General features: G+C 46.8%; 60 protein-coding genes (1 of these 60 only partly in view). 20 read left to right on the forward strand and 40 right to left on the reverse strand.

All coding sequences use genetic code 11. The annotated features are described in order from the left end of the window. Nucleotides 1-99 precede the first annotated feature (99 nt). The 23 genes from M0P91_RS12665 to M0P91_RS12770 form a co-directional block, all read right to left on the reverse strand. The gene (locus M0P91_RS12665) at nt 100-825 is read right to left on the reverse strand and encodes a carbonic anhydrase (protein ID WP_295068041.1); all 726 of its coding nucleotides are present in this window, start codon (nt 823-825) and stop codon (nt 100-102) included. A 216-nt stretch (nt 826-1,041) separates the two neighbouring features. Continuing rightward, a complete protein-coding gene (locus tag M0P91_RS12670) occupies nt 1,042-1,737 on the reverse strand; it encodes a phosphatase PAP2 family protein (protein ID WP_295068044.1) in 696 nt (231 codons plus the stop codon). Then, nucleotides 1,724-3,322, reverse strand: coding sequence for a phosphoethanolamine transferase (locus M0P91_RS12675; protein ID WP_295068047.1), 1,599 nt, complete (start codon nt 3,320-3,322; stop codon nt 1,724-1,726). Before M0P91_RS12675 ends, M0P91_RS12670 begins: the two co-directional genes overlap by 14 nt. 208 nt (nt 3,323-3,530) lie before the next feature. After that, on the reverse strand, nt 3,531-3,920 hold the full coding sequence (gene rpsI / locus M0P91_RS12680; RefSeq protein WP_295068050.1) for a 30S ribosomal protein S9: 390 nt from the start codon (nt 3,918-3,920) through the stop codon (nt 3,531-3,533). Between the two features lie 9 nt (nt 3,921-3,929). Then, a complete protein-coding gene (gene rplM, locus M0P91_RS12685; protein WP_295068053.1) occupies nt 3,930-4,352 on the reverse strand; it encodes a 50S ribosomal protein L13 in 423 nt (140 codons plus the stop codon). Nucleotides 4,353-4,431: 79 nt separating this feature from the next. Further along, nucleotides 4,432-7,134: a RecB-like helicase gene (locus tag M0P91_RS12690; protein WP_295068057.1), complete on the reverse strand. Its 2,703-nt coding sequence runs from the start codon at nt 7,132-7,134 to the stop codon at nt 4,432-4,434. Then, nucleotides 7,124-9,472, reverse strand: coding sequence for a PD-(D/E)XK nuclease family protein (locus tag M0P91_RS12695; protein ID WP_295068060.1), 2,349 nt, complete (start codon nt 9,470-9,472; stop codon nt 7,124-7,126). The genes M0P91_RS12690 and M0P91_RS12695 overlap by 11 nt, the downstream gene beginning before the upstream one ends. A 166-nt stretch (nt 9,473-9,638) precedes the next feature. Next, on the reverse strand, nt 9,639-10,145 hold the full coding sequence (locus M0P91_RS12700) for a FixH family protein (protein WP_295068063.1): 507 nt from the start codon (nt 10,143-10,145) through the stop codon (nt 9,639-9,641). After that, nucleotides 10,138-10,767, reverse strand: coding sequence for a 3-dehydroquinate dehydratase (locus M0P91_RS12705; RefSeq protein WP_295068066.1), 630 nt, complete (start codon nt 10,765-10,767; stop codon nt 10,138-10,140). The genes M0P91_RS12700 and M0P91_RS12705 overlap by 8 nt, the downstream gene beginning before the upstream one ends. 85 nt (nt 10,768-10,852) lie before the next feature. Continuing rightward, nucleotides 10,853-10,954, reverse strand: coding sequence for a hypothetical protein (locus M0P91_RS15175; protein WP_366934086.1), 102 nt, complete (start codon nt 10,952-10,954; stop codon nt 10,853-10,855). A gap of 10 nt (nt 10,955-10,964) precedes the next feature. After that, nucleotides 10,965-11,171 carry a DUF4006 family protein gene (locus M0P91_RS12710; RefSeq protein ID WP_295068069.1) on the reverse strand — a complete coding sequence of 69 codons (207 nt, stop codon included), beginning with the start codon at nt 11,169-11,171 and terminating at the stop codon, nt 10,965-10,967. A 10-nt stretch (nt 11,172-11,181) separates the two neighbouring features. Beyond that, nucleotides 11,182-12,099, reverse strand: coding sequence for a cbb3-type cytochrome c oxidase N-terminal domain-containing protein (locus tag M0P91_RS12715; protein ID WP_295068072.1), 918 nt, complete (start codon nt 12,097-12,099; stop codon nt 11,182-11,184). An 11-nt stretch (nt 12,100-12,110) separates the two neighbouring features. Next, on the reverse strand, nt 12,111-12,314 hold the full coding sequence (locus tag M0P91_RS12720) for a cytochrome c oxidase, cbb3-type, CcoQ subunit (protein WP_295068075.1): 204 nt from the start codon (nt 12,312-12,314) through the stop codon (nt 12,111-12,113). Between the two features lie 10 nt (nt 12,315-12,324). Further along, nucleotides 12,325-13,017 (reverse strand): cytochrome-c oxidase, cbb3-type subunit II, encoded by a 693-nt coding sequence (ccoO, locus tag M0P91_RS12725; RefSeq protein ID WP_295068077.1) that lies wholly within the window; start codon nt 13,015-13,017, stop codon nt 12,325-12,327. A 15-nt stretch (nt 13,018-13,032) separates the two neighbouring features. Further along, a complete protein-coding gene (gene ccoN, locus M0P91_RS12730) occupies nt 13,033-14,514 on the reverse strand; it encodes a cytochrome-c oxidase, cbb3-type subunit I (RefSeq protein ID WP_295068079.1) in 1,482 nt (493 codons plus the stop codon). 288 nt (nt 14,515-14,802) lie between these two features. Next, the gene (carA, locus tag M0P91_RS12735) at nt 14,803-15,930 is read right to left on the reverse strand and encodes a glutamine-hydrolyzing carbamoyl-phosphate synthase small subunit (RefSeq protein ID WP_295068082.1); all 1,128 of its coding nucleotides are present in this window, start codon (nt 15,928-15,930) and stop codon (nt 14,803-14,805) included. After that, the gene (locus M0P91_RS12740) at nt 15,930-16,481 is read right to left on the reverse strand and encodes a DUF507 family protein (protein ID WP_295068085.1); all 552 of its coding nucleotides are present in this window, start codon (nt 16,479-16,481) and stop codon (nt 15,930-15,932) included. Before M0P91_RS12740 ends, carA begins: the two co-directional genes overlap by 1 nt. Before the next feature lie 100 nt (nt 16,482-16,581). Further along, the gene (locus M0P91_RS12745; protein WP_295068087.1) at nt 16,582-17,109 is read right to left on the reverse strand and encodes a PDP protein; all 528 of its coding nucleotides are present in this window, start codon (nt 17,107-17,109) and stop codon (nt 16,582-16,584) included. Further along, nucleotides 17,106-17,525 carry a flagellar export protein FliJ gene (locus M0P91_RS12750; protein ID WP_295068089.1) on the reverse strand — a complete coding sequence of 140 codons (420 nt, stop codon included), beginning with the start codon at nt 17,523-17,525 and terminating at the stop codon, nt 17,106-17,108. The genes M0P91_RS12745 and M0P91_RS12750 overlap by 4 nt, the downstream gene beginning before the upstream one ends. Before the next feature lie 88 nt (nt 17,526-17,613). Next, entirely contained in the window at nt 17,614-18,861 is a 1,248-nt protein-coding gene (locus M0P91_RS12755) for an adenylosuccinate synthase (protein WP_295068091.1), read from the reverse strand. A gap of 116 nt (nt 18,862-18,977) precedes the next feature. Beyond that, the gene (locus tag M0P91_RS12760; protein WP_366934088.1) at nt 18,978-19,877 is read right to left on the reverse strand and encodes an ATP phosphoribosyltransferase regulatory subunit; all 900 of its coding nucleotides are present in this window, start codon (nt 19,875-19,877) and stop codon (nt 18,978-18,980) included. Then, on the reverse strand, nt 19,828-20,931 hold the full coding sequence (locus M0P91_RS12765; RefSeq protein ID WP_295068097.1) for an aminotransferase class V-fold PLP-dependent enzyme: 1,104 nt from the start codon (nt 20,929-20,931) through the stop codon (nt 19,828-19,830). The genes M0P91_RS12760 and M0P91_RS12765 overlap by 50 nt, the downstream gene beginning before the upstream one ends. Nucleotides 20,932-21,018: 87 nt before the next feature. Then, nucleotides 21,019-21,579, reverse strand: a complete 561-nt coding sequence (locus tag M0P91_RS12770) for a PAS domain-containing protein (protein WP_295068100.1) — start codon at nt 21,577-21,579, stop codon at nt 21,019-21,021. A 121-nt stretch (nt 21,580-21,700) separates the two neighbouring features. Here M0P91_RS12770 and M0P91_RS12775 point away from each other — a divergent pair, with 121 nt between their 5' ends. Beyond that, entirely contained in the window at nt 21,701-22,480 is a 780-nt protein-coding gene (locus M0P91_RS12775) for an undecaprenyl-diphosphate phosphatase (RefSeq protein WP_295068103.1), read from the forward strand. 2 nt (nt 22,481-22,482) lie between these two features. Here M0P91_RS12775 and M0P91_RS12780 read toward each other — a convergent pair whose 3' ends face one another. The 4 genes from M0P91_RS12780 to rdgB all read right to left on the reverse strand — a co-directional run bounded on the left by M0P91_RS12780 (nt 22,483) and on the right by rdgB (nt 23,963). After that, nucleotides 22,483-22,662, reverse strand: a complete 180-nt coding sequence (locus tag M0P91_RS12780; RefSeq protein WP_295068106.1) for a hypothetical protein — start codon at nt 22,660-22,662, stop codon at nt 22,483-22,485. 72 nt (nt 22,663-22,734) lie between these two features. Then, nucleotides 22,735-23,019 carry a type II toxin-antitoxin system RelE/ParE family toxin gene (locus M0P91_RS12785; RefSeq protein WP_295068109.1) on the reverse strand — a complete coding sequence of 95 codons (285 nt, stop codon included), beginning with the start codon at nt 23,017-23,019 and terminating at the stop codon, nt 22,735-22,737. Beyond that, nucleotides 23,009-23,260, reverse strand: a complete 252-nt coding sequence (locus tag M0P91_RS12790; RefSeq protein ID WP_295068113.1) for a type II toxin-antitoxin system Phd/YefM family antitoxin — start codon at nt 23,258-23,260, stop codon at nt 23,009-23,011. Before M0P91_RS12790 ends, M0P91_RS12785 begins: the two co-directional genes overlap by 11 nt. A 97-nt stretch (nt 23,261-23,357) precedes the next feature. Continuing rightward, nucleotides 23,358-23,963, reverse strand: a complete 606-nt coding sequence (rdgB, locus tag M0P91_RS12795; protein ID WP_295068116.1) for an RdgB/HAM1 family non-canonical purine NTP pyrophosphatase — start codon at nt 23,961-23,963, stop codon at nt 23,358-23,360. 102 nt (nt 23,964-24,065) lie between these two features. Between rdgB and M0P91_RS12800 the strand changes: the two genes are divergently transcribed. Further along, a complete protein-coding gene (locus M0P91_RS12800) occupies nt 24,066-25,388 on the forward strand; it encodes an MFS transporter (protein WP_295068118.1) in 1,323 nt (440 codons plus the stop codon). Nucleotides 25,389-25,441: 53 nt separating this feature from the next. Here M0P91_RS12800 and M0P91_RS12805 read toward each other — a convergent pair whose 3' ends face one another. From M0P91_RS12805 to M0P91_RS12820, 4 genes are all read right to left on the reverse strand, one after another. Then, nucleotides 25,442-26,326 (reverse strand): ORF6N domain-containing protein, encoded by an 885-nt coding sequence (locus tag M0P91_RS12805; protein ID WP_295068121.1) that lies wholly within the window; start codon nt 26,324-26,326, stop codon nt 25,442-25,444. Between the two features lie 273 nt (nt 26,327-26,599). Next, nucleotides 26,600-27,799, reverse strand: coding sequence for a molybdopterin molybdotransferase MoeA (locus M0P91_RS12810; RefSeq protein WP_295068124.1), 1,200 nt, complete (start codon nt 27,797-27,799; stop codon nt 26,600-26,602). Nucleotides 27,800-27,801: 2 nt separating this feature from the next. Next, complete coding sequence (locus tag M0P91_RS12815) at nt 27,802-28,248, reverse strand: molybdenum cofactor biosynthesis protein MoaE (RefSeq protein WP_295068127.1); 447 nt, start codon at nt 28,246-28,248, stop codon at nt 27,802-27,804. A 1-nt stretch (nt 28,249) separates the two neighbouring features. Beyond that, the gene (locus tag M0P91_RS12820; RefSeq protein ID WP_295068130.1) at nt 28,250-28,471 is read right to left on the reverse strand and encodes a MoaD/ThiS family protein; all 222 of its coding nucleotides are present in this window, start codon (nt 28,469-28,471) and stop codon (nt 28,250-28,252) included. A 109-nt stretch (nt 28,472-28,580) separates the two neighbouring features. Between M0P91_RS12820 and M0P91_RS12825 the strand changes: the two genes are divergently transcribed. Next, the gene (locus tag M0P91_RS12825) at nt 28,581-29,261 is read left to right on the forward strand and encodes an MqnA/MqnD/SBP family protein (protein WP_295068133.1); all 681 of its coding nucleotides are present in this window, start codon (nt 28,581-28,583) and stop codon (nt 29,259-29,261) included. 257 nt (nt 29,262-29,518) lie between these two features. Here the strand turns inward: M0P91_RS12825 and M0P91_RS12830 are convergent, their stop codons facing one another. Both M0P91_RS12830 and gltX read right to left on the reverse strand, forming a co-directional pair. Then, nucleotides 29,519-30,580, reverse strand: a complete 1,062-nt coding sequence (locus tag M0P91_RS12830) for a 3-oxoacyl-[acyl-carrier-protein] synthase III C-terminal domain-containing protein (protein ID WP_295068136.1) — start codon at nt 30,578-30,580, stop codon at nt 29,519-29,521. A gap of 71 nt (nt 30,581-30,651) precedes the next feature. Further along, nucleotides 30,652-32,034 (reverse strand): glutamate--tRNA ligase, encoded by a 1,383-nt coding sequence (gene gltX, locus M0P91_RS12835; RefSeq protein ID WP_295068139.1) that lies wholly within the window; start codon nt 32,032-32,034, stop codon nt 30,652-30,654. Nucleotides 32,035-32,140: 106 nt separating this feature from the next. Here gltX and M0P91_RS12840 point away from each other — a divergent pair, with 106 nt between their 5' ends. Beyond that, a complete protein-coding gene (locus M0P91_RS12840) occupies nt 32,141-32,977 on the forward strand; it encodes a peptidylprolyl isomerase (RefSeq protein WP_295068142.1) in 837 nt (278 codons plus the stop codon). 17 nt (nt 32,978-32,994) lie between these two features. Here the strand turns inward: M0P91_RS12840 and M0P91_RS12845 are convergent, their stop codons facing one another. From M0P91_RS12845 to accB, 3 genes are all read right to left on the reverse strand, one after another. Beyond that, complete coding sequence (locus M0P91_RS12845) at nt 32,995-35,124, reverse strand: methyl-accepting chemotaxis protein (protein ID WP_295068145.1); 2,130 nt, start codon at nt 35,122-35,124, stop codon at nt 32,995-32,997. Nucleotides 35,125-35,320: 196 nt separating this feature from the next. Next, nucleotides 35,321-36,661: an acetyl-CoA carboxylase biotin carboxylase subunit gene (locus M0P91_RS12850; protein ID WP_295068148.1), complete on the reverse strand. Its 1,341-nt coding sequence runs from the start codon at nt 36,659-36,661 to the stop codon at nt 35,321-35,323. A 2-nt stretch (nt 36,662-36,663) separates the two neighbouring features. Then, nucleotides 36,664-37,098 (reverse strand): acetyl-CoA carboxylase biotin carboxyl carrier protein, encoded by a 435-nt coding sequence (gene accB, locus M0P91_RS12855; RefSeq protein WP_295068151.1) that lies wholly within the window; start codon nt 37,096-37,098, stop codon nt 36,664-36,666. A 74-nt stretch (nt 37,099-37,172) separates the two neighbouring features. Here accB and dcd point away from each other — a divergent pair, with 74 nt between their 5' ends. The 4 genes from dcd to M0P91_RS12875 all read left to right on the forward strand — a co-directional run bounded on the left by dcd (nt 37,173) and on the right by M0P91_RS12875 (nt 39,295). After that, on the forward strand, nt 37,173-37,733 hold the full coding sequence (gene dcd / locus M0P91_RS12860) for a dCTP deaminase (RefSeq protein ID WP_295068154.1): 561 nt from the start codon (nt 37,173-37,175) through the stop codon (nt 37,731-37,733). Between the two features lie 43 nt (nt 37,734-37,776). Beyond that, the gene (locus tag M0P91_RS12865; RefSeq protein ID WP_295068156.1) at nt 37,777-38,013 is read left to right on the forward strand and encodes a DUF465 domain-containing protein; all 237 of its coding nucleotides are present in this window, start codon (nt 37,777-37,779) and stop codon (nt 38,011-38,013) included. A gap of 263 nt (nt 38,014-38,276) precedes the next feature. Continuing rightward, on the forward strand, nt 38,277-38,795 hold the full coding sequence (locus tag M0P91_RS12870; RefSeq protein ID WP_295068158.1) for a GAF domain-containing protein: 519 nt from the start codon (nt 38,277-38,279) through the stop codon (nt 38,793-38,795). Beyond that, on the forward strand, nt 38,795-39,295 hold the full coding sequence (locus tag M0P91_RS12875) for a GAF domain-containing protein (protein WP_295068161.1): 501 nt from the start codon (nt 38,795-38,797) through the stop codon (nt 39,293-39,295). The genes M0P91_RS12870 and M0P91_RS12875 overlap by 1 nt, the downstream gene beginning before the upstream one ends. Here the strand turns inward: M0P91_RS12875 and asnB are convergent. Continuing rightward, nucleotides 39,287-41,128, reverse strand: a complete 1,842-nt coding sequence (asnB, locus tag M0P91_RS12880) for an asparagine synthase (glutamine-hydrolyzing) (protein WP_295068163.1) — start codon at nt 41,126-41,128, stop codon at nt 39,287-39,289. The two genes, M0P91_RS12875 and asnB, sit on opposite strands and share 9 nt — an antisense overlap. A gap of 36 nt (nt 41,129-41,164) precedes the next feature. Here asnB and M0P91_RS12885 point away from each other — a divergent pair, with 36 nt between their 5' ends. The 12 genes from M0P91_RS12885 (at nt 41,165) to M0P91_RS12940 (ending at nt 54,656) form a co-directional block, all read left to right on the forward strand. After that, complete coding sequence (locus M0P91_RS12885) at nt 41,165-42,028, forward strand: hypothetical protein (protein ID WP_295068166.1); 864 nt, start codon at nt 41,165-41,167, stop codon at nt 42,026-42,028. A gap of 189 nt (nt 42,029-42,217) precedes the next feature. Then, entirely contained in the window at nt 42,218-43,108 is an 891-nt protein-coding gene (locus M0P91_RS12890; RefSeq protein WP_295068169.1) for an HpcH/HpaI aldolase/citrate lyase family protein, read from the forward strand. Continuing rightward, nucleotides 43,108-44,415 carry a hypothetical protein gene (locus M0P91_RS12895; protein WP_295068171.1) on the forward strand — a complete coding sequence of 436 codons (1,308 nt, stop codon included), beginning with the start codon at nt 43,108-43,110 and terminating at the stop codon, nt 44,413-44,415. Before M0P91_RS12890 ends, M0P91_RS12895 begins: the two co-directional genes overlap by 1 nt. Continuing rightward, nucleotides 44,412-45,380 carry a glycosyltransferase gene (locus tag M0P91_RS12900; protein WP_295068173.1) on the forward strand — a complete coding sequence of 323 codons (969 nt, stop codon included), beginning with the start codon at nt 44,412-44,414 and terminating at the stop codon, nt 45,378-45,380. Before M0P91_RS12895 ends, M0P91_RS12900 begins: the two co-directional genes overlap by 4 nt. A 1-nt stretch (nt 45,381) precedes the next feature. Continuing rightward, nucleotides 45,382-46,224: a glycosyltransferase family 2 protein gene (locus tag M0P91_RS12905; protein WP_295068176.1), complete on the forward strand. Its 843-nt coding sequence runs from the start codon at nt 45,382-45,384 to the stop codon at nt 46,222-46,224. Further along, on the forward strand, nt 46,217-47,275 hold the full coding sequence (locus M0P91_RS12910) for a glycosyltransferase family 4 protein (protein WP_295068179.1): 1,059 nt from the start codon (nt 46,217-46,219) through the stop codon (nt 47,273-47,275). The genes M0P91_RS12905 and M0P91_RS12910 overlap by 8 nt, the downstream gene beginning before the upstream one ends. Further along, nucleotides 47,272-48,384 carry a glycosyltransferase family 4 protein gene (locus M0P91_RS12915; RefSeq protein WP_295068181.1) on the forward strand — a complete coding sequence of 371 codons (1,113 nt, stop codon included), beginning with the start codon at nt 47,272-47,274 and terminating at the stop codon, nt 48,382-48,384. The genes M0P91_RS12910 and M0P91_RS12915 overlap by 4 nt, the downstream gene beginning before the upstream one ends. After that, the gene (locus M0P91_RS12920) at nt 48,362-48,979 is read left to right on the forward strand and encodes a sugar transferase (protein WP_295068183.1); all 618 of its coding nucleotides are present in this window, start codon (nt 48,362-48,364) and stop codon (nt 48,977-48,979) included. The genes M0P91_RS12915 and M0P91_RS12920 overlap by 23 nt, the downstream gene beginning before the upstream one ends. Continuing rightward, nucleotides 48,966-49,583: an acetyltransferase gene (locus tag M0P91_RS12925; RefSeq protein ID WP_295068186.1), complete on the forward strand. Its 618-nt coding sequence runs from the start codon at nt 48,966-48,968 to the stop codon at nt 49,581-49,583. Before M0P91_RS12920 ends, M0P91_RS12925 begins: the two co-directional genes overlap by 14 nt. A 71-nt stretch (nt 49,584-49,654) precedes the next feature. After that, nucleotides 49,655-51,763 (forward strand): STT3 domain-containing protein, encoded by a 2,109-nt coding sequence (locus tag M0P91_RS12930; protein ID WP_295068189.1) that lies wholly within the window; start codon nt 49,655-49,657, stop codon nt 51,761-51,763. A gap of 2 nt (nt 51,764-51,765) precedes the next feature. Next, nucleotides 51,766-52,875, forward strand: a complete 1,110-nt coding sequence (locus M0P91_RS12935) for a DegT/DnrJ/EryC1/StrS family aminotransferase (RefSeq protein ID WP_295068192.1) — start codon at nt 51,766-51,768, stop codon at nt 52,873-52,875. Then, nucleotides 52,872-54,656: a nucleoside-diphosphate sugar epimerase/dehydratase gene (locus tag M0P91_RS12940; RefSeq protein WP_295068195.1), complete on the forward strand. Its 1,785-nt coding sequence runs from the start codon at nt 52,872-52,874 to the stop codon at nt 54,654-54,656. The genes M0P91_RS12935 and M0P91_RS12940 overlap by 4 nt, the downstream gene beginning before the upstream one ends. Before the next feature lie 18 nt (nt 54,657-54,674). Here M0P91_RS12940 and M0P91_RS12945 read toward each other — a convergent pair whose 3' ends face one another. The 3 genes in view from M0P91_RS12945 to ilvD are tightly spaced (at most 47 nt apart) and all read right to left on the reverse strand, a layout consistent with a single transcriptional unit that may run on beyond the window. Continuing rightward, nucleotides 54,675-55,196 (reverse strand): hypothetical protein, encoded by a 522-nt coding sequence (locus tag M0P91_RS12945; protein WP_295068198.1) that lies wholly within the window; start codon nt 55,194-55,196, stop codon nt 54,675-54,677. Continuing rightward, complete coding sequence (locus M0P91_RS12950) at nt 55,174-55,926, reverse strand: UDP-2,3-diacylglucosamine diphosphatase (RefSeq protein WP_295068201.1); 753 nt, start codon at nt 55,924-55,926, stop codon at nt 55,174-55,176. The genes M0P91_RS12945 and M0P91_RS12950 overlap by 23 nt, the downstream gene beginning before the upstream one ends. Before the next feature lie 47 nt (nt 55,927-55,973). After that, nucleotides 55,974-57,447, reverse strand: partial view of a dihydroxy-acid dehydratase gene (gene ilvD, locus M0P91_RS12955; RefSeq protein WP_295068204.1) — the 3' portion only. Its footprint extends 215 nt past the window's final position; only the last 1,474 of its 1,689 coding nucleotides appear in the window; the start codon falls outside the window, past its right edge — the gene reads right to left on this strand; it ends in the stop codon at nt 55,974-55,976.

A 57,447-nucleotide genomic window follows, 5' to 3' on the forward strand; every position in this document is an offset into this window, starting at 1 on the left:
CAGAAGTTTTATTTGAATCAAGAACGCCATTGAAGCAAAGCCCCATTGGCTACGCTGGCCGCTATGGCACTGAAGCTTGCCTCTTACGAGGCAGAAGTTTTATTTGGACTCGATTTTACGGCCGTTAAGCGGCTGAACCGGACGGTAGTTGTTTGCGTAAAACTTGCGCATTGCCTCAACTTGAGCCTTTGTAGCGCTTTGAACCTCTTTCATGACGTACCATTTGACATTTTCGCTGCATGGAGGAGTTGTTAATGATCCCATAAAGTGAAAATAATGGTCCGACTGTTTCGGAAGAAGGTCATTTGGATTGATCTCAATCGGCTTGCCGACATTGTCGATCACCTTTTGGACCATTTTATTCGCCGTTTTCCCCTCTTCAAACAATACCGCGATAACCGCTAAATTTCCGGCATCACTTTTGTGGACCATATGAGCGACCAGATCATATTGTTTTCCGTCAATCATCTCCTCACTTTTACCATGGAAATGGAACTGGAGCAACTTGTAATCGGTACCGTCGACCGTCAACTTTCCGCCGTTATCGATGTTGACCTGAATTGCGTGGCCGTTATCCACGACGGCACCCTTTGTCTGAACCGCTTCAGTCAGTGCAATGGCTTTTGACGTCTCAATAGCGGCCGTCTGATTCGTCAGGATATTGATAGGTGATTGGGCAGCCCCTTTGGCACAGGTCTCACCGAATTCTCCCCAATGTGACGGTCCGTGAGCGTCATAATCCCAATGTGCCCCCTGATGCTCCGATGCATAACTTCCGACAGACAACAATGCTGCAAAACTAAGTGCTAAAATCGATTTTCTCATGTTACTCCCTTATTTCAACAACATGAATTTTACCCATTTTAAGTAAATTTCACAGCGAAGAATCCGAAAAAATATACCTGTGTAACCAAAGGTGACTTATACAATCGATAGGTGATAGTAATGTAATAAAAGATTAGTTCTTTTTATAACTGATACTATTCGTTTCTCTTTAAAAACCCGTAAAGTTGCAGAAATCCGAGGGGGTAAGAGGTCAGTTTATAACGAAATAGATACGAATCTTTTTCCCAACCGCTCAACCCCCTGGGCGATGAGTAAAATCAAAAACCATGCCAAGACCATCGTAATGGCCGTATGACTCAGGAAATGGTCCCCGATCAACATTTTATAACTGCCCATACTCCATCCGATCACTATGGCAGCCGAAGCTGAGAGGATCTTGTTCTTTCGGCTGCGGAACAAAAAGACTAGGGAGAGCAACGCAAATCCTCCGCTTGCGTGTCCTGCCGGCCAACATTTCATCTTCTCTTTCTGACAAAAATCGCTCGGGTATTTCTCCCATACGCAGGTGTGGGGATAGGTTCCATCGAAAATTTCCAGATTTTTCGGACACGGGATATTGGTAAATGCTTTTAAAGAGCCGACGATAAACGGGACCAACACCGAGGACAAAAGGACAATGAGCATCCCGCGTCGGTACCTCTTAAATCCGGGGTGCTTCCACCGTATAACCGTCAGGACGAAAAGGACGACTGCAACAAGGATCAACAACCGCTTGATTCCGTCGTAAAAAACAAATTTCAGAACCGAGTTATCCGTGTCGACAATCCATTGGTGCGTTGAAGGATCATAAAAATGGCTTTGCACCCAGACATCAACATCCGTTATCCCGAAAAAAAGAATCGTCCCAACGAGGATTACGGCACTCAGCCAGAGTTGTTTAGCGGAGGCCATGGAGGATATCAAGCTCGGAATGGTAAACCGAAGAGTTCACCTCCATAAATCCCAACAGCGTGTGAAACAGGTAATCGTGGGTATACGGGTGAGACGAGAGGCGTTTCAGTTCCCCTTTATTAACCGCAAACTGTTTACCGAACCACATAACGGCCGGAACATGTTTTTGCGCATCCGGTGCAATCGCATACGGAAATCCATGCAGGTAGAGGCCGTTTTCCCCTAAGGATTCCCCATGATCGCTTAAATAGAACATTGCCGTCTTGAACCCCTCATCGTTCTCTTTCAACAAGGAGATAACTTTGGAGAGGAAATAATCGGTATACAAAAGGGCATTGTCATACCCGTTCGTAATCTCCTCTTTTGAACACTGCTCCAGCTGATTCGTCCGGCAGACGGGGGTGTATTTTTCAAATTCTTTCGGATACCGTTTATAATAGGCCGGGCCGTGATTCCCCATTTGGTGCAGGACGATCACGATATCCCCTTTCGGATGCGCTTTGATGTACTCCTGCAATCCGACCAGCATCCCCTCATCCCGACATTCCGTATCGCAGATCGTATTCTTTTCAGGTGTTTTGAAATCTTCATACGCTACCCGCAGCGCTACCCCTTTTGAATCCGAGTTATTATCCCGCCACAAAATATTGGCTCCAGCGCGTTGCAGTACGTCTAGCACATTTTCGGTATGCAAAGCGATGTCTTTATCGTAACCTTCCCGTCCGTAACACGAGAACATACAAGGAACAGATACCGCCGTTTCGGTACCGCTGGAGGTAAATTGGGAAAAATTGATAATATCCTCTTTTTTCAGCAGCGGTGTCGTTTCCCGACCATATCCGTTTAAAGAAAAATGGTCAGCACGTACCGCTTCACCCACAACAAGAATCACCAATTTCCGATCTTCATTTTTTTTGATAATTCGAGCATCTTCTCCAATCGCTTGAAGCCCGGTTATTTCATGCGAAAACGACTGATGGATATATTGCCCGATCGAGTAAAGATAAAATGTCGGATTCGTGTATAAACGAAGTGGCTTATGTTCTCTGAAAAATGACGTATAAAATTTACTAAAAGCAAAAATTATCACAATGACAACCCCTAAAGCAATGGCAATCGTTTTAGTTTTGTCAATAATGGAGGCTTTTAGGGGAAGTACCTCTATCTTTAAACGGTAAATAAAAATTGATGGTACTACGCCTAAGAGAAAAAAGTAAGCAATCTGTTGAATACTCAATAGATCCATCGACTCACTCATATTCGTCTCTAAAACATTTTGTATCATATGGGTATCGACCACGATATCGTAGGTATTCATAAAATAGCTGACCAGTGAAGATATCAATACGATTGTGATCAATAGGGGTTTTAAGAGGTAGCGCGATCCCAATAGAGTAAAAACAATGACCTGAACCGCTAATAATACAACCCCCAATGAAGCGATCATTACCCCGTTTACCCAGGTCAGGGGGTAGACATCGACAACATGTTTAAAAAAAGAAGTGTTCGTAAACAGAACTAAAAATAAGGAAGTTACAACAATTAATGTGCGGCTGCGCCACGGTTTGGAAAATAATTTAGACACTCAAAACTCCTGCTAATATGCGTTACAATTGTATCCATAAATACGTTTACCTTGCCAAAAGGTATCCACTGCACGATAATAATGAACGGGGGGAAATGTAGATAGGAAAGAGGATCCCCTCTCCCGTTCGGGTGAGGAGACAATCGATGCTTCGCAGTGAAGGATAACTATTTTTACAGAAAGAGCCATCGTGCCGCGAAGGCGACGATTAACGTTTTGAGAATTGCGGAGAACGACGTGCTTTGCGTTTACCCGGTTTCTTACGTTCAACGATACGTGAGTCACGAGTCAACATACCGAACGGTTTCAAAATTGTACGGAATGCAGGATCAAACGTACAAAGGGCACGGGAAATACCGTGACGAAGCGCATCTGCCTGACCTGAGAAACCGCCACCTGTTGTAGAAGCGGTAATATCGACGGATCCGTCTTGTTTGGTCAACGAAAGGGGTTGCGTTACACGCAATTTTTTCGCTTCAAGACCACCAAGCCATGCGTCGAGTGAAAGACCGTTTACAGTAATTTTACCTGTACCCGGAGCAAGCCATACTTTAGCGATAGAAGTTTTTCTTCTTCCGGTTGCATACGTTTTTGCCATCTTTTATCCTTACTTAGCAATCTGTGCAGAGTGTGGATGTTCCGCACCGGCATAGACTTTTAGTTTTTTGATCATTGCGCGTCCTAATTTTGTTTTAGGAAGCATACCGCGAGCGGCAAGTTTGAAAACTTTCTCTGGATTTGTTGCCAAAAGCTCAGTGAATTTTTCACTTTTTACGTTACCGAAGTAACCGGTGTGACGATGATACGTTTTCGTAGCAGTTTTGCCGTTACCGTTAATGATTGCTTTTTCAGCGTTAATGATAACTACGAAGTCACCACAGTCAATGTTTGGGGTAAAATACGGTTTATCTTTTCCGCGTAGACGAGTAGCAACATCAGTCATGATACGACCGAATGTTTTCCCTTCTGCATCGATCAAAACCCATTTACGTTCGATTTGCTCAGGTGTAGCAATTTTAGTAAATTTCATCACGAGCCTCCTTGTAAGTCTTATAAATAGTGGCGAAATTATACTTTTATTTACTTATAATCTGCTTAAATTAAGTTTTTTATAAGCACTCTATCCATACGATCTCTTCTTCAAGAAGATAACACAAATAGCCGCGTACCGTATTGGCTCCAAATGTCCGAACGGCTCTCATATAGCGACGAACCTGATCTTGGTGTTTTTCTTCCTCTTCGTGACCCGATTTATAATCGATAATAACCCAGGAATCTTCATGCCGTATCAATAAATCAATTACCCCTAAAGCACCCTCATGACGAATCATCTGCTCTTTCCGACACTCGCCGCTTGTGAGATCACAAAACTGCGGGTCATCAATAAGTCTTCCCACACGTTCTTCTATCCGGCTTATTGCCCCGCTCTCCAATGTCGCGCCATAGCGGTTTCGGGTCGATTCAAGGGCATTCTTTAGCGAATCTTTATCAAATGTTCCCATCATCTCAAGAGTATAGTGAAGGGCCAAACCAAACTGAACTGCCGCATAATCGTGTGTCTCCTCTTTCGGAGCCGTAATGACGTCGTCTTGACGCCCATAGGAGTGCGGTTGATAGTCAATAAAATTGACTTCATTCACCGGTTCACTTCGTTTGGACATCGGTATCAACTCTCCGTATTCCTCTGCTTTCAGCTCCAACGGAGCGAATAGGGACCCTTTTTCTTTGGTAATTACACACAGTGAATGGACTGCACGGGTCAATGCCACGTACAGGGCATTCAGCTGATCTTCATGCTGTAGTTTTTTCTCTTTTTCAAGCGCCTGTGCGTAGGACGGATCAAGATACTCACGTCCTTTTATCCGATAATGGAGGGCACGAAGGTGAGATGCTTCGTGCTCGTACAAAATCGGTTCACTTCTGGATCGAGGCTGTCCGAGGCGATCAAGGACAATGACGTGTTCAAATTCCAGCCCTTTGGATTTATGAACCGTCATGATCCGAATCCCTTTTAAATCACTCTGCGGCGAAGAGGCTTCAAGACGCTCGCATTCAAATACCGTCTCTTCGATGTCACGATATCCTCTAAGTTCTTCCAAAAACATCAATGCACTCTTATCGGCAATCTCCCAGCGTTCAATAAAGCGTACACACTCTCGAATTACGTCCTCAATCACCGTACGTCCGATCTGTTTTGTCTCTACCCCAAGCAATGCGGCGCAATTATGCCGATAAAGCGGTGCCCCGAAATAGCAATAGCGCAAATACTCAATAATCGCCCTTACGCTACGCTGATGAATCAGTTTTGCCGTGGTTTCGGTCACTACCTCATACCCGAGATTTCCCAGATACGCTTCGACGGCACTTCCGTCTTTATTGGTCGCGGTGAGGATGGCAATCCCTTCGCTGACAGCCCCTTTTTTTATCAAATAATCAATATGTTCTCCTAATACTTCCAGCGGTTCAGTGCAGATATGAACCCACACATACCCTCCTGCCAAAGATGCCGGACTCTCCTGGTGAACGTATCCGCGAATTTTCTCCCCAAAAACCGAATTCACAAAGGTAACGATCTCTTTGCGGGAACGGTAATTAACCCGAAGCGGTTCGACATGTACCCCGAAATAATCCGCAACCTGATAAAATAACGCACTCACCCCGCCGCGAAAACGGTAAATTGACTGCTTAACATCACCGACAAAAAAGAAGCTTCCCCCTTCATTTACCCCGATTCCGGCACGTATCTCTTCAATCAATGGCCGAAGAATATCAAACTGAACGGTACTCGTATCCTGAAATTCATCGAGAAGCAGATGTTTCATCCGTGAATCAAGCCGGAAATAGAGAAACTCGCTCTCCAATTTTTCACGCAGCAGCGTATGGACCATCAATGTAATATCATCAAAAGAGAGCTCGTTATTTTGGATAATGAGGGTTTGGCGACTTTTGATGTAGAGTTTTAGAATACTGAAAAGCTCTTTAAAATAGTGCGATTCTTTATAGCGCATGTGCGCCACAACCGCTTCTTGGATCTCATGCAGCAGTTCATCCATTCTTGGTTCATAAATCTTCTTAAAATCCCAGTACTCCATACTCGGTTTCAATAACCAGGTCTTATCCAAAAGGGCATCATAACTCTCAATCTGCATTGTTTTTCGCCCGCGCTCGCTTATGGGCTTGCTCACTACCAAAGCCGAAAGTTCGTTCGCCAGCTCCATTGCCCTCGCATATCCATTTTCCCCTTCGGGAATATCCGAAAATGTAAGGGATTCAAACTCTTTGTGCTTACCGTAAAGCCCTTCAAGTAATCCAAACAGATCGCTAAGCCGTTTGTCGCTGAGAAGCGAGAGCCTCACCAATGCATCGCTTTGATGGGAAACTTCAATCTCATGTAAAAATCGCTCCATCAGTTTCACTTCATGATGGTTCTGGGTTGTTTTATAGGTAGGCATAATCCCGGAATTCAAAGCAAATTTACGTAAAATCATCCCGAAAAATGCATCGATCGTAGATATTTGAACCTCTGAACGCAAAAAACGTTTCAAAACTTCATCCCGCCGCCCCAATATCTCTTCCTCAGTTAAACCGCTTACCTGAGAAATTTGGGCTAGCTCTCCCCTCTCCTGTAAATACTGCAGTGTTTGGGTCACCCGTTCCATCATCTCATTGGCCGCTTTATTGGTAAAAGTCAACGCTGTAATCGATTTGGGATCTTCCCCCATAAACAATAAACTTAAATATCGGACGACAAGATTAAATGTTTTGCCGCTCCCGGCACTCGCTTCATACGCCAAAAACGGTTCAAACCCCACTGAATGCCTCCCGATGACACAGATACCCATAATCACAATAGCGGCAACGACTCACATCCTCACACATCTCCCACTCCCATGTTTTCGTCGATGCCATCTCCCGCAGGATCTCCCTTAAACGGGTGATTTTGGCCTCTAAAAAGTGTTCGAATTTTACTTTTCCGCTTGAAAGATCGTAATAACCGCATCGATGCACATCGCCGAATTCCCGTGCCAAGAGGGCATACACGCTGAGCTGATAATCCACATCGCTCTCTTTTGGCTCTTTATCCGTATCGGCAAATTTTCCGCTTTTGTAATCAAGAACTTCAAGTCTCCCTTGATAGCTGTCAATTCGATCGATCCTTCCAATAATAGGGATCCCTTCGACCAATGTACTCGCCTCTTTTTCACGGTACACAACATGGTACCCTTCTTTAAACCGCTCTACTTCATTCTCGTAAAATCCTTCGAGTTTCTCAAGCCATAAACGTCGCATGTACCGTTCCAGCGGATCGGAAGATTTTTCTTTCTCCCATATCGCGTGTACCGCTTGTTTAATCCGCGCAACGCTATCGTAAGAATCGCTGTGGAGATAAAGGGTTTCGAGTACACGATGAAGGGCATTACCCATATCCCGCTCCTGACTTAAATCACGAGGAAGCTCATGATGAGAAATCTTGGCTATTTTTGAATAATAAAACTGGCGACGGCACGTCAAAAAGCTCTTTAATCCGCTGGCTGAGAGCGGATATGCCGTAAAATCATACTCCCCGCATAACGTATCGGTCAACCTTGAACGTAGTAACGGAGGAGAAAACAAAAGACGTTCATACGTATAGGGAGAAGTTTTCGCCGTGATACCAAGCTGTAGTAAAAAGCGTGACGGTACCGATCCGCTGTTTTGGACACATCCGATCATGACCGATTTAGCCCGGTTGAACAGCATGGAGTAATAGTGTTTTTGGAGTGATTCGCGATCGTTTGTCGTCGGAAGTGCGGCAAATTTCCGCGTTGTCGTATTCAGAAAAAGATCTTTCTGACTTTTGTGCGGAACAAATCCTTCGTTAAAATCAACCACAATGACCCCCTCATAATGCATCCCCCTCGTTTCCAAAAGTCCCATTACCGTTATTTTTCCCCCTTGAACGTCATCAAGGGTACAACTTCTAAGACGATTGATAAAAATGCGAAGGACCGATTTTAAATCCATCGATGTCAGAGCATCACCAAGATGGGAAAATCGGTGTAGCTCCTCCATCATGATCTCAAGAGCTTCCGTCTTCTCTGCATCACCGTAGAGTACGGCAAAGAATTCTGCCAGTATCTTATGGGTAAACGGTTGGTAATAACGTCCTTTCAGCCATTCTATCTTTTCAAGCGATATTTTTTGGATTCGCCCCTTATTTTGTTCATTCGGTTCCTCCAAAAACAGGACAATCGCTTCAAGAATCCGAAACGAGGGATCTTGTTCCAAAGATTTCCCCATTGCAAAATTGAAATTGCTCTCTGCGTCAAACTCTTTTAAAAAACCGGCAAATTGTTCGTCAGGCAAAACAACCACAATATTTTCCGGGCGAATACCCGAATTAACCATGGAGACGATCTTTGCCTTAATGTATCCGATCTGCGCAATTCGGTTATGAAAAACCGTGCACTCTACCGATGCGTTATGCGTCAGTGGCTGAGAGCCAAGAATGCTCCGGTTACTGAGCAGCAATCGGTATCCATACCCCTCCTTCAGTGCAAATCCCATCTCTTCAAACCGTTCTGTCATCTTTCGATTGTAGAGCGTTGTAGTATAGAGAATCTCAAGTGAAACAATTTGCGAACATTGTTCCAATAAATCGATCTCACGACGGGTCAGATACCCTTCGACCATAATGGTTACTTTGTCAAAATTCTTTAAAAAATTATCGTTGAACTGTAAGGTATCCGAAGCAAAAATAGGGTCAAGCCATCCGTTACGAATGCATATTTGATGGTATCGGCCCCGTAAATGGTTCAAAATGGCAATATGCTCTTCGTACTCACCATATACGTCGGCACCTTCAAGCATGGCAACCGTTACCTTTTCTGATGCAAGTTCTTCAAAAAAACGGAAAATATATTGGGAATTTTGGATAAAACTGAAAAAGTTGCGTTCAATCTGCAAGCCGTTAAATGCGGCGAAATCACTCGCTTCGTGAAGGGCTAAAAGCCTTAGGTCATCATCCGGAACCATAAGTCCCGGAGCTACGGTTACACGATTAAGAAAATCCCCCATGGTCAGAGTATAAGGGAGGATTTTTGATTCAACCTCCATAAGGGAATGGCGAATACATCGCGCGGTAGGATATACGATACACTCCCTATTCACGATGTTGTCCCTTAAGTAATCGTGTACATCTCATCTTCCAATCCTGTCCGTAAATAAATTAAACCGTCGAAACGTATGACAGTATACAAAAAAGGATTAGAAAGTGAATGATGTATGACAAAACGGAGGGAAGAAATTCCCCGCACGGGGAAAAGAAAAGGAGAGGTTAAAACTCGAAAGTATTGGGATTACGGGTATCGGCTTTGAGATTGTAGTAACGATGATCGCTTCCAACGCTCACTTTTGCCAAAATATCCCATCTTCCTATTTTCGGAAGATCAACCGCGATGAACGTATATTCTCCTTCGACAACGCTCGGATTGCTTAACTTAATGTTGAAATCAGCTGTATCCGGACGTGTCAAAACCGCTTCGATTCTCGCGTTGTTAACAGCGTTACCCGACTTATCCGACACCTTGTACTCGATAACCGTCCCTTTTTCACTGATCTGCGGAGTCAAAAAGGAAATATCGAATTTTTCGTCAAATGAAATTTTTGCACCGATAATTGCATTGGCGTCCCTATCGTATTCATGATAGTTCTGCATTCCGTAATCCGACATTTCGACCGGATTATTGATTGCAATTTTAACCGTAACAACACTTAAACCAATTACGCCAAGAATGGATAATGCAATAATAATCGGCCATTTCCGGCCTGGATCTTTATTCATTTTCCTCCCTTTTTTTTCGAAAATATTTCCCCCGCACGTAGATGAAAAGTGCATAAAGAATAATACCGTAAAAAATAAAACGGAGAATATCGATAAAATCTTTGCTGCCGTTACCGGCGGAAGAGCTTAAGGTCACACCGTGATTTGCCGCAATTTGCTCCGCAACATCCGTGTAACCGTTAAACATTGCAACCGAATATTTGGAAATAATCTCATCCCCTTTTGCTCTTTCCGCCAAAATCGGCAATATCGTTCCGCCACGGTTGACAATGAACTCTTTTGCTTCATCATAATTGCGTGCAAACATAATTGAGCTGACAACGGCACCGATAAAGGTTGCATTCGGACTTAAAACCTGAGATTTATTAAAATGTTTGTATAAAGCCGTCGGACGTGCGAGAATATCAACCTGTTGCTTCAGCTCCACAAAAGTCATAATAACGGAGGGTTGATCCAACTCAGCAGTAATATTTTTTTCAAAATCGGCAACGCTTTGATTATTCTCCAAATCGCGTACCATTACTAAATAGAGAGAGACTCCGGTTTTAGCCTTGAGTTCAGCACCGATAGCATTGATCTGTTCTGTAAAATTAGGGTTATGGACAACTTCGTCTTTATACAAAAATTCAGCATGCGCAGAGAGTGAGAAAAAAAATACAATTGAGGCGAGGGCCGCTAGCCCTCGTGAGAGCCGCAAACGCAGACCCTTACCCAATGTATAGGTGATTGGGCGTTAAAACCGCCCACAACGTTACCGCTGCAGAAATCACTAAAGCTACAGTAATGAGTTTATCCATGATACTTGCCATATTAAACCCCTTATTTGACATTAACACGATGTTGAGCGCTTTCGGTGCTGAACATCTTGATGTCTTTTTCATTTTCAACTTGGTAAAAGTTAGTTGCACTTCCTTGTTGCACGCCCAATCCCCACGTCGTTAAGACAGCGAGGATGGAGAGAAGCAAAACAGTCGCAATTAACATGCCGGTAATCCCATGCAATGCAAAAATACTACGATTTTCCATTCATATCTCCTTATTTACTTAGGCTTGAAACATAAGCATCAATTGCTTTTGCTTGTACTTCAGTTAAGTTAGTGAATGCCGGCATTGTTCCGATTACACCTTTTTTACCGTGATGAATAACCGCATCAACCAATGATGGGCTCATCTCCGCAATATTAGGAGCAACCATGTCCATACCTTTTCCATCTGCACCGTGACACGCTGCACATGTTCCGGCAAATACATCAGCACCTTCCGTACCTTGCATGCCACCCGCAACATACTTAGAAACCGTATCGATCTCAGCATCGGTAATAAGAGCACCCGTATTGGCATTCAACAAACCGTTACGATCCGGCATAGGTGCACCCGTACCGACCAAATTGTTATTTGAACCGTTCATAATGACCGCTTTAACCGAATTCTCAGCGATACGGTGATGTAAATCAGCCGCTTTGCCGTCGATACCGTCAGCTTGCAAACCATGACACGGCGCACATTGAACGATAAAAATTGATTCACCCATCGCTTTTAGAGACGACTCGTCCATATTAGCGTATTGAGCTTCAAATTTAGCATCGTGTGCAGCAACGTCCTCGTTGTATTCACCGTATTGTGAATACGCATTGACCGGATACCCCGCAAGGAAATACCAAATCGCCCAAATGATCGAACCAAAGAAAATAATTGCCCATCCAAAAGGAAGTTCATTCTTATATTCTCCGATACCGTCCCAGTTCTCATCTGCAAGCTTACCGCTTGCTTTATCCGTTTGCATTTGACGGATATATTTCAATGCAACGAAAATTGCGATAGTAGCTGTTGCTACCGCTCCGAGCATCGCCAATTTGTTGACGATGTCATCACCCATTTGTCCACCCGCGATAACCCACGTAAGGCCAAGCAATGCAAGAACAAAGACAACACCGAATACCATCAACTTATTCATTATGGCTCCTTCTATTTTATCTCATCGTTTTTCGAGATCTCTTCAACCGGTTGGTCAGTAATCTCGTCGTGCAGCGCGATATTGCTGTACTTTTCATAATCGCGCTTCCCTTTTCTCTGAGAGCTGTACAAATGATATATGTACGCATACAGAACCACCACCAAAAAGGCGGTGAAAATAAAGTAAGCATAAGCTTGAATTGTACCAATATCCACGCACTTTCCCTTATTTCATACTGTTCATATACGCAATGAGCGCTACGATTTCAGGGATTTGTCCTGCTGCTACCGCATCTTTGACATCTTGATCTTTCATGTCAGCAGCGATTGCTTTTGCCTCTTCGAGAGCATCTGCATGCGCCTCATCCAATGTAGCTGCCAATTTAACAGTCGCTTTTGAACCGTCTGCCATTGGAATCTCTTGGTTATACGGAGTTTTGAACACTTTATTCACCGTAATCTGTTCTGCATAAGCAGTGTCAATATCGGCAGTGTTTTTAAACATCCATGGATATGCCGGCATGATTGAACCCGGGACAACACCGACAGGATCTTTCATGTGATTTTCATGCCAATCGGTTGTACGGTAGTTCCCCACACGCATTAAATCCGGACCGGTACGTTTTGAACCCCATAGGAACGGGCGGTCATACGCATATTCACCGCTCAAGCTATAGTGACCGTAACGATCCGTTTCCGCTTTAAACGGACGAATCAATTGGGAATGGCACCCGTTACAATCATTTTTGATGTAAACATGGCGTCCAGCTAGCTCAAGCGTACTGTACGGTTTGGTCCCGACCAGCGGTTGTGAAGCTTGAGCAAAGTTCGGAAGGATTTCAATCAATCCAGCGAACGAAATAACGACAAAGACAGCAACCGCAAAAAAGAACGGGCGTTTTTCTAACCAGTGAAACATTTTTCCCCCCTTCTATTATGCGCCCATCGGCGATGCATTTTGCAGTTCACTCTCTTCTACACGGCGAGCACTTGTCATTGTTTTGTACATATTGAACGCGAACAAGAACATACCGACGAGATAAAGTGTACCACCTACAGCGCGGATAGTGAAATATGGATGCAATACAGCAACAGTATCGATGAATGAGTACGCAAGGTTACCGAATTCATCGTGTGCACGCCACATCATACCCTGTGTAATACCTGCAATCCACATAGAAGTGAAGTAAAGGACAACACCAAGCGTTTGAATCCAGAATTGTGTGTTCATCAACGATTTCGAATAAATCTCACGTTTGAAAACACGCGGTGCCATATGGAACAATGCAGCCATAATCATGAATGCAACCCATCCGAGAACACCGTCATGTACGTGACCGACGATCCAGTCTGTAAAGTGTGCCAATGCATTGACCGATTTGATCGCTTGAATTGGACCTTCAAGAGTTGAGAACATATAGAATGTTGATGCAAGAACCATAAATTTGATCAACGGACTTGCCGCAACTTGCTGCCATTCACCCTTCATGGTCAAAAGCATATTGATTGCAGAACCCCATGACGGAAGAATCAATACGACCGAGAACACTGAACCCATCGTCTGCATCCAATCGGGAACAGTCGAATAGATCAAGTGGTGTCCGCCTGCCCATAGGTAAACAAACATCAATCCCCAGAAAGCAAGAAGTGACAATTTATACGAATAAACCGCTTGCCCTGACTCTTTTGGGAGGAAGTAATAGATCATTGCTACGATAGGTACCGTGAAACCGAACGCAACCGCGTTATGCCCATACCACCATTGTACCAATGCATCATTCGTACCGGAATACATTGAAACCGAGTGATACCATGCACCGATTCCACCTGAAGCAAAGTAGGTTGGAATTTCCATATTGTTGAAAAGATACAACATAGCGATACCTAGGAAGGTTGCAATGTAATACCAAATTGAAATATACAATGATTTTTCACGACGAATACCGATCAAACCAAAAATGGACATACCCCAAATAACCCAAACAACAACGACAGCAATATCGATCGGCCATTCGAATTCAGCATACTCTTTTCCGGTTGAAATACCGAGCAAAAGACTCACTACAACTGCAACAACAACAAGCAGGTAAAGTCCAAAGTGTAATTTACCCATGAACATCAAAAATTTTGATTCCGCCATTGATACTTTTAATACACGTTGACCGATATAGTACCATGTTGCCCAAATACCGCTAAGGGTAAAACCAAAAATGACTGCATCGGTATGCAAAGGACGAAGACGGCTGAAGTTGGTATATTCTGCCAATCCTGACCCCGCAAAGGTATTGACAGCAGGAAATGCCATTTCCCATGCCAAAATTACGCCGACAAGCATCCCGACGATTCCGAGTACAACGGTTGTAAGCATAAACCACTTAGCGACCGTGTAATCATATTCTAATGGACGATTCTCCATTTACGACCTCCTTAAAGATTCAAAGCATAAGAGCCTATTTAGGGAACCTCTCAAAAGTAAAAAAACTTTTTAGAGGTTCCCTTAACATTTTTGTAACAAAAATAGGCTATTAAACGCTCTAATGATAGCAACCCCACCATTTAGGGAATCTTAAATTATTAAATGTTTTTCACTATATGAAAACTTAACGATAATTTTAAGTTTATGCACAGAATATGGAGTAAAAAAGTAACACCTAAAATGAAACAGAAAGTTTGCGAAGAAGGTAAAATTCCCCTAAAGGGAAAATTAGCGTTGAAGAAGTTGAAGAAACTCACTAAAAATGTATCGGCTCTCTTTTGGCCCCGGACTCGATTCAGGATGATGCTGTACTGAAAAAACAGGACCGTTTTTATATCGCAATCCTTCAATCGTATTGTCAAATAAATTAACGTGCGTTACATCGGCAATGTCACGCACTGATTCCGGTACATTATAATTGTGGTTTTGAGCCGTAATTTCAACCATCCCCGTCTGAACATTCTTAACCGGATGATTTCCGCCGTGATGACCGAATTTAAGCTTATGAGTATCATGCCCATGCGCAATACTTAGCAATTGATGCCCTAAACAAATCCCGAATAACGGAATTTTTCGCTCAATTAATTTTTTGATCTCTTCTTGTTCTTTCTTCAAAACCAAAGGATCCCCCGGACCGTTTGAAAGAAACACCCCGTCAATTTCACGTAAATCGTACCGGCTAATAAGGTCGTCACCATTAAACGTATTCGGTAACACTTCAACCTCGAAACCGGCTTCGGTCAGTTCGTTAAGGATGTTACGTTTTACGCCAAAATCAATGGCTACAATTTTTGCTTTCGGTGCAGGGGCATCGTTATAGCAAAATGTCACCGGATCATACACACCGCTTGTGTGGGTATACGAACTCTTGGTACTAACCTCTTGGATATAATTTACCTCTTCGATACGGGGAGAATTTTCCAGAAGTTTTTTTAATTCTTCTTTATCACTAATGGTTGTCGAGGCAATCATCATCATTGCCCCTTCATTTCGAATCATTTTGGTCAAATATCGGGTGTCGATATCACAGATTCCGATAATCCCATGCTTCTCTAAAAAAGTGTGCAACGCCTCTTCACCACGAAAATTTGAATATTCCTTCTGATATTGGCGTACAATCACCCCTTTGCAATGGGCTTTAGAGCTCTCCATATCTTCGCCGTTCACCCCGACATTGCCGATTTCCGGCATTGTAAACGTAATAAACTGGCCCGCGTATGAGGGGTCAGAAATAATCTCCTGATATCCGCTCATTGAGGTGTTAAATACAATTTCACCGACACTGGTAGTGTCGGCTCCAAAACTTTTAGCACTTAAAAAAGTTCCGTTTTCGAGATAAATCCACGTATCACGCATTAAGAAAGCCCCCTTCTGTGTAGTTCATCGTTGTATAATTTTTCGTACATAATTTCATACTCGTCGGTTCCGGGAACAAGATGACGCTTATAGCTTTTGATCTTTTCGTATACAGCCGATTCAATTTCGGTCGTGTCGGCTATAGAAGCGGTAATGGCATCATAAATGACATTTTTTATACGGTTTTCACTTACATCGTATCGAATAAGATCCTCTTCGTACAATGCATCCAAAATTTGATGCGCTATGTCCGAATACCGCTCTTCATAGGACAAAATAACGCCGTACTGCGGCGCAAGTTTTTTCTTGATCATAAAAAAAAGTTGACGTTCATCGGCAAGGTAAAAATCAATTTGTTCTTCATTGGCACTGACAATCTCTTTGACTTTCTCTTCAAGCGCCATCTCTTTTTTGACATTGGTAATTAGAACACCCTCCGCCTCTTTGGCGACACTCTCAAGACCGTGCGTCATAGTTACCAATCCGCTGCGGTTGAGATCTATTGCGATTCGCGTCGATATATGGGGTAGATGCGTGAGTGAAACCTTCATAGCCAAGCCCTATCTTTATTTTTCGCTATTGTACTTCAAGAGACCTCTAAATTGCCTTATAACACAATCTCTTACGGCTTTAATTTAGTCGTAAAAAAATTTATTTTATTGTCGATGCAGGAGTTTTACGAAGGTTATTCGTAATTTCAGCCCCTTTTTTTGAATCCATTTTAGCAAGAATCAACCCCATTGCTTTGCTGTTAAGGGTACTTAGAATTTCAGCAGCTTCACTCGGCGCCATTTGAGATAAAATCCCGGCTGCTGCTGCGGGCTTCATTTTGGCAAACGTCTGAGAAACTTTTTCGGTTTTAACGTTTTTAATCTCATCAAGAATTTTTTTATTTTCTTCCACCATTTTTTTAATAGCACTCTCTTTTGCTCTGATCTCTTGCAATTTTTGATCTACTTTTGTATCTTTTCCCTGAATCATGGTCTCTTTTTTCCGAAGAAGCTCTTCGGTCGCACTTTTAAGTGCATCCAGGGACTGGCGTTGTTCATCAATCCTTCCCAGTTCTACCAGCAGTTCATTTTTTCTCTCTTCGAAAATTTTAGTACATTCATACGATTTGGTGTTTTGTGCACCGAATATGGAGCTTAAAGCAATAAGCAGCATCATTATGATTTTCATACGGATCCCCCTTTATAGGTCATAATTCCAATTTCATCCAACATTTTTGCCTCTTCTTTTTTGTATTGCAATAAAAATGTCCGTGCCTCTTGTAATTCAAGATATTTAAACTTTTCATACTCCATCATTGCATTTTTAAACCGATTTTGCATCTGAAACTGCTCTCGTTCAGACTCCTCGAGATAGATTTTGCACTCTTCAATCGTATTGTGTTGCGCTTGAATCATCATGTGCGCTTGAGTCAATTTGGCAACGGTGCCATGTGTAGGTAAAGAGAGTTCGGAAAGAATTTGATAAGCTCTGTTCAAGCGCCCTGACGCATCCGCCAATGCATTATTAGCAGCGATCAGGTCCCGCTCCGCTTTGTCCAGATCTTTTTTTTTAAGTTTTACCAAAGGGGTATATTTTGACTTCATCTGACAGTTACCTTTGCCTCAGAAAAGTAGGCTTCGCGTCATAACGGCTGGTATAACCCAAAAGGGGTACAGACCCCTTGGCGTTCTATCAAAGCAATATGGTATCGTTGCGATCCGGTGATGTTGACACCATACCGATTTTGGTTTGTGTGAGCTCTTCAATCGCACGAAGGTACTGCTGAGCCGTAATCGGAAGATCTTCAAAACGTCGGACCCCCTCTGTCTTCTCCCAGCCCGGAAAGCTTTTATAGATCGGCTTTACGTTATCCAAATCAAGCGGCAGATAATCGATCACTTCGCCGTTTACTTCATATCCCGTACAAACCAGAATTTCGTCAAACCCGTCCAAAACATCAAGCTTCATAATCGAAAGATCGTCGCACCCGTTAAGACGGCTCGCATACCGGCAGGCTACCGCGTCAAACCAACCGCAACGGCGGGGACGTCCGGTTGTGGTGCCGAATTCGTGCCCCTGTTTGCGAAGACGCTCTCCGATCTCACCGTGATCTTCGGTCGGAAAAGGGCCGTTTCCGACACGGGTACAGTAGGCTTTGACGATTCCCGTTACTTTGCCGATATCTTTGGGGTTGACACCCAGTCCGGTACACGCACCTGCGGAGATGGTTGAAGAGCTGGTGACATACGGATAGGTTCCGTGATCGATATCAAGCATCGTCCCTTGTGCCCCTTCGAGAAGAATTTTCTTCCCCTCATCCATCATTTTCCATGCCATTTGGGTCGTATTCGCTAAAAACGGAATCAACACACTCGCATAACCATTGAGTTCTGCAACCAGCTCTTCACGTGAAGGCAACCCGATTTCAAGTGCTTCAAAGATCGCTTTATTTTGTACAAAATATTCCATCACACGGCTCGAAAGCGTCTCAACATCCCGCAATTCTCCCAAACGAAATCCTGCACGTGCAATTTTTTCGCTGTAGGCAGGCCCGATACCGCGACCCGTCGTACCGATCGCTTTTTCGCCGCGAAGTTTCTCTTTGGCTTGGTCAATCAATGTGTGAAACGTTAAAATCATATGTGCCGATTCGCTCACGAATAATCGTCCGAGCAAGTTGTCGAATTGCTTCATCTCTTTGATGAGGGCTTCCGGGGAAACCACAACGCCGTTACCGATAATATTGATCGCTTTCGGGTTTAAAATTCCGGAAGGGATAAGGTGTAATGCATGGGTTTTTCCGTCAACAACGATCGTATGACCTGCATTATGTCCCCCTTGATAACGGGCAACAACATCGTATTTTTGCGCAAGCAAATCGACGATTTTCCCTTTTCCTTCATCACCCCATTGGATTCCGACTATTAGATCTGCTTTCATTCTAAAATTCCTTACGTAATTTTTATTTTATACGAGAATGGAATAAAATCCCATTCTCTTCGCTTACCGCTGTGGCACTAAAGCTTGCCTCATTCGAGGCAGATATCTCCATTCTTTTATGTGTGTAATGCTTCAATTAGTGCGTCAGTATAAATCGCAAATCCGACCGAAACCGTTTCATCGCTTTTGTAGCGCCCACCCATGGCATAGACTTCGTTCTCTTCGATTACACGGAAAAAAAGTTCATCATAATAGAGCATTTTAGCGTAATACAGCGGAGCGATAACCACGTTTGGATACTCTAATCCGGCACACAACTCTTTGATTTTAATCAATTCGCCCTTGAGCTGTTCGGGAACAATTTCCAAAACCGTATCAATTTCATTCGGGTGCTGTATGTAGACGAGACGTCTTAGCCATTCGATATCCAAAGAAAACAACTTCTCGATGTTGACATGCCGAAAATCATCCATTTCCAGCCCTAACATTTCAGAAAGTATCCGGGGGATATTGATATTGGAAATCTGCAGCAGCGGCGACATCTCAAGAGAGTTTAAAATCCGTGTCGCTTGCGTGAGTGCGACCGAAAGATTTGTCTCATCAATAATCTCAACGCCGACTTGATACTGTTCGATGGCCGGATAACGGTATACCGGCTGGATGTAGAACCATTTTTTATGCTCCGTATTACCGCCGAGACGTTTATTGACGATACGGACCACGTCGATTGTCGAGTCGGCACGGAGGCTCATCGAATGATTTTTACTGTCACCCAAACGGATCAATTCCCACTCGTCAGAGACACTTTGATGCTGGTGATACGAAAAGAGCGGCGTCAGTATCTCTTCGAATCCGGCATCGCTCAGCAAGGTACTCGCTTTCGTTTCGATAAGACGCTTCATTTTGGCTGTTTCGGCAAAGTAAAGCTTTGATCCTTCCGGAATTTCGTGTTCAAATACCATAATACTACAATCCAAAATAGACGGTGTTAAACACGCGGTTAGCGGTTCCGTCATACTCACGGCGTCCCATTGCAGAAAGAGCCAATTCCACCGCGTTAGCTGCCCAACACGCTTCATACGGAGCGATCAGTCCCATGTGATTGATACGGAAAATCAAATCTTTGATATGGTCTTGACCGCCGGCGACATTTACATCGAATTGTTTAAGGGTAGATCGAATTTTTTTCGCTTCCGCGTCCCCTACCGTCGTCATCGAATCGGCAGGACTCGTCGGATAGATCGAAAGACCGATTGCTACCATCGCCGCGCGGGTCGCTTTTGCACGGCGCGCTGTTTCATCATAAAGTTTCTCTAATCCGCCCTCAGCTTTGATACGGTTCAAAACCGATTCCAGCCCGATAGTAATCGTCGTCGCGGCTGTCCATGCTGTCGTATTTTTACGCTGGTTTTTGATCTCAGTAGCAAGGTTAAAGTAATACCCCTTACCGCTTCCTATTTTTTCGATAGCCGCGTTGGAGAGTCCCATGATCGCGAGTCCCGGAGGAAGCATCAACGCTTTTTGGCTCCCCGAAATAAGACAGTCGATATGGGTAACGTCGATTTTTTCAACGCCCACCGCCGTAATCCCGTCGGCAATGACCATAATGGAAGGGTTATACCCTTTAACCGCCTCTGCAATGGCTTCAACGCTGTGGCGAAGCCCCCCCGCCGATTCACAAACCTGAAGTGCGATCGCATCGATATCGGGATTGGCATTGAGAGCCGCCTGAACTTCCTCCACCGTTGCCGGAGTATCCCACTCATGTTTGATCTCGACATTGGCGATGCCGTGTGCAACGGCAATTTTTCCAAAACGTTCACCGAATTTTCCGGAATTAATGGAGAGCAGTTTTGAACGGGTCAGATTGGTTACGGCACTTTCCATCGCGCCCGTTCCCGAAGAGGCAAGCATCAAGACCTCATCCATTCCCAAAAGTTCAAACAACAGTGTACGGGTCCGTTCAAAAATTGCTTCAAACTCGGGTGTACGGTGGTGAAGTGTCTCTCCTGCCATCGCGATACGTACCGATTCGGGTACCGGAGTAGGCCCTGGTGTAAATAAAAGCATCAACAAATTCCTTTTAGAGGATTACAAAATGCTCATATTATACAAGAGAGGAGGTTAGGATAGGTTTAAGAGCCCAAAACTAACCGCTTAATGGAACAAATTAGCCATTTTAGACAAGAGAGATTTGAAAATGCTGCTGCTTCCCGTCAAATGTTCGATGTATTGATCGTACGTCATATTTTTAGACGCTAAAAACTCAAGCAGATATTTTTCGGATGCATCCATACCGTTAGTTTTTTCGATGGCCAGCAAATCGGTATAGAGCTTTGACATTGTGTCAATGACATGTTCCAAAGCCCCCTGCCGATACGCGACGTATCCGTTCACCTGATTGGTAAAAGGGTGTTTTTTGATCTCAAACTTTGTGGTTACCCAATAATAATCCCCGTTTTTTGCCAAATTTTTGACGACGGCAAAAATATCCTGTCCGCTTTGAATCCGTTGCCACATCAGTTTGAAAATAATCGCCGGCATATCGGGGTGACGAACAATATTATGCGGTTTTCCAACCAGCTCGCTAATCCCGTATCCCGATATCTCAATAAAGTTGCTATTGGCATACTCTATGATCCCTTTCGTATCGGTACGACTCACGATCATGTGGTATTTATCTACTTTGATCTCTTTTCCTTTGGTATTTGCCTGCATTATCAAACCTTTGTACAGAAAATTAGCACTCAATTGTACACATTACAACTTAAATAAACAAATTATCTCCGTACTTCATTATCTGGTACAATTACGTCAATTAAAATTGAAAGAGACCACTGTGACATTATTCGACGCCCTCCTCTTAGGTGCCCTTGAAGGGGTAACCGAATTCCTCCCTATCTCCTCGACAGGGCATCTTATCCTCGCTTCGCAACTATTAGGATTGGAGCAGACCAACGCTCACAAAGCATTTGAGGTCTCTATCCAACTGGGAAGCATCCTCGCCGTCTTATTCCTATATGCCAAGCGGCTGATACAGGACAAAATGTTGTGGCTCAAAATCGGTGTCGCTTTTTTACCGGCAGGTATTTTGGGATTTTTGTTTTATAAACAGATCAAAGCCCTCTTCGGCGTGGAAACGGTGAGCATTATGCTGATCGCGGGGGGGATAGTATTCTTGCTTTTTGAATATCTTCGACGTGATAAACCCATTGATGCGGGCAAAGATATCAGCGAACTTACATTCAAACAAGCCTTTATCATCGGAGTGTTTCAAAGTCTCTCGATGATCCCCGGAACCAGCCGTTCAGGGGCTACCCTCATCGGCGGATTGGTAATGGGGCTGAGCCGTAAAAGTGCAGCAGAGTTTTCATTTCTCCTCGCTATCCCCACGATGATTATCGCTACCGCGTACGATCTGCTCAAACATCGTAACGAGATGGTAGTGGATGATTATTTTATGCTCTCGGTAGCATTTATAACGGCATTTGTATTTGCCCTCGCAACGGTCAAACTGTTTGTCACCTTTGTCAGTCGCCACACTTTTACCCCGTTTGCGATTTATAGAATCGTTGTCGGGATTATCTTCTTTTATTTTGTGGCAAGTATGCCGGTTTAATTTTAGACACTCAATTTAATTTTATTGGTCGCGAATTGATGAATCAGCATCTGAATGATATTTTGATACGGGATCGAGTTTTCTAGCGCTTTCTTTTTGAGTTCATAAATATCATTCTCATTGACGCGAATGGAAATCGCTTTTTTGTTTTGGTTTTTGATACTTTGCTGATCTATACACACATAAATTTGGTAAGAAAAAGGGAACAGACAACCTTCTTAGCTGGATTCCCGATCAAGTCTGGAATGACGAAATCAAACTCTCGAATGAAGCAGTTTATAGACCGCGCTGTTTTCTCGCTTTCCAACCGCTAAAACAAGTACAACCACGATATCATCGTGTACCCGATATGCTAACCGATATCCGGCACTTTTGAGTTTGATTTTATACACGCTGTCCAATCCACTCAGTTTCTCTTTAGACACCTTCGGATTTTCAAGACGTTGACGCAGTTTCTTTTTAAACTGTTCACGAACCGTCTCTCCTAAATCATTCCACTCTTTGAGCGCGAGAGGGTGAAACTCTAATTCATAGCTCATCTAAGGAAACTTTTATCGGAGTGAACTCTTCACTTAGACGATTTTGCACCTCTTTGGAGAGGAGATAATCATCAAGCATCTCCATGAGTTTTTCATAGGTTTTTGAGGGGACGAGATAGGCACTGGCGACATTATGATTCAAAATCGCTACCACTTCATCGCCAGCCTGCTCCAGTATCTGAGTGGGTGATTTTTTGAGTTCAGTAATACTAGCACTGTAGTTTGACAAAATAGGCTGCATTTTAAGTACCTTTTTTAGTATGTTTCTAAATACTAAAATGATACCATATTTTTACTGACTCGTTTCCAACTTTCGCGGGAATGACGAAATAATTGTTTTATTTCGACCGTAAAAACTTAATCTGATCAATCAAAATTTTTGCCAAATTTAGCCCTTTCGAACGGTGTGAAAGCCCCCGCTTTACGCTACTTTCCAACTCTCCTAACGTTTGCTCATACCCATCGGGTGTAAAAATCGGATCGTATCCGAAACCGTTTTCCCCTCTGGGCTCCACTAACACCTCCCCGTACATCCATCCGTGGACGCAGCTTTCCCCTTCTTTGGAGACGATCGCTATCGCTGCCGTATAATGGGCCGGAGATGTTGTCAGCCCCTTTTCTTTTAATAAATCGACCACTTTGAAAAGATTGTCTTTATCGCTGGCCCCTTCCCCTGCAAAACGGGCACTGAAAATTCCGGGAGCACCGTCCAATGCATCGATACTGATTCCGCTGTCATCCGCAATAACGATTGCCTCTGAATCCCCAAGCGCATGGTAAACCGCTCTGGCTTTTATCAAAGCATTCTCTTTAAACGTATCGCCGTCTTCAATAATGTCAAACCCCTCAATAAGATCGGTATAGGGGAATACCTCCCGGTCATGAAGCAATTCGATAATTTCACGTACTTTACCCTTATTCGAAGTGGCTAAAACGACTTTCATCCGTATATCCTTAGAATAGACTTAGCAATATTTTTTCAAACATCCGCCTCATCCTGAAATGTACTATAATAATGAAAATTTTATCCTACTCAAGGTCACAACGTGTTTAAAACGGTTCTCCCTCTTTCGGCAATTTTGTCGCTACGATTTTTCGGTCTTTTTTTAGTTCTCCCGGTACTCTCCGCCTACGCATTGACGCTCGAAGGGGCAACCCCGTTTCTGATCGGGGTCATCGTCGGAGGATACGCCCTCACCCAGGCGATTTTTCAGGTCCCTTTCGGAACGATGAGCGATAAAATCGGACGCAAACCGACCATCCTCGTCGGACTGGTCATTTTCCTCGTCGGTTCGATCATCTGTGCGGTGAGCACCGATATCTATACCCTGATGTTCGGGCGCTTCCTACAGGGGGCCGGAGCGATCGGCGCCGTCATCCCGGCGATGATCAGCGATCTGGTCCACGAAGAGCAGCGCGGAAAAGCGATGGCATTGATGGGGGGGACGATCGCGATGAGTTTCGCCGCCGCCATGGCACTTGGGCCGGTCATTGCGTCACATTACGGTCTTTCTTCGCTGTTTTGGATCACGGCGGTACTGGCGATTCTGTCCATGATCGTTTTGTTTACGAAAGTCCCGACTCCTCCGCGTATCCGTCACATCTATCACTCCTCTTCAACTACCCGCGACATTCTGAGCGATCCGAACCTCTTTAACATGATCATGATTAACGGGATGCAAAAAGGGCTGATGACGGTTGCCTTCGTCCTGATTCCGGTTCTATTGACGCAGGAGCAATACGGATTTGTCTGGGACAAAGCGGAACTGTGGAAAGTCTACGTCCCTGCCCTCGTATTCGGTCTGGTTGCCATGGGACCGGCTGCGGTATTCGGTGAAAAGCACAACAAGCCGCGCGAAATCTTTCTGATCTCGATCGTCCTCTTTATCGTTTCCTTCACCCTGATGGGATTTGCGAAGCAAGACTGGGAGTTTATCGCCGGGGTTGTCAGCTTTTTCGTCGCTTTTAACATGATGGAACCGCTGGTACAGTCAATGATCAGCAAGTTTGCGAAAGTGCACCAAAAAGGGGCAGCACTCGGAATCGCCAACGGATTTGCCTATTTTATGACGTTCATCGGCGGGGTTATTGCGGGACTTGCACTCCAGTATGGAACCCGTGAAACACTCTCCATCGCCCTGATCGTCGTTTCGACCCTCTGGCTCGTATGGACGCTGAAACTGCGCAATCCGCACCGCTATTCTCATCTCTACCTTGCGATGGAACATGTAGATATGGAAAAGCTGAATGCTCTGGAGCATGAGCACATCGCCGAATGGTATATCAATGAAACCGAAAATATCGTGGCGGTCAAATACCGTAAAGAGTTGATTGAAGAAGAGGCGGTCAAAGCGAAGATCGTTAAATAATTTTGCCGTTCACCCTAGGCTTTGTCGAAGGGTGAAGGTGAAAAAAATCATACCTATTCCAGCCGCCCCAGCATCTCAACCGAACCTTTTTCAAACTTCGAAAAAGCAAACCATTTTTTGCCCAGATCTTTGAGGCTTGCGCCGATATGATAAATTTCCTCCTCATCGAGGATCAAAAATCGGTCATGCGAAGCGGAAAACTCTTTGATCTCTATCGGCGGATATTGGGCATTGTGTTTTTTGAGATCGAGGGAGAGTTGCGCAGTGATCGTTTTTGTGTAAATGGTCGCTTTGCACGCATCGGCTCTTTTGGACAACATCACCAACACGCTCTCATCGACGTAATTATCGATCAAGACGATGGAGCTTTCAGCCCTTTTGATCAGGTCACTAACAAACAGATAAGCATCGAAAATCTGACCTTCGTAAAATATCCCTTTTTCAGGCTGGATCGTTTTGGATTCTATGGCATTAAACAGTTGATCAAATTTTTTATCCGATTCGATTTTATGTTCCATCTGAACACTCTCCAATCGATCAAGTCGCTGAAAGAGAAGAGCGTTTTGAGAGATGAACCGACGCATCTGCACGAAAGCTCTCATAATCTTTATGTTGATTTCGATAGCGATTTTATTGGTCAAAACGCCGGAAATACTGGCGACCCCCTGCTCGGTAAAAACATACGGCAAACTGCCCCCAAGATGACTTTTGGAGGGTATCGCATTTTGCGATACCAGAATATCGATCTCTTCATTGGTGAGCTGAAACATAAAATCTTCAGGAAATCTATCGACATTTCGTTTCACCTGCTCCCTAAGACGGATAGGTTTGACACCGTACAACTCCGCCAAATCACGATCCAGCATCACCTGCGAACCGCGCAGAGTATAAATCTTGTTTTGGATGGTGTGTTCGTCTATAATAGAAATTTCATTCATACTCAAAACTTTTAGCTCTCTCGAATACTCTATTTCGCATCGCTTCTCTTATCCTTCATCTGCCGTTTGAGCTTCTTTTGTTTTTTTCAAACATCTGGGATTTTTAACTGGAGCGTCCATAAACTTTTGAAACTGTTCTTTTTTCATCTATATGATTCATCCTCTATTAGAAGAATAAATTTTAAATTGTTAAATGATGATAATGAATTATGTCTTTGAAGAGGATAAAAGAGGGGGGGGGTGGATTCCCGATCACGTCGGGAATAACGAGAATTAAAGTTTTATAATCCGCACAAGGGTCCCCGCCTCCAGATCCCCGTCTTCTTCGCCGCAAATCATCAGTGCGGCATCTCCGAGAAGATTGGTCAAAATCGCGGAGCTTCCGCTCTTTTTGCCGTCGAAATCGACCCAATAACGGCCGTCTTCAAAACTCAGATTGCAGGCGGTAAACTCGCTCTTATTCGAACGTTTCGCAAACGGGACTTTGAGGGTCGCTTCGATCGGTTCGTACGGATTGGAACATCCCAGCATACGGGCCATCAGCGGAGCGACATAGAGCATGAACGTAACGGTCGAAGAGTAGGCAAATCCCGGAAGGGAAACGATAAACTTCTCCCCCCGCTGCGCCAGCATCACATGCTGCCCCGGTTTGATATTGACCCCCTTGAAAATCACTTCGGCACCCAGACGCGGAACGATGTGTTTGACAAAATCATAATCCCCGACACTCACGCCGCCGGTACTCACCACGATATCGCTCGACGCCAGCGCCTCTTCGAATCGTTGCATAATGGCCGCTTTGTCATCTCCGACAATCCCCATCTGAATACACTCACCGCCGAGAGAGGTGATTAACGCTTCAAGAGTGTGGCTGTTGGAGCTTCGAATCTGCCCTGCATGGCGGGCGACCTCTCCGATATCGAGAACTTCACTCCCTGTAGCGATTACACTGACGCGGGGACGCTGCGCTACCCGTACCATCACCCGATTGATCCCGGCAAGAACGCCGATTTGGGCAAATCCGATTTTTACACCGCGCGGAATCAGGGTCTCCCCCTCCCGGTAGCTCTCCCCTATCGGACGTACGGCAAATCCATACGGCACCGGTTTTTCGATAATGATTTGACCGTTTTCGACCCGAACATTTTCGATCGGAATTAACGTATCGGCTCCCCTCGGCATCAGCGAACCGGTAAATGTTTTAATGCACACTCCACTCTCTACGTGCCCGATCTCATCGGCACCCGCCGGATTATCACCGAAAATCTCCAATGTTCCCAGTTCATTCAAATCACTGTGAAGAATTGCGTATCCGTCCATTGCAGAGGTGGGATGGGTCGGATAATCTTCATCCGCAATGATATCTTCCGCCAATATCCGTCCCAGCGAAGCGGTGATGCATACCCGCTCTCCCCGCTGAATACCGATAGGGAGCAGGCTCACCATATTTTGGGAAGTCTCATAGGAGATCATTCTCACGCTATCCCCCCCAACAATCCCGCACCCGAAATCGGAGTGGAACGTTCCCGCGCATAAAGACGGTCTCCATTTTTCAAATCGTATTTCCAAATGGGGGCGGACGCTTTGAAGTCTTCGACGAATGCTTCGATCGTCTCCAATGCAACACGCCGTTTCGGGGAAAATACCGCCGCGATATAGGAAGATTCGTGTACCAACACGTCTCCACGGCTATGCGCCATTTTCAGCTTTGCCCCGAGGGGTTCGGCCTTGGCAACCCACGCTTCGAACCAAGAGGTCAATATCGGTTCATACACATCGAAACTCAACCCTTCAATTCCGTCCTCATCACGCACCGTCCCGACAAACGGAATATAGGCCCCGTAATTGGTGTCAGATTCCTGAGCATACCAACGGGTTATAATTTCGGGAACATTTAATGCGCCGTTATAAAGTTCCAGCATATCAACCTCCGCATACCGGGGGAAGCAATGAAATCTTATCCCCTGATTTGAGCGGCGTGTCCAAAGATGCGACCAGAGTGTCATTCACCGCTACGGCACAATTATCAATCCATTCCGCCATTTCATGGTCTTGTTTCAGCACTTCGGCAACATCACGCAACGATACTGCATTGATAGAGAGCGGAGCCTTTTGGATCGGCCCTAAAAATTCTACGGTTACCATCCCATATCCTCATTATTCATATAGTCACGATTATATCAAAAGAGCCCTGATGCTCCCTTGTTAACTCAGAATTAAGTATAATATCCCCCTTGTTTCAGAGGGAGAGCGCTTGATTTTCGGAAAAATTGATTTTATCAACCTCTTGCCGTTTCATGTATTTATGAAGCGATACGCCAAAACGCTACGCACCCAACAAAGTCTCCATTACCACAAAGGGGTCCCCTCAAAACTGAACCGCGCTTTCGCCGCACGGCGAATCGATGCGGCGTTCATCTCCAGCATTACCGCCAAAAACTGCCGTTGTTTCGGGGTCGGAATCGTCGCACAGCAGGAAGTGCTGAGTGTCCTCTCCCTCCCAAATGCCGATAAAATCGACGCCGATTCTGCCACTTCCAACCTCCTCGCTCAAATTTTAGACGTTCACGGAGAGGTGTTAATCGGAGACAAAGCCCTCCGCTATTATTACGGCGGAGGTGAACATATCGACCTGGGAGCCCTTTGGCATGAGCGGACAAAACTGCCGTTTATTTTTGCCCTACTGTGTACCCATCACCATACCGATGAGCTCCGCCGCCTTAGCCGTGCCTTTATCGCTACAAAGGTGAAAATACCGTATTATATGCTGATGGATGCCTCTCGAAAAAGTGCATTATCTCCCGAACAAATTACCCATTATCTGAAATTTATCAGCTATAAAGTGGGTGTGAAAGAAGAGAGAGGATATAAGCGATTTATGCAAGAGGCAAAAGGGAGGGGGTTGAATCCCTCCTTGGGAGCGGTAAGGTACTAACTGACCTTACGCACCTTGTCTAAACGCGTGCGAAAAGGTTAGTAATCTCCCGTATCCGAAAGATACGGGAAGCGTTTCAGGAAACATCCCTTCGGGAGCGCTTCGCTTGTTTTGGGGGTTGTATGGGTGAAAAGCGTCAAAAAAGCCAACTGCTTGGCTTTTTTAGCTTAGGAGCCGATGCACGAAGTGCCGGCTGGGCCGTCCCTGCCATTTTACGGGCTATGAGCGAAAAATGCGTAACATCAGGTACTAATAGATTAACAGTGCTGATAAAGCGCTGCTCCAAAATAATAACCTGCTCCGAAACCGACAATCATTCCATAATCGCCAATTTCCCCTTTTCCATGATTCAGGTGCTGTTCCAGCACAATAAAATTGCTAGGGGTACTAACATTACCATACTCTGTAAACATTTTTTTTGATATTTCTACTTGCTCTTTACTTAACCCGAGTATCTCCGGATCCATAAAACTGTCGACAACCGGTAAGCCGCCTTGATGTAAGGACCATTCATTGACATCTTCTACCTTCAGTCCGTTTCGCTGCAAAATTGGTTTGATAATATGCTCACACACAAGCTTTGGCATCAGATCTTTTACCCCGTCACCTGTTAAAAAAGTACCCTCTTCCATTTTGATTACATCTCCATACCGATAATCCAGTTTTATATCAATAATTTTTAGTTTTTTATCAAAACATTCAGCTTCATCTCCACTTGCTAACAATAATCCGGCACCGCCGTCTCCAAAAATAGCATGCGTTCGAAGAGATGCTCTAAAATTTGTATTTGCCTCATCATACAGCGGCTTGAAGGTCCACGATACTTGTTCAAAAGCGAAAACAGTTGCTAAAGAATCATTTTTTTGACAAAAATCAACAGCAGACTGGATGGAAAAAATACCCGAAGTACAGCCATAATTGACAATCTCCTCAGGTGGGTATTCCAGATCAAGTGCCGACTGATTAGCAATTTGACACGTAAGATTAGGAAGAGTGATCGCATGGGAGCTTGCATTGTATGAAACCGAAAGAAATCCAATTTTACTACCCTTGCGAATAGTGTCTGAAAAACTTTTAATGACGCTGCCGGCCCACAAGAGCGGTGAATTTTCAGCAGGAACTACCATGCGAGGAAATTGTTCCAAGTCGATACTGATAGCACGATTCTTAATTTGGACATTTGATCCAAGTCTTGTCGCAAATTTATTGATTTTTGCAGAGGAAAGTTTTTCGCTATACAATTTATCAATCACATCAACAGAAGGATAAATTTTTGGAAATACGGACTTCACACCAACAATAAAAACATCTTTTTTCACTATTTCTTCCTCTCTTTATCTACTCGACTTCGATACGTACCGAGAAATTATAGCAAGTTTATCGTTTTACTTTAGTATTTTAACAGTGATTCAATCCGCTTGAGCGTCTCGTCGACGCCGATGATCGCCATTACATTGTCCAGCCCCGGGCCGGAAAGTTTTCCCATCAATGCAATGCGCAACGGCTGACCGATCTTTCCGAATCCGATTCCCATTTCCGTAACAACCGCTTCCATTACGTGGTGGTAATCGGTCGGAAGATGGAGATCTTTTGCCCCCTTAAGTGCGGCGGCAAACGCTTCTAAAATGGCTCTGCTCTCCTCTTTGTACCCTTTTTTAAGTGCTGCTTCATCGTATTCGGCCGGTGATACCAAAATCTCGCTGACCAGTACCGCCATCTCTGCAAGCGTTTTCGCCCGCTCTTTGATGGCATCGAGGAGAATTTCCCGCTTATCGTGGCTGATCAGCATCACGCCATGAAACTCAAGCAATTCGCACAGTTTGTCATTGGGGGTATTTTTAAGGTAATGACTGTTGAGCCAATCCAGCTTATCGACGTTATAGACCGATGCGGAGCGGTTAATGTCGCTGGGGTCGAACAGCTCCAACATCTCATTCATTGAAAAAATCTCCTGATCGCCGTGACTCCACCCCAGACGGACCAAAAAGTTCAACAACGCTTCGGGAGTGTAACCCATCTGTTTGTACATCATCACATCGGTTGCCCCGTCACGTTTGGAGAGTTTTTTCCCCTCACTGTTATGGATCATCGGAACGTGAAAAAATTTCGGGAGAGGGAATCCGAGTGCTTTATAAACGACGATCTGCTTGGGGGTGTTTGAGAGGTGATCGTCTCCGCGAATGACATCGGTCACCCCCATCAGCGCATCGTCCACCGCAACCACGAAATTATACGTCGGCGTCCCGTCCGCGCGTGCGATGATAAAGTCGTCCAAAATATCGGCAACGTTGAAAACAACATCCCCTTTCACTCCGTCATGAACCGTAATGGAACCCTCCAACGGAGCTTTGATTCGTATCACCGCTTCACACCCTTCCGGAGGCGTACCTGTGAAATCTCGATAGCGATTATCGTATTTTGCCCGCTCTTTACGGGCTGTCTGCTCTTCCCGCAGCGCATCAAGCTCCTCTTTGGACATATAACATTTATAGGCTTTCCCCTCGTCGAGGAGTTTTTGGGCATATTCTTGATAAATTTTCAAACGGCTGGATTGATATTCAATCACCCCGTCGTGTTCCAATCCTACCCACTTAAACGCTTCGACAATTGCCCGTGCAGCCGCTTCATCATTCCGACTAAAATCGGTATCTTCAATACGAAGTAAAAATTTTCCGTTATTGCGTCTCGCCCACAGATAACTAAGGAGCGCCGTGCGCAATCCGCCGATATGCAAATACCCTGTCGGGCTTGGGGCAAATCTGGTTACTACCATTTAAAATTCCTTTTGAACACGCAGCGTGCCCGTTTAACAATTATAGAATTTTAGTTAAGGCTATGTTAAAAGCGGGTAAAATAAGAGACTTTTATAAGGAGCTTCGATGCGATTGTTCACCCTGTCCACTATATTAGCCTCACTGCTGTGGAGCGCGCCGATCGGCGGTGTCAGCATTTTGGTAAAAAATTCTCCCATAACGTTGTATGAAGTACAACAAGAGATGAAGCAGAGCAATACCGATGCCCAGCAAAGTGCCGATACCCTGATCCGAAAGAAGCTCGAACAGCTCGAAGCCATCGATAAAAAAATTACGGTTACTCCTGCCGAAGTGGACGAAGAGCTTGAGAAAATGGCCACGCAGAACAACCTCTCCAAAGAGCAGTTTTTAAATGCGATGCTGACGGTCAGAGGATTGGACGAAAAAGGGCTCAAAAAGAAAATCGAAGAGAATCTCCGAGGGCAAAAACTCTACAGTACCATTGCCTTTTCCAAAATGGGGCAACCCGGTGCCGATGAAGAGGCGGAGTATTACCACCTCCATCTCGACGACTTTTCCAAACCCGAAAGTTTCGCGGTCACCACCTATAGCGCCTCCACTAAAGAAGCGTTGCAGGCAAAAATCAGCGATCCGATGTACAATATTTCCGGGGTCGACTCAAAAGAGGAGACGATTACCTACGATTCCATCAATCCCCAATTGGTACAAATCCTCAACAAAACCCCTCAGGGAAATTTCACCCCGATCTTTCCGAACGGGGCAAATGGATTCATGAGCTTTTATCTCCGGGAAAAAAACAATATCGTCACCGAAAATCTTGACGCCGTCCGACCCCAAATTACCAATGCAATTATGGGCGAAAAACGAAATCAAGTCCTCAATGACCACTTTACCCGTCTGCGTCTCAGTGCCGACATCAAAGTCATACGCCTTCCCCTGTAAAAAGAGGGGGAAGTGCTTTAACCCTCCACCATCTCATTCAAAATAGAGAAAAGCTCTTGGCTCGCTTTTTCAGCCTCTTTGAAGCAGTCGATAATCTGTTTATCGTTGCCGATAGAATTTTGTTTCAGCAACTCCATCGCTTTTCGGATTTCATCGTGTACCTTTCGGTGCGGCTCCGCCAAACGTCCGTATATCGACGATTTTCCAAAGATGGTTTTCCCCTCTCCCTCATCGTACCAACGCCCGAGTGCACAGCTGTGATGGTCACTGAAGTGTTGCGTGACTTTCCCTTGGAATCCTGACTCGTAGGCATTGGCCTTAAAGATCATATGATCAATTTTTGCCATATTCGTAAAAATTCCGTAGCTGATTATTTTATTGTCTTCTTTAATTTTCTCAACATTATTAATCAGGTGAGACATGACATTTTTAAATTCATCAAGCCGTCGGGTCGAATCTACCGCATGCTCTTCCACCCGCTCGCTATTCTCCAGCATACCCATTGAATTTTGCTTTAAGACACTAATATTAGACTCGACTTCACTCGTCGCTTTTTGGGTTCTTTCGGCAAGTTTTCGTACTTCATCGGCGACAACGGCAAATCCTCGTCCGTGTTCACCGGCCCGGGCCGCCTCGATAGCTGCATTCAGAGCCAATAAATTGGTCTGATCCGAAATATCTTTAATCAGCGTAATCACATTTGATATTTCACTGACATTATGATTTAATTGTTCCGAATTTGAACGGGTATCATTAATCATTTCGGTAATGTTGGTAATGCTCGTCATGATTTTATCGGTCTGTGTATTCACTTGATCGACGACGTTCCCCGTCTCGGCATTCAGGGTGTTAACATTATTGAGATCGCCGATACTCCGTTCCAAGCTGTTGCGTAGGCTTCCTGCATTGTCAATGGAACCGCTGATCATTTCATGGGCCAAAGCCAGCGAAATTTCGTTTTTTTGCAGCTGTTGTTCTGATTGCGTTTTTGCCTCCATTGCCTCCCGGGCATGTTCTTGAGCCTGCAGTGCTATTGCGTCGACTTTGTCCAAAAAGGTGTTGAAACTTTTTGCCGCCTGAGCGATTTCATCATTGGAGGTGATACGGATCCGTTTGCTCAGGTCTGCATCTCCGGTCGCCAGCTCTTGTGCAATGGCATCAAGATTTTGAATAGGGTTTGTAACAGCACGACGGATAATCGTAATGAGCAAAAATAAGATAATAAGATCAATAACAGACATAATAACGACTTGACGCAATAACGAATTTTCAGATTCATTGATGATCGCCTCAACCGTTTCAAGTTTTTTTCCGGAAAACGCATACCCCACCTGCGCGCCTGAAAAATCTTTGATCGGTATCAAGGTTACGTAAAAATGATCGGTCGTAAAGGCACCGTCGGAGACATTGAAGGTTGCCTCATTTAATTCGCCCATCAACTCCTTGTCAATGACATCTTCTTTCACGGCCAGAGTATAGTTACCTCCGATTTTAGCCTTTCCCTGAAGCTCTTTCGCCGTATCAAGGTAGCGGTTGTCGATCGCAACGATCACTTCCGTTTCAAAGTTTTTCCGCAGATCTTTAATGACCGAATTCAGCCCTTGCATAAACTCGATAGAGCCCAGGTATTCGCCACCCGAAATAATCGGGGCAATCCCCCGAAGCTCCAATCCCGCAACGCCGACCTCAATGGTGACGAGCGGTTTTTGGCTCTCTTTCACGGCAACAATTGATTTTCGGAAGCCCGATAAATCATCACCGTATTTTTCCGGGTTCCATACACGAATAAAACTGTGCACATCCCTGTCATGGACATGAATTTTGATGTTACCGAATTTCGTGTTCTCTTTAAACTCTTTGGAGAGTGCTTTCAGTGTATTAAGGGGTTCAGTACGATCACCGTTCATCAAGCCGTTGATAACCGCACCGTTCTTTGAAATCGTAATGGCATTCGTGATACCGACATTTTTTTTCGACTCCAACGCCTCTTCAAAAACCGTTGTCATCTCTTTGGATTGCTCTGCGTACGTATTCTTCCGTATCTCCTGGATCGAAACCAGATAATTAATCACAACAATCACAAAACCGATCCCGATGGATGCGATCAAAGGGATATGAACTTTTTGTCCGATACTCATGTTATTCATGGCGACCCCATTCTTATATTAATATAGACAACCTGTGCGATTATAATCAACGCGTGTAAAAACAGCGTAAAAAACATATCACATTTAAACGGATTCTATCATCACTACGATAAGATTATACGATATCTAAAGGAAAATTCAAAATAAAAGTGAAGAGGCAAACGAGAAGAAAAAAGTTGGTGCGCAATAACGGCGCTTAGCCGTTATAACGCTCCAAATATTTGGTATCAAAATCATTAGAAACGAAGTCGGGATTTTTCATCATTTTTAGATGAAACGGGATCGTCGTTTTAATCCCGGTAATCGTAAATTCGCTCAATGCACGGTGCATCCGTGCAATGGCATCCTTACGATCTTTTCCGTAAACAATTAATTTTCCGATCATCGAATCGTAGGTCGGTGGAACAATATAACCCGCATGCGCATGGGTATCGATACGGATATGACGTCCGCCCGGAGCGATCCACTGCGTGATTTTACCGGGGCAGGGAAGGAACTTAACCGGATCTTCGGCCGTAATACGGCATTCAATGGAATGACCTGTAAGAACGACGCTCTCCTGAGAAGGGAGGGCTTCCCCTTCTGCAACACGGATCATCATCTCGATCAGATCCAATCCGCTCACCATCTCAGAGACAGTATGTTCAACCTGAAGACGGGTATTCATCTCCATGAAATAGAAGTTTTTATCGGCATCCAGAAGGTATTCGAAGGTCCCTGCCCCTTCGTATTTGATGTATTGTGTTGCCCGAACCGCCGAAGCGTGCAGTTCAGCACGCACTTCAGGCGTCAGGGCAACTGCGGGAGATTCTTCGATCAATTTTTGGTGGCGGCGCTGCATGGAACAGTCACGCTCACCGATATGAAGGACGTTTCCGTGGCTGTCAGCGATCACCTGAACTTCGATATGACGGGGATTCTTGATGAATTTTTCCATATAAATGGTACCGTCTCCGAATGCGGTTATCGCTTCGGCTTCCGCCGCCAAAAAGGCATTTTCAAGATAGCTTTCCTCTTCGACAACGCGCATACCGCGCCCTCCGCCGCCGGCAGCTGCTTTAAGGATAATCGGATAACCGACCACTTTCGCACGCTCAGCGGCATCGGCGATATCCCTAATCGCCCCGTCCGAACCCGGAACGACCGGTACCCCTGCGGCTACCATCACCTCTTTGGCTTTGGATTTATCCGACATCATCACCATGACTTCAGGAGTCGGCCCGATAAATTTAATCCCGTGATGGGTACAAATCTCGACAAAGTGCTGATTCTCACTCAAAAAACCGTATCCCGGAAATACCGCATCGCATCCGCTGATCTCGGCAGCGGCAATAATAGCCGGGATATTGAGATAACTCTTAGAACTCGGTGCCGCCCCGATACAGATTGCCGCATCGGCCAGCTTTAGATACGACGCATCTTTATCGGCAGTCGAGTAAACCGCCACCGCCTCTTTTCCCATCTCTTTGATGGTACGGATGGCACGAAGCGCGATTTCACCGCGATTCGCAACTAAAATACGTTTGATTTCACCCATGATTAAAGCTTTTCAACGGCAAACAAAGGCATATCGTATTCAACAGCTTGCGCGTCGGAGACCAAAACACTCAGAATTTTACAATCAAATTCTGCTTCAAGCTCATTCATGATTTTCATCGCTTCAAGAACGGCGATCACTTGACCTTTTTTCACCCGGTCGCCCACTTTTACAAACGGGGCGGAATCGGGTGAAGGTGCGGCATAAAACGTCCCGACCATCGGTGAAACAATAACATCTCCCGCGATTACCGGAGATACCGGTGTTTCGGATGGAGCCGCCGCTACCGCAACCGGAGCCGCCGCCATCATCGGTGCGGCAACAACACCGATATTTTTTTCAAATTCAATCGAAAAAGCGTCTTGTGTAATTTTCAATTTTGAAAGAGTACTGGCGTCAAACTCTTGCAAAAGAGTTTTGATTTGTTTCATATCCATGGGAAAATGCTCCTAAAAAGTAGGGTAAGAGATGTGCTATACTACCACAAATTATTTTAACTTTGGATAACACTATGGGGCTTAAAAGCGACGGATGGATAAGAAAAAAAGCGTTGGAAGAGGAGATGATCACCCCTTTTTGCGAAGATCAGGTAGGTATCGGCGTTGTCAGTTACGGCCTTAGTTCTTACGGCTATGACATCCGTGTAACGAATGAATTCAAGATTTTTACCAATCTCAATTCTACCGTCGTGGACCCGAAACATTTTGATGACATGAATGTTGTCGACTTCACCGGAGACGTTTGCATCGTCCCCCCGAACTCCTTTGCCCTCGCCCGGACGGTAGAGTATTTTAAAATTCCCCGTGACGTCTTGGCGATCTGTTTGGGTAAATCGACCTATGCCCGCTGCGGCATCATCGTCAATGTCACCCCGTTCGAACCCGAATTTGAGGGGCATATCACGATCGAGATCTCCAACACCACCCCTCTTCCGGCTAAAATCTATGCGAATGAGGGGATCGCACAGGTTCTCTTTTTGCAAGGGGACGAAATGTGCGAAACCAGTTATAAAGACAAAAGCGGCAAGTATCAGGGGCAAGAGGGGATAACTCTTCCACGGATTTTAAATTAAGTAGTGGTACAATTGCGATAAATTTCCACGCAAGGACTTCACCATGTTGCACGAATACCGCGATGTAATTACCCATATGAAAGAAAATAATGCGGCCAATGCCCATTTTCTGAAAATTTTTGATCGTCACAATGATCTTGACAATCAAATCAACAAAGCCGAAAAAGGTGAAATTCCGATGACCGATCTGGAGCTTGAAAAACTCAAAAAAGAGAAACTGCTTTTGAAAGATGAAGCCTACGCAATGGTCATCGACTACAAAAAAGAGCATAACCTTTAATGTTACGCACTTTTCGGGCAAAGCCCGAAAAGTGGCAGGGGACAAATCGTCCCCTGCACCCCCCTGAAGCTACCCGCATCTTTCGGATGCGGGAGATCAACTCCCCTTTAGCCATTTGCTAAAACAAAGCCCGATAAAGCAGCAGAGGCTAAAGTCCCTACAACGCCAGAAACAAGTAAAACGCTACCTGCATCTTCTCAGAATTGATATTCTTTTTAGCTTTAGCCTGATAGCATTAGCCACGCATCTTTTGAGGAGAACCGATGAATCCAGCACCATCTTACAGTGCACTTGCCGATTTTGGCCGTGCGTTGCTCAATCGCCCCTCCCTGCAAGAGGGACTCCCTATGATTTCTGCTTACGCAAAAGAGGTCAGCGGCGCCGAACGGTGCTCCATTTTTGTCTATAATCCAAAAATAGAGATGCTTTGGACAACCTTGGCCGACGGCAATGAAAAAATCATGGTGCACAAAGACGACGGAATTGTCGGTCATACGGTCAAAGAGGGGAAACCCATTTTGGTCAATAACCCGTACGAGGATGACCGTTTTTTGCATACGGTTGACAACAAAACCGGTTTTGTTACCAAAAATATCGCCTCTATCCCCATCTTTAACTCTTCACGACAGATTATCGGGGTGTTTCAGCTCCTCAACAAGCCCGAAGGGTTTTCGCAGCAGGATGCCAAAGCAATGATTTTCTTTTCCCACTATATCAGCGGTTATCTGGAACTGGCCATGTTGTTTGATGACCAGGTATCTTTACTCAAAAAAGAGGATTAATGAGCCTTCAAATATATCAGCGAATCGCCGAATTCGGAAAAAAACTGGCACTTTTAAATGATCTGGAGACCGTTCTTCCGATAATCTCGGAAGAGATTAAAGCGATTGTGAATGCAGAACGGTGTTCTATTTTTATCCTTGACCGAAGCAACAGCATGCTTTGGACCAAACTCAGTGACGGGATCGGAAGAATCGCGATCGGGATGGATTCGGGCATTGTGGGGGACACCGCACAAACCAAAAAAGGGCAGATTGTCAATAATCCGTATGAAGATGACCGTTTTTTAGCCAAAATTGACCAAAAAAGCGGTTTTGTGACCCGAAACATCCTCACGATTCCCATTTTTAATTCCCGGCAAGAGGTAATCGGAGTGATCCAGTTACTCAATAAATATCATGGTGATTTTAATGAAGCGGATGAAGGGATCGTCAGCTTTTTCGCAAACTACGTCAGCGGGACGCTTGAGTTGGCGCTGTTTATGGAAAAAAATTCACAATAATTCCCGCTGCATCCAATGACTTAAAACATAGAGTCCCCACACATGCTGTTTAAAACGTCCTCTGCGAGCCATATTGAGGTATTTTTCCACCTCTTCGGGGTGAAAAAGTCCGGTCTGAGAGTTGACCTCGCGAATCAAATCGAGTCGTCCCGATGCAATCAGCCACTCCATGTAGGGATTTGCGAACCCTTTTTTCTTTCTCTGCAAAATCTCCTCGCTTAGATAACGCCGCGCCACCTGTTTCAGAAGATATTTGGTCCCCCCTCTCCCGATACGCACTTCCGGATCAATCGCCATCACCGTTTCTACCAAAGTATGATCTAAAAAAGGGGTCCGCGCTTCAATCGTATGGGCCATCGAAACCCGGTCCAGTTTGGTCAGAAAATGTTCTCCCATAAAAAGTTTCAGATCGATCATCGTATACCATTGTGCCGGATGGGTATGGGAACTCGCATCGAACGCTCTGCGGTAAGGTTCCAAAAACCGGAGCGACTCATTATCCCGGACATTGCGGCGTAAAAGCATGTTTTTTTGAAGATCGGTAAATTTCTCTCCGGAGGTTCGAAACAGCAGCGTCTCATCAAAAATCCGCTTATACCACTCCCACTCCCGGTTCATCGAGAAATGGGAGTGAAAATATTTTTTGAGCCAGTTTTTATGGTGAAGCACCGCCGCTTTTTCGATATCGAGGTACTCAAAATATTGCCGGTATCCCAAGAAAAGCTCATCCGACCCCTCGCCGCTCAACACTACTTTGTACCCCTCTGCCCCTATTTTTTGAAACAACAGATAGAGCGGCAAGGCGGCAGGATCGTTCAGAGGCTCGTCCATATGGATCAGCATCGCATCAAGATGGTTGTTAAAATCGCCCTTCGTAATGACGACCTCGCTATTGCGTAGCCCCAATTCCGCCGCACTCGCGCGTGCATTGCTCCGTTCATCATACCCGCCGTACTCATCATACCCGAGGGTGAACGTCTCTAATTTTTTCCCTTGGGCCGATGCAAGGGCGCAGAGTAACGCGCTGTCTATCCCCCCCGATAAAAGGGCCGCAGTCGGTGCGGCGGTATCCAAGCGCAGTTCCAAAGAGCGGTGCAACCGCTCCTCAATCATCCCTAAGGCATCTTTTTCACTCTCGATCAGAGGGTGTGGCGATCGGCACACATCGTAATAGTGCTGTTTGGTGACCTCCCCTCTCTCATACAAGAGCCATTCTCCCCCCTCTAATTTACAGATCCCCTCATAAAACGTATGGGGAGGAGTCGGTGCCAGAAACGTGAGATACGACATCATCGCATCCGAATTCATCCGAACCTGTTGCAAAAACGGCTTGATCCCTTTGATCTCGGAGCTAAAAACGAATCTCTCCCGACTATGATGATAAAAAAGGGGTTTTTTCCCGAAACGGTCACGGACCAGATAGAGTTTCTCCCCATCCAGAAGGGCAAACGCAAACATCCCCTCCAATCGATGCAAAGAGTCGATCCCCCACCGCTCAAACGCGGCCAGAACCACTTCCGCATCCCCCTGCGTCTCCCACGGGTATCCGTCCAGCTGCATACGCAGCACTTTATGGTTGTAAATTTCGCCGTTAAAACTGAGCAAAAGCTCTCCCCGGCGCATCGGCTGATGCGATCGCGGATCCTGATCGGTAATAGAGAGGCGCTGATGGGAAAAAAACACTCGATCTTCTTCCACAATACCGCAGTGATCTCTCCCTCGGTGTCCCAGTTTTCCCAGAGCATAACGGGCCTGAGAGGGGGAGTATTCACCGATGATTCCAAATACGCCGCACACATTATGACCTTTTTTTTCGCTATTATACGCTATCATAGCCTAACCATATTTATGCACAAAGTATCCAAACCGATGATATCTGTATCTGTCTCTCAAAAACAAGTCGTACTGAATTTTTTCGACGACGATATCCATATTGTCAAAAAATATTTCAATTCCATCGGTTTTGACTTTAACGAGGAGTTCCGGTTTGACGTTTTTAAAGAATTTATCTATTCCGCAGCGGGGATGTTTAAAGATCTTGACTCTACGATCTACAATCAAGAACTCGTCACCAAATTCAATACCATCCGCCGTTTAAACCAGTATTACGCGGAATTTGAGCAACGGAGTTCCCACGCATTGCGGGTCTATATGAAAGACTTTTTAGGATCGCAAGAGGCCTATATCGAAGAGAAAAAAAAATTCGACTCCCTCAAAGCCGAACTGCAGATGCTCATTTCCAAAGAGCAAACCTTTACCGCCAAACGAGAATTGATGGAAGAGCAGTTTAAAATCATCGCCTCCGACAAAGTGGAAAGTTTCGAAATCGACCTCAAAAAGGTACGCAGAGAACAGGTCGATACGATCCATATGATCGGAACCCATCGCAGTGAACTCGATACCCGTTTTCATAACCTGAAGGCTTTTGAAGACTTGCACAAAGAGGAGTTTTTATACCATTTCAACGAGGTCAAAGAGAAACTCGCCTACCAATATACGGTGTCTCTCAATTATTTCGGTTTCGATTTCAATAAAGCCCTCTTCCTCAATTCCGAACGCTCCGGCCCCATTCAACGGTTCAAACGGGAGGCGGGGATTCAGGGAAATATCGATTTGTGCAAATACGTCGAATACTATCTGCGCAACGTTGTCCCCGAAGCACTTGCCGATCGAAGCCACAGAGAGCGTCTTTTTAACGCAAAACGCTATTGTGAGCGGCATAAGACTCACTAACCGTGTCCAGCCTTTTTATGTTCCGGTATCCGTTCATCACTCCTCTTACTTTATGGCTTTTAAAACGGTTTCATGTCATCAAACCCTCTGCTACCCTCTATATCCATAACGTTCCCCAAAAGATTCCGGCATCGGTTCAAAAGCGCTCTATAAAAGTATCAATGGGATGAAATTGGAAGCCGCGATAGCATGAAGAGTATTCATCCATGGGAACTGGGGGGGACCCTATTCGTCCCCGCAAACCATAAACATCTTGCGCCCATTGCCGAAGGAAAAAAGTTTCCCTCTCTTCGTTCTATGGTCATCGACACGGAAGACGGTATTTTGGAATCGGATGTTGAGAAAGCTCTTCTCTCTATCCAGACCCTTTTGCCGATACTTAAGCCTGCGAAACTGCTCCGTTTTATCCGGCCCCGAAATCCGCAAACACTTGAAATCTTCCTCTCGTATACCGGAATCGAGAACATTGACGGTTTTGTCTTGCCCAAGTTCGGTCTGGAAAATATGGAAGTTTACCTCAGAATACTGGAAAATACCCCACACCCTTTTATCCCCTCGATTGAGGGAAATGAGCTCTTTGATGTCACACAGCTCACAACCCTGCGCAATACCCTTCTCCCCTACCAATCCCGTATCCCCATCCTCCGCTTCGGTGCCGAAGATATGCTCCGGCAGCTCGGGCTGCGACGCGACTGCAGCCTATCACTGTTTGACATGTCCGTCCCCTCTTACGTCATCGGATCGCTTCTGGCAGTCTTCAAACCGCATGGATTTGAGATCAGCGGCGGTGTTTATCGGTGCTTCAACGATCATGAAGGGTTCAAGCGCGATGTATTGCGTGATTTGAGTGAAGGACTGGTCAGTAAAACCATCATCCACCCCGATCAGATCGCCCTTGTAGAATCGTGTTACCGTGTACCGGCGGACGAACTGCAAGAGGCTCAAGCGCTTTTAAAGGCCCAATCGGCCGTTTTCTCCTTCAACAACACCATGGCTGAAGCTGCCACCCAGCAACAATGGGGAAACTCCATTATCCACAGAGAGAAAATTTTCGGAACAAAATGCCGAGGGGGATTTTAATGATCAAGACGCTCCTGAGCCGGGATTTTCGCCATACGGCACTGAATCAATTGTGGCGCCTCTTCTCCGGCCCCGCACTCCTCATCCTGATCCCCCTCTATCTCACGGCCCAAGCGCAGGGGTACTGGTACACGTTTATCAGTCTGGCGGCATTGGCAATCTTCGCCGATATGGGATTTTCAACCCTCCTGTTGCAGTTTTCCGCCCATGAATTTGCCCATTTGCACTTCACCGACGATCAAAAATTATCCGGAGATCCCAAACATCTGGATCGAATTGCCGCGTTATGGAAATTTGGACTCAAATGGTCCGTCGCCATGGGGCTTCTCTCCTTTCCTATCATCCTATTTGTCGGCCTGACACTATTGGGACAACAAGAGAGTACCGTGTCTTGGAAGATACCGTGGGCCCTCTATACAATCGCTTCCGTATTCGTATTTATCAACAGCATCCTCCTCTCCTTTATCGAAGGGTGCAACAGCGTCGGTGAAATCCAGAAAATCCGTTTTGCGATCTCCTTTATCCTCGTCGTATCCACAATGCTCCTACTGGTTTCGGGTGCACAGCTCTATGCCTTGGCGTATTCCCTCTTGATAAGCGCGTTGAGCGGTACCCTCATCCTCCTCTACCGATACCGCCCCCTGCTGCGGCAGCTCTATGCCCTGGGGCAGATTTCCACCCATGCATGGGGAAAAGAGATCTTTCCGTTATTGTGGCGTTATGCGATCAGCTGGGTCAGCGGCTATTTTATTTTTCAAATTTTCACCCCCGTCGCGTTTCACTATTACGGGGCGCAGGAGGCCGGACGAATCGGGCTGAGCATTGCCCTCTTCAGCGCCATTTTCGGAATTGCCAATATCTGGATGACGATCATCATTCCGAAAATCAATATCCTTGTCGCCCACAAAAACTACCGATTGCTGGATCAAATTTTCAAAAAACATCTTCTTTCAGCCCTCATCACCTATATTTTAGGAATAATAACACTCTTTGCCATCGTCACCCTGTGGAAGGAGAACCTCCCGTTTGCAGAGCGGATTGTCACCCCGATTTCGCTGATGATCATCGCTTCCGCCTGGTTGTTGCAAATCATTGTGAACGGATATGCCCTGTACATGAGAGCGTTTAAGAGAGAGCCTCTTGTCCTCCCCTCGTTTCTAAGCGGCCTCTATATCGCCCTTACGACGTGGCTGAGTGCCCTCTATTTGCCGGTCGATTATCTCTTTTTGGGATTTTTAAGCAGCTATGTCTGGGGGATGCCGTGGGTGATAATGATCTTTAAGAAACAGAAAAGAGCACTGAGATGAATACGACGCCCAATACCGCCTTAGCACTCACAATACCGACCTATAATCGTGCCGACTTTTTGGACTACTCTCTAACAATGCATATTCCTCTGGCAAGAGCGCACCGGATTTTGATCTATATTTCCGATAACGGATCGACGGACGGGACCAAAGAGGTGGTAGAAAAACATCAGCAAACCTACCCGTTTCTTCACTATTACCGAAACGAAACCAATGTCGGCGCCGACAAGAATTTTGAACGTGCATTGCAATACCCGACGACCGAATACATCTGGCTTCTGGGAGACACCTATCACATCCCCCCTGAGGGGCTCAACACCCTTATGGAGATTTTGAAAAACACCGCCCCCTACGATGCTATCGTCGTGGATCTTCTTCATCGTGCGGCCGATATCCCCCGGCAAGAGTATCAAAATTCCAATCGGCTTTTATCCGATTTAGGATGGCATATGACCTGTTTGTCCAGCCTTATCTACCGTTCGGCTATGATACCGCTCGCCCGGTTTGAACGGTACCAAAATACCAATTTCATCCAGACCGGCATTATTTTTGAATACATTTCCCATCGCGAATTTCGGATTCTCTGGGAAAAAAATATCTCCATCAACGAACTCCATCCTCCCCTATTGCAAAAAACGGGGTGGTACCACCAACCCATCCTTTTCGACATCGCCTGCATTCGATGGAGCAACTTTGTTTTTTCCCTGCCGGCATCCTACGATCTTGACGTCAAGCTGAAAACCGTTATGGATCATGGGCAAAAATCCCATCTCTTCTCTCTGGGAAATCTGTTTTTACTCCGCAATAGCGGTGTTTTTACCTATAAAAGCTATCAACAATACCGCCGTTTTTTCCCGTTTACCATCTCCTACTCCCGATTCACCCTCCTGTTGATCGCCCTCTCTCCGCGATTTGCCTATCCGGCTTTAAAATTTGTATGGCGACTACTAAAGGGGGGACGCTGATATGCCAAACCTCATCGGGACGGTTGTCCTCTACCATCCGGACCTTTCGCTCCTTCACAATATCGATTCGTATCTGGAGAGCCTCGATCTTCTGATCGCCGTCGACAACTCAGAACACAAGCAGCTAGAAATCCTAGAGATCCTCCAAAAAAATCCAAAAATCCGCTACGTGGACAACCACGGGAACCAAGGGATCGCCCACGCCCTGAACGTCGGAGCGTCCATCGCTACCGAGATGGGATATCGGTGGCTTTTAACCATGGATCAAGACAGTGCCGCCACCGAGGGGATGATTGCGGAGTTAGTTCGCTATACCGATGATAATGTCAGTATTGTTTCCCCGTTTCACGCCAATGCCTACTTTCCGCAAAGTTTGTCATCCGAACCCTTTTCCCCCGTGCTGACCACCATGACGTCCGGAAATCTGCTGAATCTACAGATCCACCAAAAATTGGGGGGATTTTTGGAGGAGCTGTTTATCGATTATGTGGATAACGAATACTGTTTGCGCAGCAATCTTCACGGATATGCCGTGATCCAGGCCAACAGAGCCGTGCTCCATCACAATCTGGGAGATCTAAAACGGCACCGGTTTTTGTGGAAACGGTTTTTCAGTACAAATCACTCTCCGATCCGGCGCTATTACGCTTTTCGAAACCGGCTGAAAATCATCGAACTCTACCAAAAGGCGTTCCCCCAATCGTGCAATGTGGAAAAATCCCGATTTCTGGTGGACCTCATCGTCGTCCTCTTCTACGAAAAACAGAAATTCGCCAAATTCAAAATGATGGTGCGCGGTTCTCTCGACTACCGACGCAACCGCTTCGGAAAATACCATGACTAATCTCACGTTCTTCACCAAATACCCGACGCAAGGGGCCACCAGCCGTTATCGGAGTTTTGCGTTCGCCTCTCGGCTGAGCGAACTCGATTACAATATTGAAATCACCCCGTTTATGGATATCGGCTACCTGGCGGACCTGTTCGCGAAAAAACCGAAAAATAAAATCCGTATTCTTTTATCTTATGGCGTGAGGCTGTTTAGTATTCTGCGTGCCTCGGAGAATCTGATTATCGAACGGGAACTCTTCCCCTATCTGCCCTATCGGCTCGAACAAAAATTTCTCCGCAACAAACGCTACATTCTCGATTTCGACGATAACGTCTGGGAAGATTATCGGGGAAAACGGCTGCTGGAGGGGAAATACGACCGCCTCGTCGACAATGCGGCCGGTATTATCGTCGGAAACGATTATCTCGCCGAGTATGTCAAACAGCGCAATCCGAACGTCATTAAAATACCGACCGTCATCAATCTGGAACACTATCGTCTTGATCCCGACTCCTCAAAATTTGAACGCTTTACTCTGGTGTGGATCGGCAGCAGCGTCACCTACCGCTACATCCGCTCCTTTGCCCCCCTCTTTCAGCAGCTCGCCGCAATCGTGGATTTCGATCTCGTCATCATCGCCTCCAAAGCACTCGCATCCGAAACCATCGAGGGGGTATCGATGCGCTTTTACGACTGGTCAAGTGAAACGGAGAGCCGTCTCCTGCACCGTTCCCATGTCGGAATTATGCCGTTGGACAACGACGATTTCAGTCAGGGAAAATCGGGATTCAAACTCATCCAGTATCAGGCGGCGGGCTTGCCGATGATCGCGTCACCCGTCGGTGAGAATACCCGGATCATTTCCCACGGAGAGAACGGCTTTTTAGCCTCCGGCACCGACGAATGGATCACAGCGGTACAGCTCCTCGCTTCCGATCCGCAACGCTATGGCGCTATGTCCAACGCATCGATCGACAAAAGCCGTTATTACTCCCTTCAGCACTATTTTCCGATCTATCGGCGCTTTATCGATGAAACCTTTTCAGGAGACACCCACCCATGACCATCGGCTTCCTCTCCCACCTCGACCTCAATCTATGGCTTTTTCGTTTACCGGTCATGCAGGCCCTGATCGCTCAGGGGCATACCGTCTATGCGATCTGCCCCGAAGGGGATAAAAGCGGCTCCTTCGCCGCCGAAGGGGTCCTCCATATCCCCTATCTTATTTCACGCTCTAGCCTCAACCCTCTCAAAGAGCTTCTGGCGATCCGTGCGATCTACAAAGCGATCCGTCCGCTCAACCTCGACATTCTCCACACGTTCACCGCAAAACCCAACATCTACGGGACGATTGCCGGCCGTATCGCCAAAGTTCCCCGTATCATCAATCTCGTCGAAGGGCTTGGGAGCTTTTATCTCGAAAACGATTTTAAAAGCCGCCTTGTCCGGAGTATCATCGAAACCCTCTACCGCCAAACCTTCAAACTTTCCGATACCGTGATGTTTGTCAACGAAGATGACCCCGCCTATCTGATCGATAAAAACGTTATCTCCCCCTCTAAAGCAGTCACGATCAAAGGGGTCGGGATCGATACCGACCTCTGGCGGCCCATCCCTAAAACCGATTCCGACAGGGTTAGTGTCGTCATGATCGGCCGTGCGCTTCGCCACAAAGGGGTATTGGAATACATCGACGCGGCCAACCTTCTCACCCGCCGCTACCCCCATGCCGAATTTCGTTACATCGGATCGCCCGATCCGGGCAATACGTCCAGCCTGAGCGAAACCTTTATGCAAGAGCAATCCGCTATCGTTTATCTGGGGCACCGCGACGATATCCGCGAACAGCTTGCCCAAACCGATATTTTCGTCCTCCCCAGCTACCGGGAGGGGCTCCCCCGGACCAGTATGGAGGCGATGAGCATGGGACTTCCGATCGTCACTACCGATGTCGTCGGATGCCGCGAAACGGTCGTCAACGGCATTAACGGCTTCCTTGTCCCCCCGAAAAACGGGAACGCTTTGGCCGAAGCGATCGAAACGCTGATCCAGAACCCCTTCTTACGAAAACGGATGGGGGAAGCGGGACGGGAAAAAGCGGTTGATGAGTTTGATATGGATATAATTGTCACCAAACATCTCGAAGTGTATGGACTCAAACGTGTACGTTAATACGATCAAACCTTTTATCGATCGCCTCGGCGCGCTGCTGCTGCTGATCGTGTTTTCCCCGTTCATCCTCCTGTGCACGCTCCTAATCCTGATCACGATGGGAAGACCCCTCTTTTTCACCCAGACACGCCCCGGATTTCAGGGGAAACTCTTCACCATCTATAAATTTCGGACCATGAATAACGATACCGATGAGAAAGGGGAACTGCTCAGCGATGCGCAGCGGTTAAACGGAGCAGGACGGTGGATTCGCAGTCTCAGCCTTGACGAGCTACCGCAGCTGTTGAATGTTCTCAAAGGGGAGATGAGCTTCATCGGCCCCCGCCCGCTGCTGGTCGAGTATCTGGGGCTCTACAGCACGGAGCAGGCGCTGCGGCATAATGTAAAACCGGGTATCACCGGATGGGCGCAGATCAACGGACGCAACGCCATCAGCTGGGAGGAAAAATTCCGCTATGACGTCGAATACGTACGCAAGGTCTCGTTTGGGTTTGATCTGAAAATCATCCTCCTCACGATGAAAAAAGTATTCAAAAAAGAGGGGATCTCCCAACAAGGGGAAGCAACCATGGAGAAGTTTCGTGGCACTCGCTGAGATATTCGTTTACGGGACCGGCGGTCACGGAAAAGTCGTTGCCGATATCGCCCGCAGCTGCGGCTATACCCTCGCCGGGTGGATCGACGACAACCCCGCTGCCGCCGCCTATACCTGGGAAACGTTCCGGCTGTCCCATCCAAGCGGCGCCATCGCCCTCGGTATAGGAAATAACACCCTGCGCGAACAGATCCTCGACAAAGTTTCGAAAGCCGGATACGCTCTCCCGCCGCTGATCCATCCGAGTGCCGTCATCTCCCCTTCCGCAACCATCGACGAGGGGTCGGTTATCATGCCGCTTTCCGTGGTCAATGCCGAAGCAAGGATCTGCACAGGGTGCATTATCAACAGCGGCGCGGTCGTGGAGCATGAATGCCTTCTTGAACCGTTTGTCCATATCTCCCCCAACGCCGCACTCGCCGGCGGCGTCCGGGTCAAACACCATACCCATATCGGGATCGGGGCCAATTGCATCCAGAACCTGACCGTCGGTGCCCACTCGATTATCGCCGCCGGAAGTGTCCTCATTAGCGACATCCCCGATTACTCCCTCGCGGCAGGAGTTCCGGCAAAGGTAAAAAAATCGCTTTTCAAGCCGATATAGAGCTCTTTTTTGATAAACTCCGGCATATTATAACAACCGTTAATCTACAACACCAAAAAGGGATATATGTTATGAAACTTCAGTTCTCGAATGAGTCCGTCGGCCTTAAAACACTCGCGGTTCTCCTCATTGTCGCCTATCTGTTCTCCCTCTCCATCCGTTATATATGGGTCGGTGAGGTGAAAAATACGGCATCGTTTCACTGGAACAACGCGTTGATGATCAATACCAATGACGGCTACTATTTTGCCGAAGGGGCCAGAGATATCCTCAGCGCTCACCATCAGGCCAACGACCTCTCCCCCATCACCGAACCGATCTCTCTACTTACGGCGTCACTCTCTCACGTTATCCCCGTCAGCTTTGAGACCCTTATCCTCTATATGAGCGCTTTTATAGGCTCACTCATCGTCATCCCGCTAATACTGATCGGACGGACCCTCGGACAAACCACGATGGGATTTATCGCCGCACTTATCGCCAGTATCGCTAACAGCTATTACAACCGGACGATGACGGGATATTACGATACCGATATGCTCAACATCGTCCTCCCCCTTTTCGCCCTCTACTTTATCCTTCTGGCCCTGAGCGATCAGCGCAATCGGCTCCTCCTCCCGATTACTCTGGCCTTTGCAACGTATCAATGGTGGTACCCCCAAAGCTACGCCCTCAACACCGCCTTGCTCGTCACCACCTTTTTGTATGCCGTGATCTTTGAGCGAACCAACCATTATCTCTATAAAATCTCCCTTTTTATCATTATCGGAGTTCTGTCACTGCCGTTTTTGGTAAAAATCGGTATCGCCCTCGCCGTTTTTGCCTTTTTCCACTTTTTTCCGCAACAGGACCGAAAATGGTTTTGGCCCGTTTTCGGCGGGGTGATTCTCCTCTACTTTGCGGCAGGGGGGATCGATCCGATCTGGAATTTTCTCAAAAGCTACGTCATGAGAGAGAGTGTCTCCAACGACGATGCGGGTCTTTATTTTTACAACGTGGCCCAAACCGTCCGGGAAGCCGGTCATATCCCCTTTGACGTATTTGCCCAGCGGATCAGCGGCCATACGGTCACTTTTCTGGCGGCGTGTGTCGGATATCTCCTTGCCGTTATCGCCTACCGCCCCCTCTTGATCACCCTCCCCCTCGTGGGGCTCGGATTTATCGCGATGTCGTCGGGGCTCCGTTTTACGATCTACGCCGTTGCCCCGATGGCGATCGGATTTGCCTATCTCCTCCTTCTGATCACCCGTCCGATCGAGAAAACACCTCTGCGATACGCGGCCCTCGTTCTCCTCACCGGTGCGGCCCTCTATCCCAATTATCTCCATGTCAAAGAGTATATGACCCCGACCGTTTTTACCGCTCAGGAGGTTGCTGCGCTCGAACAACTCGGAAAGATCTCCGATGAAGAGGATTATGTGATCAGCTGGTGGGATTTCGGCTATCCGATCCGATACTACAGCGATGTCAAAACCCTCGTTGACGGCGGGAAACATACGGGGGACGTGAACTATCCGGCCAGCTATGTGTTAACCCAGCCGATGAGAAACAGCGCCTATATGGGGCGGCTCAGTGTCGAATATACCGAAAAAGGGTTTGAAACCAATAACAGCAACGCGATTATCGCCGCCATGCTCAAAACGTACAAAGCCGACACCGTCGATGATCTGATGATGCACCTTCAGCTTCATCCCGAAACTCTCCCCAAACCTACCCGTGACGTTTACCTCTATCTCCCGTTTCGGATGATGGAGATTCTCCCGACGGTCACCCTCTTTAGCTATCTCGACCTCAAAAATCCCGATAACACCCTTCAGCAGCCGTTTTTTTACACAACGCAATCGATACAGGATACCGGAGGGACACTCGAATTCGGACAAGGGATCTCCCTCGAAAAAGCCAGAAGTGTCCTGCACCTCGGAAATCAGGAAGTCCCGATCAAACATTTTTACCAAGTCGGATACGATGAGAGTAACACCCTCCAAATCAACGAACAGCAATTTGCTTCAGAGGGGCTCAATGTCGTTTATATGGCAAGCTACGGACGCTTTTTACTCTTGGATGATTTTTACTTGAATTCGGCATACATCCAGATGTTTGTGTTTGACCGATACGACAAAGATCTTTTTGAGCCGGTCCTCAACAACCCGATGTGTAAAATTTACAAACTGAAAGTGTAACCATGCAACCCCCCAGACTCTTCCTCTCACCTCCTCATATGAGCGGCCGGGAACAGACCTACATCGCCGAAGCGTTCGAAAGCAATTACATCGCCCCGCTGGGGCCGATGGTGGAAAAATTCGAAGCAAGTATCCGGACCTACACGCACACCCCCCATGCATTGGCCCTCTCCAGTGCCACGGCGGCAATCCATCTGGCCCTTCGTGTTTTGGGTGTCGGTGCGGGAGATATTGTCCTCACCTCATCGTTTACCTTTATCGGCTCCGTCGCCCCGATCCTCTACCAAAATGCGATCCCCTATTTTCTCGACAGTGAGGGACGAAGCTGGAACCTTAATCCCGATCTTCTCGAACAGGCGATTGCCCAAGCACCCAAAAAACCCAAAGCGCTTATCCTCACCCATCTCTACGGCCAGTCTGCCGATTTGGAGAGGATCATCCACATTTGTGACACCCATGGCATTCCCCTTATCGAAGATGCCGCAGAGAGTCTCGGAGCCTCGTATGCGGGGAGAGAAACCGGTACTTTCGGGAGATTCGGGGTATACAGTTTCAACGGAAATAAAATCCTCACCACCTCCGGAGGAGGGATGCTTGTTTCCTCGGACAAAGAGCTGATCGATAAAGCCCGCTTCTACTCCACCCAGGCCAGAGACGACGCTCCCCATTACGAACATACCGATTTCGGATACAACTATCGCATGAGCAATATCCTCGCCGCAATCGGTGTTGCCCAAATGGAAGTGCTCCAAGAGCGGATTTCCAAGCGGCAGCAAATTTTTCAATGGTATCGCGATCTTTTAGGGAGCGTCGAAGAGATCACTTTAATGCCGGAACTTCCCCAAAGCCGTGGTAATCGATGGCTTACCACCCTCACTTTTGAACGTACCGATCCCGAAGCCGTCCGCCTTGCCCTCGAAGCTTCCAATATCGAAAGCCGCCCGCTGTGGAAACCGATGCATCTTCAGCCTCTGTTTCAATCCAGTCTCCATCTTGCCGACGGGACATCGCAAAGCCTCTTTCAAACAGGGCTATGCCTCCCCAGCGGCACCCAAATGGGGTACGAAGAGGTTGAGAGGGTCTCCACCCTCCTGAAAAAGGCCCTTGCGTGAGCGAACTGCTTCAACCCAGTACTTCCAAACGGATCGGTTTTTTTCTCCTCGTCGATACGCTTCTAGGCTTTTGCACCCTCTATACGGCCTATCTTCTTCGATTCAATTTCGATATCACCGAGGAGTTTCTCACTCCGTTTTGGTTTATCGCCCTGACCCTCCTTGCCCTCAAACTGTTGGCTTTTTCCCTTTTTCAAAACTATAAAATCATCTGGCGTTTTTTTGCTCTGGGGGAGGCGAGAGAGCTTTTTAAAGCGCATGTCGCGGCGTACGGGGCCTTTACCCTCCTCTACCTCCTTTTTCCCGATGCGTTCGCACCGTTTCCCCGAAGTGTCATCATTATCGATTTTCTCCTCTCCTTTAGCGCTCTGGGGGGGCTGCGTTTCTCGAAACGGCTGATCCTCGAATCGGGAAATCACCCCGCCGCCCTCAAACCGGCCCTTATCATCGGGGTCTCATCCGATACGATCCGCCTCGTCAAAAGGATCATGGAGGGGGGGACCGATTATTATCCCGTCGCCATCGTCGCCGTTCTGGAAAAAAACCGCCACATGGTCGGCTCAACCATCCATAATCTGAATGTTATCGGAACCGACGAACTCCGGCACTACTCCCAAATGCATACCGTCAGCGCCGCCATTATCGACGGCACCCTCCCGCAGGAGAGTTTGCGCGAGATTTATACCCTTCTCAAGGAGACCGATATCCGGGAGATCAAGCGGACCCGTCTCCTTGACAGCGACAACCGGATCGAAACCCTCTCCATCGAAGATCTCCTCGCCCGTCATCCGCAGGATTTGGATATCGGGAGTATCCAAAGCTTTATCCAGGGGAAAACCCTTCTCATTACCGGCGGCGGCGGGAGTATCGGGAGTGAAATTTCCCTCCAGTGCCATCGGTTCGGTGCCGCCAGAGTGATCTTAATCGATCACAGCGAATACAACCTCTACCAAATCGCAGAGCAGCTCCCCTCCGCGATCCTCCATCTGTGCAGCGTTACCGATTTCGAAACTCTCGATCGGATCATGCAGGAGAGCCGTCCCGATATCGTCATCCATGCCGCCGCCTACAAACATGTCCCTCTGTGCGAAGCGAACGTTCATGCCGCCATCGAAAACAATATTCAGGGGAGCCGAAACGTCATCGACAGCGCAATTTCCCACAACGTCGCCAAAATCGTCATCATCTCCACCGACAAGGCGGTCCGTCCCACCAATGTGATGGGGGCGACCAAACGGGTGGTGGAGCTCTACGCCCAGAATGTAGATCCCCGTAACAGCGAAATCGTTTCGGTCCGATTCGGCAATGTTTTGGGATCCAGCGGCAGCGTTATCCCGAAATTCAAATCTCAGATCGAGCAGGGGGGGCCCTTGACGATTACCCATCCCGAAATCACCCGCTATTTTATGCTCATCTCCGAAGCGTGCCAGCTTGTACTCCAAGCGGCCTCCATTGCCAAAGGGGGAGAGCTCTTCATCCTCAACATGGGGGAGAGTGTCAAAATCGTCGATTTGGCACAGACGATGATACGTCTCTATGCCACCCGTCCGATTGAGATCGAATATACGGGGCTCCGTCCGGGAGAAAAGCTCTTTGAAGAGCTCTTGATGGACGAAAGCGAACAGAAAACGACCTACGAATCGATCATGATTGCCCATCCGACCCGCTATCCGATCGAAACGCTTAAAGAAGAGATAACCCTCTTACGGACGGGGAACACCCCCATTAAAACCTTGCAAAGAATTGTCCCCGAGTTTACCCCCTCTGCCTCGATTCGCTAAAACCGTGAGGCAGAAACATCAACCTTTTGTTTGAGACAACCCCTTCACCTCACGGTAGAGTCTTTCGGGAGAAAAATTTTGGGGAGGAATGGTCTCAAACGCCGAGAGAAGAGTGACATACATTTCAAAATCAGCCTTCCGGCTCCGCTTCATCAGGCGATAGGCATAGGCCAGATCATCGGCGTTGCTTTTAGAACAGAACCACCGCTGTTTGTTATGGATCCCCAGAGGGAGTATCTGCGAAAAAACAATCCCCCTCCAATCGTACCGTGTCCCGTTTTTACGCAGTTGCCGCCGCTCGACCCGCTCGATAATTTCCCCCGGAAGCTCAATCGGACACTCTTCCCACTCCTCCGAGTCCATCCGGATCGGTTCGGCCCGGGAGACGAACCGGAATCGGTCGTTTGAATGATAGAGCCCGTCGCTTCTGCGGAATTCACAATGGGCGTAACGGCTTTTGGTCCAGAGTCGGATCGCTTTTTCCGCCAACGTTCCCGGCCCTTTGTAAAAAACGATGCTAACGGTTTTGTTGGTGCTCATATATCTCAAAACTCCCGTCATGGTGTTCGACGATCGCCGTACACGATTCGACCCAATCCCCGCAGTTGAGATACTCGATCCCGTTGATCGGACGGATCTCCGCATGATGGATATGGCCGCAGATCACCCCGTCGTACCCCTGTTCATCCGCATGTGAGGAGAGGACCTCTTCGTAGTCGGTGATAAAACTGACCGCTTGTTTGACGCTTTGCTTCGCCATTTTCGACAACGACCAGTAGTGGTATTTTCCAAACCACCGGCGAACCGTATTGATCGGCCGGTTGAGCCGCAGCAAAAAGAGGTAGCACCGGTCCCCCAGATGGGCTACCCATTTTTTCGTCATCGTCACCGCATCGAACATATCGCCGTGAACGACAAGGTAGCGTTTGCCATTGGCCCCGTAATGGATTTTCTCAGGGAGAATCGTAATCGTATCTCCCATAATCATCGGCAAAAAAGGGCGGAGAAATTCATCGTGATTGCCGATAATATAATAGATATTTGTCCCTTTTCGGGCTTTGCGGAGGATTTTTTGGAGGACGTCGGATTGCGATTGGCTCCAGCGCCAGTTGCGGCGCAGCTCCCATCCGTCGATAATATCACCGACGAGATAGAGGTTTTCGCACTCAACGTTGCGGATAAACTCAAGAAGATACTCCGACTGAGCCTCCCGAGTACCGAGATGAAGATCCGAGATAAATACGCTGCGGTAGGTGGTTGGTTCGTTCATGACCCTAAGTGTAACCCTGACGGGTTACATTTCGGTCACAAATGGGGTTAGATTTCCGTTTTCAATGCGGCACCGTTGGAGGCGTTCGAGACGAGGAGGCTGTAGCGCTTGAGCCATTTGGAAGCGATCTCTTTTTTAACCGGTTTAAAATGGAGACGGCGCTGTTCAAGCACCTCATAGCTGACGTTGAGCTGCAAAAGATGGGTGTCGACGTCAAGCTCGATCTCGTCTCCGTCTTCGATCAGGGCGATCATCCCCCCCTCAGCCGCTTCGGGGCTGACGTGTCCGATCGATGCACCCCGGGTGGCACCCGAAAAGCGTCCGTCGGTGATGAGGGCAACGCTCTCCCCCAATCCCATCCCCATAATCAGTGCGGTAGGGGCCAGCATCTCCTGCATCCCCGGCCCCCCTTTGGGTCCTTCGTATCGGATAACGACGACATCCCCCGCTTTAACCTTATGCCCGACGATTCCGGCGATCGCCTCGGCTTGCGAGTTAAAGCAGATCGCTTTACCGGTAAATTGCCGCATATTGGGGGTAATTCCGGCCGTTTTGACAACCGCCCCCTCTTCGGCAAGGTTACCGAAGAGGATCGAGAGTCCGCCGACCGGAGAGAAAGCATTTTCATTGGTGTGGATAATGTTCGTATCTTTAATCTCCGCATCTTTGATCCGCTCACCCAACGTTTCGCCCGTCACCGTCATCGCATCCAAATGCAGCATGCCGCCGCGACGGCTCACCTCTTTCATAACGGCGTTGACCCCTCCGGCGCGGTTGATATCGTCCATGTGGACGGTCGAGAGCGACGGAGAGATTTTCGCGATATGGGCAACGTTTTCGCTGATCTTGTTGATCTGGGTGATATCAAACTCCACTTCCGCCTCTTTGGCGATACTGAGCATATGCAGGACCGTATTCGACGATCCCCCCATCGCCATATCGACGACAAACGCGTTGTGAACCGCTTTTTCGTTCAGGATATTGCGCATATTCCATTGGGCCGAATTCTCATCCTTCACCATCTCGACGATCCGACGTGCAGCCGTTTTGACCATCTCGATCCGCTCCGGCGTCATCGCCAGAACCGTACCGTTGCCCGGCAGCGCTACCCCCATCGCTTCACAGAGGGTATTCATCGAGTTAGCGGTAAACATCCCCGAACAGCTTCCGCCGCTCGGGCACGCTTCACACTCGATCTCGTAGAGCTCTTCATCGCTCATATTGCCGTTGGCATGCTGCCCGACCGCTTCGAACGCCGTCGCCAGATCGATCGGAGTCCCGTCTTTTTTGTGCCCCGCCTTCATCGGCCCGCCGGAGACGAAAATCGTCGGAACATTGACGCGAAGCGCCCCCATCAGCATCCCCGGAACGATCTTGTCACAGTTGGGGATACAGATAAGACCGTCAAGCTTATGGGCATTCATCACCGTCTCGATACAATCGGCGATCAGTTCACGGCTCGGAAGCGAATAGAGCATTCCGTCATGTCCCATCGCGATCCCGTCATCCACACCGATCGTG

This window comes from Sulfuricurvum sp., assembly GCF_023229695.1.
Taxonomy (GTDB): Bacteria; Campylobacterota; Campylobacteria; order Campylobacterales; family Sulfurimonadaceae; genus Sulfuricurvum.

What these genes read in the sequence shown, in the direction of transcription:
- M0P91_RS12665 (WP_295068041.1), bottom strand. Translation starts at nt 825, where the DNA reads ATGAGAAAATCGATTTTAGCACTTAGTTTTGCAGCATTGTTGTCTGTC.
- M0P91_RS12670 (WP_295068044.1), bottom strand. Translation starts at nt 1,737, where the DNA reads ATGGCCTCCGCTAAACAACTCTGGCTGAGTGCCGTAATCCTCGTTGGG.
- rpsI (WP_295068050.1), bottom strand. Translation starts at nt 3,920, where the DNA reads ATGGCAAAAACGTATGCAACCGGAAGAAGAAAAACTTCTATCGCTAAA.
- rplM (WP_295068053.1), bottom strand. Translation starts at nt 4,352, where the DNA reads ATGAAATTTACTAAAATTGCTACACCTGAGCAAATCGAACGTAAATGG.
- M0P91_RS12700 (WP_295068063.1), bottom strand. Translation starts at nt 10,145, where the DNA reads ATGAATAAAGATCCAGGCCGGAAATGGCCGATTATTATTGCATTATCC.
- M0P91_RS15175 (WP_366934086.1), bottom strand. Translation starts at nt 10,954, where the DNA reads ATGGCAAGTATCATGGATAAACTCATTACTGTAGCTTTAGTGATTTCT.
- M0P91_RS12710 (WP_295068069.1), bottom strand. Translation starts at nt 11,171, where the DNA reads ATGGAAAATCGTAGTATTTTTGCATTGCATGGGATTACCGGCATGTTA.
- M0P91_RS12715 (WP_295068072.1), bottom strand. Translation starts at nt 12,099, where the DNA reads ATGAATAAGTTGATGGTATTCGGTGTTGTCTTTGTTCTTGCATTGCTT.
- ccoO (WP_295068077.1), bottom strand. Translation starts at nt 13,017, where the DNA reads ATGTTTCACTGGTTAGAAAAACGCCCGTTCTTTTTTGCGGTTGCTGTC.
- ccoN (WP_295068079.1), bottom strand. Translation starts at nt 14,514, where the DNA reads ATGGAGAATCGTCCATTAGAATATGATTACACGGTCGCTAAGTGGTTT.
- carA (WP_295068082.1), bottom strand. Translation starts at nt 15,930, where the DNA reads ATGCGTGATACGTGGATTTATCTCGAAAACGGAACTTTTTTAAGTGCT.
- M0P91_RS12740 (WP_295068085.1), bottom strand. Translation starts at nt 16,481, where the DNA reads ATGAAGGTTTCACTCACGCATCTACCCCATATATCGACGCGAATCGCA.
- M0P91_RS12745 (WP_295068087.1), bottom strand. Translation starts at nt 17,109, where the DNA reads ATGAAAATCATAATGATGCTGCTTATTGCTTTAAGCTCCATATTCGGT.
- M0P91_RS12750 (WP_295068089.1), bottom strand. Translation starts at nt 17,525, where the DNA reads ATGAAGTCAAAATATACCCCTTTGGTAAAACTTAAAAAAAAAGATCTG.
- M0P91_RS12755 (WP_295068091.1), bottom strand. Translation starts at nt 18,861, where the DNA reads ATGAAAGCAGATCTAATAGTCGGAATCCAATGGGGTGATGAAGGAAAA.
- M0P91_RS12760 (WP_366934088.1), bottom strand. Translation starts at nt 19,877, where the DNA reads ATGACGGAACCGCTAACCGCGTGTTTAACACCGTCTATTTTGGATTGT.
- M0P91_RS12765 (WP_295068097.1), bottom strand. Translation starts at nt 20,931, where the DNA reads ATGCTTTTATTTACACCAGGGCCTACTCCGGTACCCGAATCGGTACGT.
- M0P91_RS12770 (WP_295068100.1), bottom strand. Translation starts at nt 21,579, where the DNA reads ATGCAGGCAAATACCAAAGGAAAAGAGATCAAAGTAGATAAATACCAC.
- M0P91_RS12785 (WP_295068109.1), bottom strand. Translation starts at nt 23,019, where the DNA reads ATGAGCTATGAATTAGAGTTTCACCCTCTCGCGCTCAAAGAGTGGAAT.
- M0P91_RS12790 (WP_295068113.1), bottom strand. Translation starts at nt 23,260, where the DNA reads ATGCAGCCTATTTTGTCAAACTACAGTGCTAGTATTACTGAACTCAAA.
- rdgB (WP_295068116.1), bottom strand. Translation starts at nt 23,963, where the DNA reads ATGAAAGTCGTTTTAGCCACTTCGAATAAGGGTAAAGTACGTGAAATT.
- M0P91_RS12805 (WP_295068121.1), bottom strand. Translation starts at nt 26,326, where the DNA reads ATGAATGAAATTTCTATTATAGACGAACACACCATCCAAAACAAGATT.
- M0P91_RS12810 (WP_295068124.1), bottom strand. Translation starts at nt 27,799, where the DNA reads ATGATCTCCTATGAGACTTCCCAAAATATGGTGAGCCTGCTCCCTATC.
- M0P91_RS12815 (WP_295068127.1), bottom strand. Translation starts at nt 28,248, where the DNA reads ATGCTGGAACTTTATAACGGCGCATTAAATGTTCCCGAAATTATAACC.
- M0P91_RS12820 (WP_295068130.1), bottom strand. Translation starts at nt 28,471, where the DNA reads ATGGTAACCGTAGAATTTTTAGGGCCGATCCAAAAGGCTCCGCTCTCT.
- gltX (WP_295068139.1), bottom strand. Translation starts at nt 32,034, where the DNA reads ATGGTAGTAACCAGATTTGCCCCAAGCCCGACAGGGTATTTGCATATC.
- M0P91_RS12840 (WP_295068142.1), top strand. Translation starts at nt 32,141, where the DNA reads ATGCGATTGTTCACCCTGTCCACTATATTAGCCTCACTGCTGTGGAGC.
- M0P91_RS12845 (WP_295068145.1), bottom strand. Translation starts at nt 35,124, where the DNA reads ATGAATAACATGAGTATCGGACAAAAAGTTCATATCCCTTTGATCGCA.
- M0P91_RS12850 (WP_295068148.1), bottom strand. Translation starts at nt 36,661, where the DNA reads ATGGGTGAAATCAAACGTATTTTAGTTGCGAATCGCGGTGAAATCGCG.
- accB (WP_295068151.1), bottom strand. Translation starts at nt 37,098, where the DNA reads ATGGATATGAAACAAATCAAAACTCTTTTGCAAGAGTTTGACGCCAGT.
- dcd (WP_295068154.1), top strand. Translation starts at nt 37,173, where the DNA reads ATGGGGCTTAAAAGCGACGGATGGATAAGAAAAAAAGCGTTGGAAGAG.
- M0P91_RS12865 (WP_295068156.1), top strand. Translation starts at nt 37,777, where the DNA reads ATGTTGCACGAATACCGCGATGTAATTACCCATATGAAAGAAAATAAT.
- M0P91_RS12870 (WP_295068158.1), top strand. Translation starts at nt 38,277, where the DNA reads ATGAATCCAGCACCATCTTACAGTGCACTTGCCGATTTTGGCCGTGCG.
- M0P91_RS12875 (WP_295068161.1), top strand. Translation starts at nt 38,795, where the DNA reads ATGAGCCTTCAAATATATCAGCGAATCGCCGAATTCGGAAAAAAACTG.
- asnB (WP_295068163.1), bottom strand. Translation starts at nt 41,128, where the DNA reads ATGATAGCGTATAATAGCGAAAAAAAAGGTCATAATGTGTGCGGCGTA.
- M0P91_RS12885 (WP_295068166.1), top strand. Translation starts at nt 41,165, where the DNA reads ATGATATCTGTATCTGTCTCTCAAAAACAAGTCGTACTGAATTTTTTC.
- M0P91_RS12890 (WP_295068169.1), top strand. Translation starts at nt 42,218, where the DNA reads ATGAAGAGTATTCATCCATGGGAACTGGGGGGGACCCTATTCGTCCCC.
- M0P91_RS12895 (WP_295068171.1), top strand. Translation starts at nt 43,108, where the DNA reads ATGATCAAGACGCTCCTGAGCCGGGATTTTCGCCATACGGCACTGAAT.
- M0P91_RS12900 (WP_295068173.1), top strand. Translation starts at nt 44,412, where the DNA reads ATGAATACGACGCCCAATACCGCCTTAGCACTCACAATACCGACCTAT.
- M0P91_RS12905 (WP_295068176.1), top strand. Translation starts at nt 45,382, where the DNA reads ATGCCAAACCTCATCGGGACGGTTGTCCTCTACCATCCGGACCTTTCG.
- M0P91_RS12910 (WP_295068179.1), top strand. Translation starts at nt 46,217, where the DNA reads ATGACTAATCTCACGTTCTTCACCAAATACCCGACGCAAGGGGCCACC.
- M0P91_RS12915 (WP_295068181.1), top strand. Translation starts at nt 47,272, where the DNA reads ATGACCATCGGCTTCCTCTCCCACCTCGACCTCAATCTATGGCTTTTT.
- M0P91_RS12920 (WP_295068183.1), top strand. Translation starts at nt 48,362, where the DNA reads ATGGACTCAAACGTGTACGTTAATACGATCAAACCTTTTATCGATCGC.
- M0P91_RS12930 (WP_295068189.1), top strand. Translation starts at nt 49,655, where the DNA reads ATGAAACTTCAGTTCTCGAATGAGTCCGTCGGCCTTAAAACACTCGCG.
- M0P91_RS12935 (WP_295068192.1), top strand. Translation starts at nt 51,766, where the DNA reads ATGCAACCCCCCAGACTCTTCCTCTCACCTCCTCATATGAGCGGCCGG.
- M0P91_RS12945 (WP_295068198.1), bottom strand. Translation starts at nt 55,196, where the DNA reads ATGAGCACCAACAAAACCGTTAGCATCGTTTTTTACAAAGGGCCGGGA.
- M0P91_RS12950 (WP_295068201.1), bottom strand. Translation starts at nt 55,926, where the DNA reads ATGAACGAACCAACCACCTACCGCAGCGTATTTATCTCGGATCTTCAT.